Raw genomic sequence first — 57671 nt, 5'->3', positions numbered from 1 at the left:
ACAGGAAATCGACCGCTATTTTCCGGATCGGCAATTGGAAGAGAAAGACCAAAACGGCTTGCTTTCCTTTTTCACCGATACGTATGAGCATATTGTCCTCAAACGCAAGGAAACCATGGTCGAAAGGCCGCATGGCCACATTTTAATGAGTGGCGGGAACCATGTCGTACGGGACGATAACTTGTCTACCACTTCTTATATGTATGGCATTTTCAATTCGCAACTGGCAATCGGAAATGTCAACATGAATAAAATGATGACCAATGCCCGGAATCCGCTGAACATAGCCAAAACTCCGGGACAGCGGGTTTATATCGAGCTTGAAGGCAGCTATCGTCTGCTGACGATGCCTTCCTTGTTCGAAATCGGGTTCAACTACGCCCGCTGGTATTACAAATTGGAAAACGATACGATTATTATCACGAATTTTACTACTGTAGACAGTAAGCAGGTTCAACTCGAAGCAGCATCGCAAAGCGGGAGAGCTTATCGTTACCTGGTAACCAATCAAATGACCATGCAAAACAACGAATACGAAGTTCCGTTCCATTATGAGGTGGACAATCAAACCGTTACGTTCACGGCGGACAAATCAGCTGATAGTTCTTCTGTCTATCCCGCCCTAAATTATCAGCTGCATGTTGCTGGTCCGGAAGCAGAATTCGGTGACGAGCAAAAACTGGCCGATTCCATCAAAACCGGGGATGCTTCTCTGGTCGTCCTGACACTTGCTCCAGCTTCGGAATGGACGATCGTGATAACTGGCGGGCTCAGAAAAGAAAAATACTCTGCGGAAAAACGTTCTTCTGCACATGAGATAAAACGTTATCGTGAATATTTTCACGGGTTGCTTAACGACTTTCATTTACGTACTGATTCTGGCTCTAATGAAGCACTGGAGAAAGTCAACGCACTCGCCTGGTGGTACACCCATAATATGCTTGTCCATTTCTCAACCCCACACGGTCTGGAGCAATACGGCGGCGCAGCCTGGGGTACGCGCGATGTCTGTCAGGGGCCGACAGAGTATTTCATGGCCACCCAAAACGAACAAACAGTAAAAGAAATAATCAAGATGGTATATTCTCACCAATATCAAGAAAGTGGAAATTGGCCGCAGTGGTTCATGTTTGATCAATACAACACCGTTCAACAAGCTGATAGCCATGGCGATATTATCGTCTGGCCGCTTAAAGTGATCAGCGACTATGTAGAAGCTACAAACGACTATGCCATCCTTCAAACGAAGGTTCCCTATACAGACAGACACAACTTTGCTTTCACGGAAGAAACAGCGACCATTTTGGAACACGTCAAAAAACAGATTGCTTATATACAGGAACACTTTTTACATGATACCCATTTGTCCGCTTATGATGACGGCGACTGGGACGACACCCTGCAGCCTGCCAATCAGCAGTTGAAGCAATATATGGTCAGCAGCTGGACAGTGGCCTTGACCTACCAGGCTTTACAGCGTATGACAAGTGTCTTGAAAAAGGCTGGAGATCCACAAGTCGAGGAGATGGAAACACTGTTGGCTGGTGTCAAACAAGATTTCCAAACCTATGTCCTGCAGTCAGATGTGATACCCGGCTTTTTATACTTGGAGGATCCGGACAAACCGCAAATGATGCTGCATCCATCTGATACCGAAACAGGAATCGATTACCGCCTGTTGCCAATGCAGCGTGGGATCATTAGTGAACTGCTGACTCCTGAACAAGCCGAGCGGCATTATCAGTTAATAAAACAGCAGTTGTCATTCCCGGACGGCGTTCGATTGATGAACCGGCCGGCTAATTATTCCGGCGGGGTCAGCACTCATTTTAAACGGGCCGAGCAGGCAGCCAACTTTGGCAGAGAGATCGGGTTGCAGTATGTCCATGCCCATATTCGTTTTGTCGAAGCAATGGCCAAGCTAGGAAAAGCGGAAGAAGCATGGAATGGCTTGGATATCATCAATCCGATACAAATCCAGAAAGCCGTGCCGAATGCAGAACTGCGGCAAAGCAATGCTTACTTCAGCAGCTCCGACGGCAAATTCAAAACTCGGTATGATGCACAGGATAACTTCGGAAAACTCCGGAACGGCGAGGTTGCGGTGAAAGGCGGCTGGCGGATATATTCAAGCGGTCCTGGAATCTATATGAACCAGTTGATCACCAATGTGCTAGGAATCCGTCAGCAGTCGGGCGACCTTGTCATCGATCCGGTTCTACCTGATTCAATGGACAATCTCGAATTTGCGTTCCGTTTTTTAAACAAGCCGGTCACATTTGTTTTTCACATTGGCCAAAAAGAAAGACAGGTTCTGGTCAATGGTGAAAAAATGGCCGTGGAAGAAGCTTACAATCCGTACCGGCAAGGTGGACTTATTGTGAAAAAGGCAGCACTGGAGAGAACATTGCAGACAGATAAAAACAGCATCGAAATCTATATATAAAAATTTTACCGGCAACAGACTGACTCCTTTCAGTCCTGTTGCCGGTATTTTTTTTACTTTGTCAGTTAATTTCTGGTAAACTGGAAACAGCATCTACTAGAGGAGGACGGTTTTATGAATGATTTACTATGGGGAGATGTGCTCGTACAGTTTGTTTACTTGATGATTTTGGTTTTGATTGTGCTGTTGTTCGTCTCGGTGTTCCGTTCCCAGGCGAAACGACAAAAACAATTAGACCGAATCGAGAGAAAAATAGATCAGCTGAACAGCGGACAAAGCGCGGAGGACAAAGGATAAGCAAAGCAACATGATCGGTGAAATGATCCTCCATTTGCCCCCAAACGCTATATGCGCTAGCAATAGTTGTCATTCGCACACTTCCCATTCATGGGAGGGATTACCGGAAACATTCCGCTGCTTTTAATCTCCCTTCATAATCACAGAGTGCCTGCACTCAGATACAAACATCCATTCTTAATACGTGTTGACATGCTGTTTTGTAAAAGGGCATGCACGTTGTTGCGTATACGGATTTCTACAGGAACAGCATGGCTCGAAAACCGACAAGTTAAGCCTTTTGTATTTTTGGAGAAAGTGAAAGCAGTGTATCTAAAAGCAGCGATGGGTAGTACTCATCAAACAACCGTATAAAAGGAAGTCTGTCAAAAAAGCTTATCTTATATATAAAAGCAAAAAACCGAACGAATTCGAATGCTCGGCATTGTCGAATATCGTCCGGTTTTCCTTCAGCCACTATGTTTTTGGAACGTACCTGAGGAAAGGAATTCCCTCATTTAAAAAAGCTATAATCGAAACTGTCTTACTAATCCATTCAATTCTTCGGCCAGGCCGGAAAGCTGTTCAGAGCTGTTGGCGACTTCCTCCATCGAACTGCTGGTCTGCTGGGAAGATGCCGACGTTTGCTCTACCCCTGCAGCGGCTTCTTCAGAAATCGAAGCTATTTCTTCTATCGAGGCATTCATCTCCTGGCTCTTCGCAGCAATGGCTGCCAGGTTTCCAGAAACCATTTGGACACTTTCCACCATTTCAGAAACAGAAGAGTGGATACTGGCAAATGTTTTACCAGTTTTCTCAATTTGACTGGTCCCTTGTTCAACCTCTTTATAGCCGCCTTGAAGCGATTCTGTCACTTTGCTGGACTCGGTTTGGATATTGCTCACAATGTTCGTGATGTCGGTAACAGAGACTCCTACTTGTTCTGCAAGCTTTCTTACTTCATCGGCAACGACAGCGAAGCCTTTTCCATGTTCCCCCGCACGCGCAGCTTCGATCGCTGCATTCAGTGCAAGCAAGTTGGTTTGTTCAGCGATGTCTTTAATGACCGATACAAGCTTGGAGATTTCCTGTGACTGAGAATCAAGCCCCTGGACTTTTTTCACAGCGTCCTGTACAATCCCATCAATCTTTTGCATTTGTTCTATTGATGAATCCATCAAACTACTTCCGTCTTCAGTCATACCGAGGACATGACTGGATGTTTCATCGATGTGGGCACCTCTTTCATTCGCCTCCTGTACTTTTTGAGAGAAATCACCCATTACAGAAGCCAATTCAGAAGCACTGTTCGCCTGGGACTCTGATCCTGATGCCAATTCCTGCATGGTGGTGGCCACCTGCTGTGAACCGGACTTGACTTCGTTGGCCGACTGCGTCAATTCTTCACTTTGACCGCTGACAGTCTCGGAAATTCCGGCGATTTTCTCCACCATCTCCTTGAGACTGTAACCCATTGCGTTGATCGAAGCAGCGAGACGGCCGATTTCATCTTTGCCAGCATAGTCTACTGGATCGACTGCCAGGTTTCCATCGGCAACTTGATCACTGACGTAAATAACTTTGTTCAAATTACGGATGACAGAACGGCTTATGAAGAAGACGAGCAAACCGCCCAGAATCACAGAAGCAGCTATCGCGATAAGCAATACGTTTCTAGCCAAGGCAGAACTATTTGATGCTTCCTTAATGGCCGCCTGACGGTCAGCTATAACCGTTTCGCGCAAGCTGTCCAATAATTGCACTGTTTCTGACCGCAGCTGATCTGATTCAACTTTCAAATTGGCCAGCAATGAGGCTTCGTCCTGTTCCACTGCCGGAACAATTACTTCTAAAAACAAATCGTTCATCCGCTTGTCATTCTCCTGGATTTTCGTGAATAACTCCTTTTCTTCGGAGGTATCCATACTTGCCTTCAATTCATTTTCCAACGTATTGAAACGATCTAAGCGCTCGTTATACTCATCTATGTAGCGAGCATCATCGTTATTCAAGTAGCTGGCGATCCGTACCGACTTGGCTCTGGTCAAGGATCCCATTTCCGTCACCTTGATCGCCCGGTCCCCTCGTCTGTCCACTTCATCGATGTTGTTACCGATGCCATTGATCAGCGTGGTGACAATACCGGCAGATATACCGAACAAAACAAAAACAACAACTAAACTGGCCCCATACTTCCAGCCAATGCTAAGATTCGAAAACTTCAGGCTGGGTAACTTAATCTTTTTCCGCATATTTTTCTACCCCTCGTTGTAGCATGCAGCAGTAAAATCTCTGGCAGCTGTATTTTGTAAGACTTCCCTTTCGATCGACCTTCTCTATAAGTAGAACCACCGTTGCCGCAATGCATACAAAACAGCATTCGTTCGGTCTGGCACTCCCAATTTTCTAAAGATAGAACTCACATGATTTTTAACTGTTTTCTCTGTGATAAATAAGAATTTGGCAATTTTGTCATTGCTAAAGCCTTTTGTCAGCAACTCCAGTACATTCCATTCTCGCTCTGTCAGAATTCCGACTGGCTGTTCTGCAACCTTGTTCGAAATTTTCAAGTAATCCTGCAATAAAACCGTCGAGAGCTTGGGATGTACATACACATTGCCATCCAATACACAGTCAACACCATTCGACAATTCCTCCGGCTGCATGCCGTTGAAAAAATAGCCGTCCAAACCTTTTTGAAACCAGTCGTTAAGCCTGGAAATGTCAGGGTTCGCAGTCCAGACAATTACCTTTTCTCCCTTTTGTTGCTGCCATTCTATCATTTCCATGACGGAATGACTGTCTGTGTCGATATCGACGATCAATAAGTCTACAGGTTCCCCACCCTGCATAAGAGAACGACATTCACTATAAGAAACCGCTTTGACTGAATGAGATGGATACTTATTCATCAAGACATTGATGATACCATCTCTTAATAGACAACGATTTTTCACCACAATAATATTCAATTCCAACTCACACCAATCTTTCCATCGTATTCCCCATAATTTCTTTCATCCCCTGTAAAAATCAAACACTCGGTTACTACAAAAAGTATTAAACCACCTCTTTTTACGAAAAATCCCAAAAAAATGGCTCTTCCTAATCAGGAACAGCCAGACATAGCTTGATTCTCAACTAAATCAAGTGTGTGGCAGCCAGGCGATCCTAGTCGCTTATGAGTAAAATGACTCATCGCTTAACCTTAGACCCTGGGCTTTGCGTCCTAACCTTTCGGCTAGTTTGCCTTTTTCAGAAGTTTATCACTCTCGTATGTAGTTCTTTAGTTAGTATACTGTGTCAATTTTCACTTTTCAACATAATTTTACAAATAATGCCGATATTTTTTTATTTCCAAAAGTTTATCGCTTGCATTTTTCAGAAAATTATGTCTTAAGGGATGGTAAACGCAAAAGAACAGCAAGGATATCCAAACAATCGACACCCTTGCTGTTCTTTAGCTTCCAAAATCCATTTTTTGATAACGTCCCCGAAAAACTTGATAAAGGCCGAACAATATGAAACCAAGTGAAACGACGCCGAGCATCCAACTGCCATACGGCTGCTGCGCAAGTTCGGACAACGTTTCATCCAGTCCTTTTGCTTTATCGGGATTTGTGGTGAGAGCTGTCTGCACAAAGAAAAAACCGATTAGGCCGAATACTATTCCCCGGGAAATCATCCCGATTTTCCCAGTGATTCTAGCGATTCTTTCTTCCTTTTCCTCCATTTCGGCCTGCTTGAACTTTTTCATGTAACTGCCTTTTATCCCGATACCTGCTTCATAGATGGCAAAACAAAAAACGACAAGGCCAAAAATCCCAAGCATCCATGGCCCAAACGGCTGGGATAGAAGTTTTGCCGACATTGTCTGCTCAGAATTCCCGCCACTTCCTGCATGTACAGCGATTTTCAGTGCCTTGAACGAGATGCCGCCATAAATCATTGCACTGATGAAGAAGCCCGTACGGATGGTCAATCCCCGTATCCCCTTTCCATAACCATCCGGATCTTTAAATGCTCTGATCAACTGCCAGACAATATAACCGAACAGTCCGAGTCCAATGATCCAAATCAGGATTTCGCCGAGGGGAAGGGCGGCAAGCGACTGGAACATTCCGCTCGTACCGGCGGTTTTCCCGCCAGAACCCGCTGCTGCCAGCAAAGCAAGGAATCCGATCAAGGCAAATACAATTCCTTGGGCCATATAGCCTATCCTGCCGAAACGCCGGATCCATGGCTTTGCCTGTTTATGTTGTTGCTCTATTTCCGCTTTCGTGGAAGGTATATCCATATTATTTCCCTTCTTTCGCAAGGATGGAAGTATAGAACCTTATTCCCTCACGAAAAAAAGCGAAACTTGCCAGTGACTAGAAAAAATCGGTAAGATACGTCTGCCTGACAGGCAATATTTCCTCTAGCAATTCTACTTCCGTGGGTTCGCCACCAATCATTCCTGCGGTATATAATTCCGAAGGCCGTTTTGTGCCAAGCAGCATCACCGTAAGCTGCTGGATGGAGCAGGAAATGCCGTGCCCCCCAGGATTTTCAGCCTCGATGTGGATAACTTGCCCATCCTCAATTCGATAACTGCCTGTATTGTCAGGCAAAAATTCGTCTTCCACCTGTAGATGAACAGGCTGCGAACTAGGGTTACGGCGAAAAGGATAAGCCTTCAGGAATGCCGGCACATCGACTATCCGGGCCATGAAATAGGGCTTGACCTCCTGTGGGAACCTCGGTTCATCTATCCTCAAAGGCAATAAATCATTCTCCGGCACTACCATTTCCACCTTTTCCACCATCGAATCATGGTTGGCGATGAATTGCATGAGTACACGCCACCCATTTAACGTCAAGTAAACAAACTCTTCTACAGTGAAGATGTCATCGTTGACATGGTAAATGAGATACCCTTCAGCCTCATCCTGCTCGTTATAGGACACAGCGATGTGCTCGTTTCCAGTGAGCACCCTTTGCTTCCACCATCGTTCATCCCTTACCAGCATGCCATTGTATTCCTGTGCAAAACGGCTATAAAGCGAATCCAGCAACGCGATATCTTTTTGCACTCTGCGGACATAGCCGTCTCCATTCCACTTTTTCTTCAACCGGTCGATTGGCAGGGAATAGTGTTTGTTTGTAAAAGCCAGCTCCCACCCATATTTTCGGTAAAATGGAAAAGAGAACGGATGCAGGAAAGACAACATCTGCCCATTTTCCTTCATGTCAAGGAGAGCATGGTGCAGCAGCCGCTTTACAACGCCCTGCCGTCGATACTCCGGCCAGGTTGCTACATTGCCGATTCCTCCCATCGCAAACTCTTTACCGTCCAGATAACAGGATAAAGAATGGAGATGCAGCTTGCCCGCTAGTCTCCCCTGTTCCATCCAGCCCCAAATTTTGTGATGTTTTGTTTCTTCTATTTTTTTCTGTCTCTCCTCATCAGACAATTTAAATTGAAAAGCAAATTGGGACAAAGCAAAAACTTCCGGAAAATCGTTTTCGGTCAAGCGCTGTATTTCTGCCATCATGATCTCCCCCTCAATTCATTACTCAAAAATAACATCCAACTGACTGGCGATGACTTTTTCCACCTGCTTTTCGGTCAACCGTTCCGGTTCCAGCATGGCGTGAAGCGCCAATCCATCGACCATTGCATACAGTCTCTCGATTTCAAGCTGCTTATCGATACCTGGCCGCAGCAAACCATTTGTTTCCATATACCCGAACATCAGCTGAATGGCGGCTAAAATGCCATCCCCTTCCTCCTTCAATAAGTGAGGATGATGCCGGGCGTAGCCGACAAACGAAAACCACACCTCCATCTCTGCTCTGGTCTGCGGGTTCGTGGGAACGATTTCGAGTAAAACATCGAGCATCTTTTGTTTGGGCGACCCATCGCGGTGGAGGATCTGCTTGATTCGTTCCGCTGCTCTTTCCTTCACTAAACGCATTGCATAAAGAATCAAATCCTCCTGATTGGAAAAATAATAGCGCAGGGCTCCTAGGGACAGCCCTGCCTTTTCTGCTATCTTGCGAACGGTAGCCCCTTCCATTCCAAATTCCAAAATGACCTGCCAGGCTGCTTCGGCTATTCTATTTCTACGCTGTTCATGATTCACTTTTTTTGGCATATTCTTACGATAGCAATTCGGAAACGAACATTCAATTATTTAGTACAATTGTATTAAATAATTGAATGTGCTATGCTGGCTTTATCTGATACAACTGTATTAAATAAGAGGAGAAGTCGATGAGAAGTTCAAGGGGGAGAAATAATTGAATTATATTGTGTGGATGATCATTGCCTGTGAAATTGCCTTCTGGATTGCAATCATTGCTGGTTTGGTCACCCGTTATTTATGGAAAAAAGAGAAAGCAGGACTCACTTTACTGGCGATGACACCGGTGATCGACTTGATTTTGCTGCTGCTGGCAGGTTTTGATTTAAACCGGGGAGCCGAGGCCACAGCAGCCCATGGTGTAGCTGCCATTTACATCGGAAGCTCGATTGCATTCGGAAAAAGTATGATAGCCTGGGCCGACCAACGCTTTCAATATTATATTCTAAAGCAGCAGGAATCAAAACCGCAAAAACGCTATGGATATCAATATGCCAGGCATTATGCCAAAGGATGGCTGCGCCATATACTGGCTTTTGCCATCGGAGCAGGGCTGCTTGCTGCCACGATTTTTATCATCGGAGATGCAGAACGGACGGAAGCTTTAACAGGAATAATCAGAGTGTGGGGGTTGGTTTTGGGAGTCGATACGCTTGCCACGATCAGTTACTTCATTTGGCCCCGGCAACGAAAAGCATAAAGCAAGCTAGACGCAAACACCTCGCCCGCCTACAATGAAAACCGGACATCTGGGGGTAACAAAAACAGAATCATAAGGGTAATTCGATTTACTCTTCTCCTCACGGATGAAGAGTTTTTTTCCGGGTGTCCTGCATTCCTTATATGTTCGCAAATTGTCCGGTTTCTGTATTATCAAATCAGCCAATCTGCTTCCGGGACTCTTTCAAGCTTGTTTCCTGTCGTTCCAGCAACAGAAGCATCTTTTCAAAAGTGGTCCCCCTTTTTTCCTGGACATCCTCCTGGAGTCTCGCTTTCAGCACAGCTTTTGTTTGATCATCCAACTTCACGATGAGCGCTTTCCACATGTCAATAAAGGTCGTTCCCGGCTCCATATGGATTTCATAAGCGAAACACGTTTTCAATACTTGGTAATACAATTCTTTCAATGCAACTTCATCCTTCATCCATAACAGGCCTCCATTCCGGTTTGGTAGTTTCTAACTGTAGTATGGACAGTAGATAGCCGGAATAAACGAAACCACTGAAAAATGTCGGCAATACAACGTTGTATACGATTGCATGTTTGTTTGCTAAAATCTTACCAAGGACTTGGATTGCCCGAGAAATTAGCGTTTTCCAGCTTTCCATCAAAACGAACACAAAGGGGATGCCACCATGTATCTGACCCCAGCTTTAGGCAGAAGAATCGTATCAGAAGTGAAGCCACTGCTCGATGAAAACATTATCATTGTCGACCCTGACGGTATCATCATTGCCAGTACTGACCCAGACCGGATAAATAGCTACCACGAGGGCGCTGTCATAGCCTGTCAAAGAAAAACAGAACTGATTCTTTCCGAAGCAGACGAAGCTGCCCTGACCGGCGTGAAGGCAGGAATCAACCTTCCGATCTATTTCGATGGATTGCCGATTGGCGTCATTGGTATCACCGGCAGTCCGGAAAAGGTCACGCCTTTTGGTTCGCTGGTAAAAAAAATGACAGAATTGCTCATTCAGGAAAATATGTATTTCCAGCAGACTGAGTGGAAAACCCGTCGACTGGAAGCCTATTTGTTCGAGTGGGTACAGCAGGAAGTTCCTGCGGAAGCATTCCTGGACAACGGACGTCTTTTAGGCATCGACATGTCCAACTGGAAACGCTGCTCCCTTATTCACTTTTCTGCTTCTGACAACCAAAACGCCTCTGAATTCTACAGAAATGCCCGGGATTGGCTGAAAAAAAGAACGAATGACATGGTGCTTAGCTGGGGAAATGATTGCTGTCTGGTTATACACGATGAACCGGCATCACTTGCGACGAAGCTAGCTCCCGAATACGCTCGTTTATTGACCCGGTTCCAACAGGAATTCAAAAGGCGGTTCGGATTTTTGCCGGAGATCGGAGTGGGGCCGGCCGGTCCCCCAGGAAAAATGAGACATCTGTTTCAGAAGACGGAAAAAACATTGGCCATTGCTTTAAAAAGAGCTGCGCTCGTTTTATATGAAGATTTACTGCTGGAGCTTTGCCTGGAAGATATGACACCGGCAACCAAAACCGCCTTCATCGAACGCTGCCTGGGAAAACTTCCCCAGGATTCGACTCTCTTGACCACTTTGAATGTGTTTTTGGCCAACAACTCGCAGATTTCGGAAACAGCACGCCAGTTACAAGTCCATATCAATACGGTCCACTACCGTTTGGGCAAGATCGAAGAACTTACCGGCCATGACCCGAAGCAGCTCTATTCCCAGGTATCTTTTTATCTAGCATTATTGTTTTTGGAGAACTATACAAATCCCACTTGAATTTTCACAACATTTTTATAGGTTTCCACATATAATTCCCTGCATATAGTTATTACAATAAAAGAAAATCAGCCAATAGATAAGGAGAATGTCGATGCTGACTAACAATGCAAGGGAATTACTGACCGCCATTGTCGGGAAAGAAAACGTGGAAACTTCTCAGGCAAGCAAACTTGTTTACTCCTTTGACGCCACTCCGCAATTTCAGGCTATGCCCGATGCCATAGTGTCTCCCCGGTCCGCTTCCGAGGTTGCCCAGGTAGTTAAATGGTGCAATGAACAGGAAATTCCGGTTGTACCAAGAGGGTCAGGCACTAACCTAAGTGCCGGAACGACGCCGCTTCAGGGAGGGATCGTCCTGCTTATGAAGCATTTGGATAAAATCCTGGAAATTGATGAAGAAAATTTGACCGTGACCGCTCAGCCCGGCGTTAATACCCTGGAACTGATGGAAGCTGTCGAAGCAAAAGGGTTGTTTTATCCACCTGACCCAAGCTCCATGAAGATTTCGCAAATCGGCGGAAATATCAACGAAAACTCCGGCGGTCTTCGCGGGTTGAAATACGGGGTGACCCGTGACTATGTGCTAGGTCTTGAAGTGGTCCTCCCGAATGGAGAAAAGATCCGCACGGGCGGCAAACTGGCAAAAGACGTGGCAGGTTATGATTTAACCAGGCTGTTTGTCGGTTCTGAAGGGACCTTGGGAATCATTACGGAGGCAACATTGAAACTGATTCCGATGCCGGAAACGAAAAAGACGGTCCTGGCACTTTATGAGGACATGGAAGCAGCTGCACGTACCGTCTCTAAAATCATCGCCAGCAAAATCATTCCGTCCACCCTCGAGTTTTTGGATCAACCTACCGTCAAAGTGGTCGAAGACTTCTCCAAAATCGGTCTGCCGACTCATGCCAAGGCTGTCCTGCTGATCGAGCAGGATGGAGATGCTGCTGTTGTCGAAAAAGATATTGCCCGTATCCTTTCGATTTGCGAGGAAAATCAGGCAATCGAGGTGAGCATGGCCGCTTCCGAGGCGGAAGCAGAAGCACTGCGTACGGCAAGGAGGTCCGCTTTATCAGCACTTGCCCGGTTAAAACCGACAACCATCCTCGAGGACGCTACGGTTCCTCGTTCGGAGATTGCCAACATGGTGTATGCCATCAACCAAATAGCAGAAAAACATCAGGTCGAAATTTGTACCTTCGGCCATGCCGGGGACGGCAATTTACATCCCACCTGCTTGACGGATGCCCGGGATAAAGAGGAAATGGAACGAGTCGAGCAAGCCTTCGAGGAAATTTTCACTACTGCCGTGGCACTTGGCGGAACGATAACTGGCGAGCACGGTGTCGGTGCCATGAAAGCCCCTTATCTGCATCTAAAGCTCGGTGTAGCCGGAGTGGAAGCCATGCGTTCCATCAAACAAGCATTCGATCCGAAAAATATCATGAATCCAGGAAAGATGTTTGCCAAAGAAAATCGCCAACGGGTGGTGGTCAAACAATGAAAACAGCAGAGAAGCGACAGATACAACAACAATTCCAGGAAAAGATGGATTATGATGAATTACTTAACTGTATGCGCTGCGGCTTTTGCCTGCCCAGCTGTCCGACCTATATTGAATCCGGGAAAGACGAAGCGCACTCCCCCCGCGGGAGAATAGCACTCATGAAAGCGGTCGTCGACGGAGAGATCGAACCAGATGAAGATGTCAAACGTTCGTTGGATATGTGCCTCGGCTGCCGGGCTTGCGAACCGGTCTGTCCATCCGGGGTGAACTATGGCCATTTACTGGAACAGGCACGGGATATCATCTATCAAAATCAAAAGCAATCCTTACCCGTCCAGGCCGTTCGAAAAGCGGCATTCCAAGGTTTATTCCCCCACCAACAACGCATGATCGGACTCACCGGCCTGATCGGTTTTTACCAGCGTTCGGGCTTGCGGACTGTTGCCCGAAAATCCGGCATGATGAAGCTGCTCCCCGAATCGATGCAGTTGATGGAAAGAGTGCTGCCGGATGTTCCGACAAGCAAATCCATGAAACAACGGCCAAGGCATTTGCGGCCGGCTGTACCAGTAAAAAAGCGGGTCGCGTTTTTCGCAGGCTGTCTAATGGACACTGTCTTCCTTCCGACCAATGAGGCAACGACGAAGCTTTTGCAGTACGTCGGCTGTGAAATCGTCGTTCCGGAAGCCCAGGCATGCTGTGGTGCCCTGCATGGCCATAGCGGGGAAAAACAGCAGGCAAAATCGATGGCAAAACGCAATATTGCCGCATTCGAAGCAGCTGAAATAGATTATATTATCACCAACGCTGGAGGCTGTGGCGCCTTTTTAGTCGATTACGGTCATTTATTGAAGGATGAGCCGGAGTGGAAAGATCGTGCCGAAGTTTTTTCCAGCAAGATAAAAGATATATCCAGTGTTTTAGTGGAGTTGGGTTTTGATAAATTTTCTTTGTCACTTCAAGACGAAATCATCACTTATCAGGATTCCTGTCACTTGAAAAATGTCCAAAAAACGTTCATGGAGCCAAGGAAATTGTTGTCTTCCATCGAAGGAGCGCAATATGTGGAGATGAAGGATGCCGGACGTTGCTGTGGATCGGCAGGCATCTACAATCTTGTCGAAACAGAGATGTCCATGCAGATTCTTGATTATAAAATGGAACAAACAAAAGCGACAAAGGCAAAGACGATTGTGACAGCCAATCCAGGCTGCCTGCTGCAGATGAAATTAGGGATTGAAAAAGAAGGCCTTTCCGACCAGATGAGGGCTGTCCATATTGTCGATTTGCTTCTGGAGGCTTACGAGAACGCAAATCCTCCTGCTTGATTCACACAAACGAGGCATCTTAAAAGAGCTTTGGACAAAAGCATCGCCACCAAAATAAAAACCGAACGATTCGTTCGGTTTTTATGATTAGCAAAAAACAAACCGCTCTACCCTTCTCTCATGAAAAATGCAACGTTCCACTCCGGCAAGGTACTTCGCTTTCTGAGGAAGTTGAAGCCTTGCCCGTGGAACGCGTAGTATCTTGCCGTAGCGATTCCAAGCACACATCAAACAACAGGATAAAACAAGAGATACAACTAAAAACCGAGCGAATTCATAAGCATTTAGAATTTGTTTGGTATTTTCTTTAGTGGCCATGCTTTTGTCCCGTCCTCTTTTGATTAAAGTCGGGAATAACGCAGATGGCTGCACAACTTTTTTATGAGCAAAGGAAATCTGCTACGATAAACTAAAGACACCAAAGGAAGGAGAGATAATCATGAAAATTGCATGTATATCCGATATCCATGGCAACGCCGACGCCCTCGATGCTGTGCTGCAGGATATCGAAAACCAGCAAATCGAAAAAATCCTCGTATTGGGAGACATCGCTTTTCGTGGACCCGAACCAAAGCGGTCGATCGAACGAGTCCGCAATCTCGATACGGACGTGATAAAAGGCAATGCAGATGAATGGGTCGTTCGGGGAATCAAAGAAGGAGAAGTGCCGGATAAAGCATTAGAGCTGATGAACAAAGAGCGGGACTGGACGGTATCCCAGCTAGAACAACGTGAGGTCGACTACTTAGCCGGACTTCCAAACCATAAGCAGCTGGAGATAGACGGCATATCCGTCCACGCCTTCCACGCCACGCCCGACAGTCTATTTGAGATAGTGCCACCAGATGCAGATGACAACACCGTTGAATCCAAGCTGTTTAAAGAACAGGCAGACGTCTATTTGTATGGACATATTCATAAATCTTACATCCGGACAATCAAAGGAAAAACGGTTGTCAATCTCGGAAGTGTCGGCCTTCCTTTTGATGGGATTGTGAAAGCCTCATACGCCATTATCGAAATCAAGGACGGAACGGTAAGCGCAACAATCAAAAAAGTTGCTTATGATGTGGAGAAGACGATAGAAAAGTATCGCCAGAACCATTATCCCAATACTGACATGATGGAGAAGGTTGTCCGCCAAGCCGCCGTTCCATCATAAAAACAGGTCTTAAACAGTCTATCAGAACTTTCGATAGACTGTTTTTATGCTTCGCCCTTTCTTCTTGGTAAATTATGTTAGTATGGTAGGTGGAGAGAATGCCTTTTTGCCCATAACAAATGTGCAGACTGCCACATCATCATGAGGACGTTCTTAGAAAAGCTGCAAAGAAGGCCTTCTTTTTCCAGAGAAATGGTTGAAATGGACAAAGCAACATCCTATAAAACAGCTTATCCTGAAAAAACAAAAAGGAGGTTATCTAATGTCGCAAACCGAAACTATTTTTGAAGTTCCAATCTGTTGCCGAGGAATTGCGGTCGTTCTGTTAAAGAAAATCGACGACCTCTATCATGTTTTATTGGTTAAACGGAAAAGCAAAATCCTAGATGGTGCCTGGTGCTACATCGGAGGAAGCATCGAAAACGGAGAAAAAGCCTCGGAAGCCGCCTTGCGGGAGATTAAAGAAGAAACCGGTATAAATGAAGTGATTTTGTATTCTGCCAATAGATTCGATCAATTTTACTCCCCACAGGAGGAATACATCTATATGGCACCCGTATTTGTCGGTTACGTTGACAGTCGGCACCATGTAAAACTTAATCATGAACATAGTGCGTACAAATGGCTGCCGGTTGAAGAGGCCATTGAGACTGTAACCCTTCCAGGAAACGATGAAGTCCTCGCCTTTATCGATAAACACTTTATTCAGAGAAGGCCATCTTCTTTCCTTCGTATAAGCAAGGAATTGTAAACAGATCAAATGCTTAAGACGTATCTCTATATTGGAGGGACCCTCCACCATATGTCCTTGAAGTAAATCATGCAGATGGTTCGTTCAGAAACTTCAGAACTTCGATTCCCATTGGAACTGCATGGACAATACCGGAAATAATGGGTGAGTTCCAACAAAGTAGCATCTTCTCTAACATTCTATTTGCAAACAAGCCCTCCTCATAAGGAAACGTCTAGTGAACGCACTGCTTACAGCTTGTTTCCCCTAATCGTTTTTGAGATAATAAAAGCAATACATGGACAAGATGTTACCTGACAAATCAATGGTACATAAAAGCAGCATAGCCCTGTAAACAAGGAGGAATCAAGTGTGACGAGAGACTTCCAGGAATCAAAAATGAAAGTTTTTTCGTTGAGCTCCAACCTGCCGCTGGCTGAAGAGATAGCCGACAATATGGGGGTAGAGCTTGGAAAAAGTACGGTGACAACCTTTAGTGACGGTGAAGTGCGCATCAGTATCGAAGAAAGTGTACGCGGATATGATGTCTTTGTCATTCAGTCCACGAGCGAACCGGTAAACCAACATATTTTAGAATTACTGATTATGATCGATACATTAAAAAGAGCTTCTGCTAAAACCATCAATATTGTCATTCCCTACTATGGGTATGCAAGACAAGACCGCAAAGCAAGACCGAGGGAACCGATCACTGCAAAGCTTGTCGCAGACTTGATTCAGGAAGCAGGTGCTTCAAGGGTCATCTCTCTGGACTTACATGCGCCGCAAATTCAGGGATTTTTCAACATACCGGTCGACCAACTGGCCGGCATTCCGATTTTGGCAAGTTATTTGCAGGAAAAACAATTTGAGGATGTAGTCGTCGTATCTCCAGATCACGGCAGTGTATCACGCGCACGCCAACTGGCTGATCACTTGAAAGCACCGATCGCGATTATCGACAAGCGCGGTCCCCGTGAAACAGAGGTCGGCGAATCGAACATCGTCGGAAATATCGAAGGGAAAACAGCTGTCCTGGTCGACGATATCGTCGATACCGGGACACGTATGACCAGTGGAACGAAAGCGTTGATGGCGAAAGGCGCCAAGGAAGTCTATGCCTGCTGCACGCACCCCGTGCTTTCAGGTATTGCCATTGAAAAAATCAATCAATCCGAGTTAAAAGAATTAATTGTCACCAACAGTATCCCGATTCCGGAAGAAAAGCACCTCGACCGGATTACACAGCTGTCGGTCGCACCGTTGATGAGCGATGCCATCACCAGAGTGTTCGAAGACCGTTCAGTCAGCCCGTTGTTTGACTGAATAAGAAAGCAGACCTATTGTTATTTAACCGGGGCTGTTATGGAGTACAAATCGTAAATGGTTCATTAAAGAGCAGTCCAAGTTACAATTGAATTGGACTGCTTATTTTCATTGAGACAAAGGTTACAAAAAAACGCAAATCAGCATAGGAATTGACACTCCTTTCAGCAATAGGACAGCATCTATTCTCAGCTATCGGTCCAGTATTTCCAAAAACGTTTTAATACTCTCAATTTTACAATTTTTAGAGTTTTTAATGGATACACTGTTAAGATCAAAGGAGGTATTTCAACTGACGGGGCAGTTTAATACAACTTTAGAGTTATTGCGAAATCACCTTTTTATGCCATATTATTTTACTTAAAAAAGATTAGACAGATTAAAAAGTTAGGCAAAAAATCGGGTAATGCATATTAGTAAACTATTACGCCACAAAAAAATCAATTTAAATTTATACATAGGAGAAAATTAATATGAGCCCTACAGATAAAAAAATTTATATCGCCTTTTACGATGATTCAGATGCAAATGCCTTGCTGGATTTACACTTGAGAAATGGTGAGTTATTTCAGAAATATTCCCCAACCTTTAGCAATGACTATTATACCCTTGAAGCAAAGCGTAAATATATTAGCAATTCTATAAAGCAGAGGGAAGAAGATAAACAATATTCCTTTGGTATTTTCTTAAAAGATGGCGACAAATTGATTGGAGAAGTATCCCTGTCTCGTATATCCCGAGGTGCACTCCAAAGAGGTTTAATCGGTTATTCCTTAGACAAGCAATATAATGGCAGAGGGCTTACCACTGAAGCAGTCACCTTGGCAGTAGATTTTGCTTTTAATGAACTAAAACTACATCGTATAGATGCAGGAGTAATGTTAAGCAATTTAGGTTCAATGCGAGTATTAGAAAAGGCTGGTTTTCATAAAGAAGGTATAGAACAAAAGGGTGTAAAAATTAATGGTCAATGGGAAGACCATCAGATATTTGCCATAATATCAGACAATAACTAAACTTTATTTGGTGAAGAATGTCCTTATATTATGATAGAGTATCTCATTTAACTTCAAAAACGAGATTGTGAAACAAAATACTTAAACTATTTGTGCAATAGCTGAACAAAAATTTATCGAGTATGGCAGCCCTATTCCGAAAAGGGCAGATTGGTAAAGTTTGAAAGAGACAATAAGTAGGATAAAATTTTTATAATAAATCATGTTGGAGGTGCTGCAATGAATGACACAATTAAGTCCTATTTTGAAAACCTTGAATCCCCAGACAAAAATTCACAATACGAAGCATTTCAGAATATAATTCATGCAACCAATGGAAAAGTGGACTGGGCTTATGAAGTTTGGGACGAATTGATTGACTGGCTTACTGACAAGGATAATCATCGTAGATCCAGAGCAGGACAGTTTCTTTCGGCATTAGCAATTAGTGACCCTGAAAAAAGGATGCTCCATGATTTTCCAAAGCTCTGGGAAGTGACAAAAGATTCGAAATTTGTAACTGCTCGCCATACTTTACAATCGATTTGGAAGGTAGGATTAGCAGGACAAGAACAAAGAGAAATGCTCCTTAACCACATTATTGATAGGTTTAAAAATGGAATGAATGAAAAGAATCATACTCTAATCCGATACGATATGATTGTGGGTTTGAAAAAATTATATAATGAAGTAACGGACGAACAAATTAAGGAAATAGCGATGGATCTGATTGAATATGAAGAAGATAGTAAATATCGAAAGAAGTATATGTCCGCTTGGAAATAAGGAAGATAGCGTCACCTTTTTTTATAACTAACATACGGAATGGTTCCCCACTCCAGTAACGAGCAGAGTCAGATTCTCTCCTGTCAAGCGTCCTTTTGCTATGCTTTGACATAAACTCCTGTATTTTGGGGAGCCATTCAAGAATCAAATTTCATGCCATCTTTTCTATCGAGTGATTTGGCATGGATTCGCTTACTCGATGGCTTCCCTTTTCAACTTTCAACTGTCTCTTCCAACCTTAGTCTTTTATCCAATACTCCCTACAATCCCTACTGCGTTCCATAAAGCCATATTCAATAAGGTACCTTCTGATGGTCGCAAAATCATTGTATATTGTTTTCAATATGCCGTTGACTTCTTTTTCCGTGTACTTTTTATCACGCTCAAAACGATTTACAATGTTTTGTAATACAATCAACTTTCTTTTTTCCTTGCTTGGAAACTTATCTAACTTTCCATCAGTTCCTTGTTTAAAATAGGTTGATAAAACCTTTTCTTTCTCTTTTTCTGTGGTTGCATATCGATCATCCACCATCTTTGCCCCCTTATGAAATTGCACAAAATTATCTTCCCTTTGGTTATCCGACTGTTTATTCAAAAGGTTCATAATCGCTAGAAAGACCTTTGCCTGTTTTTCTTTCTCTTTCAGTTTAAAGCGATGATTTCTCACCGTAGATGGACTCCCCACATTTAGCTCCCTCACGATTTCTTTGTCACTGAATCCCTTGCTGAAAAAGTGAAGCAATTCTTTTTGATGATCAGATAACCCGGTGTACTTTTTGTCCATTTTAAGCAGGTAATCAAATACAGAGTGATGCATGTCCTTTATGTGTCTTGCAACTGCTTTTTTGGCTTCATACAAAGTTCCATCCATCGGATAAATAATTCCCTCCACATACCTTGATCCACAGAGAAGGCACACATATTGTCCATCCGAGTGGACATACCCATTTGAAATTTCCTCAACGTTCGCTTTCCAAAAACGCTCTTCTTCCGTAATAATAAACAACTCCTTATTTTGTTTATTAATATAAAAACAATTTAATGCTTTGTTTATTTAAATGCAATAGTAATTTTCTGAATATTAGGACGTTGCAAAAGAAAGCAGCAATAAATTCTATAAGGAACCACACTTTTTCCGTCATGCTTCTTCTAATCTGAGCAATCGAGTAGGAGGAGGCGATTAACCTCCGTCCTCTCACACCACCGTACATACGGCCCCGTATACGGCGGTTTCCTTAAGATTGACGTAAGAAAATATATCGTTGGTATAAACTGCGTAACCCTAAACGATTCCAGTAAGAGTTGTTTAGGGTTTTGTGTAGTATCGGACTATCCGCAATTCGCCAGTAGCCTTTTCGGGTATTCGCCCATTCATGGGCTCTCCACCCTGGAACCCCTAGAGCTATCAGTTTTCTTTTACGGGTCTTTGGGCGTTTCCATTCTTTCCAAAGACACATCCTCAGCCGGCGGCGAATCCAGGCATCCAGTCTCGAGAAGATACTTTTCGTATCTGCCAGAGCGAAATATCCGCACCAACCAATAAGATATTGATTCAGCTTCCGAATACGGTATTCCATACTCCATCCCTTCGACCTCGATGTTAACTCCCGGATCTTTTCCTTCAGACGCTTGACACTTTTCTGGTGTACGCGCACCTTCGGTGTCCCGTATGAGGTGAAACTGAAGCCTAGGAACTTCCTTCTCCATGGTCGGTCGACAGCTGACTTCTTCCGGTTCACTTTTAGGTGAAGTTTCTTTTCAATGAAAGTAGTGATGGCGTTCATCACCCGATAGCCTGCTTTCCGAGAGGATACATAGATATGAAAGTCATCCGCGTACCGGACGAAGCGATGCCCCCTCTTTTCCAGTTCTTTATCCAATTCATGAAGAACGATATTTGCCAGAAGCGGACTTAACGGACCACCTTGCGGCGTTCCTTCACTTGAACGTACGCATACCCCATTCATGAGAATCCCGGATTTCACATACCGTTTGATAATCCTGAGAAGTTTGCTGTCTTTGATGGACTTCGCCAGAAGTCCCATTAACTTGTCATGATTGACCTTATCGAAGAATTTCTCCAAATCCATGTCGACAACCCAGCGGTTGCCTTCCCGGATATAGCTTTTCGCCCTGCGTATTGCCTGATGAGCGTTTCGTTTCGGGCGAAACCCATAGCTGTGTTCCGAGAAGATAGGGTCAAAAACCTTGGTTAGTTCTTGGGCTATGGCTTGTTGGATGAAACGGTCCTCCACGGTTGGGATACCTAACAGCCTTACTCCACCGTCTGGTTTCGGGATTTCGACTCGACGTACGGGAGCAGGTTGATAGGTCCCTTTCTCGAGTTCAGAACGCAGGGTAGACCAGTGTTCCATTACATGGCTTCGCAGGTTTTGTACGGGCATGTGGTCGACACCGTGACTCCCTTTATTGCGTTCCACGCGTTTCAATGCTTGTATGAGATTTTCCCGTGATAAAATGCGTTCCATCATTCGATATCTCTCCTACGCGAGCGGTGTTCTTTCTTCGTTTCATCTTCTGTTCCACCCTCTCAAAGTCCCCGCGGACTTCACCACTTCCTCCTTTGAGCAGGCTCCTACGGAGTTGGCTATGTCTTTACAGAAGGATGCATCCGAAAGGACCGCTCTTCCTTAAAGATTCGGTCCTTCCCTACGTGTCTCGAGCCACATAGGTACTACGACCTCGGCTGACTTCTGCCGGTTCAGCTGTCCATCACTGAACAGGTTGCGAAGGGCACTTCGCGTTTCCGGCAGACCTCCCCGGGTAAGTGCGCAAACTTCCTCTCCATGTACCCGCCTCATTTACTGACACTCCCTTCGGCCATTAGGATTTTGGTGTGTTCTGCCACCTCGTCCCAGCGTGTCAGCCTTCTATGAGATTCGTGTTCCTCGGGTCGGAGATTTGCCTCCGGCTTCCTTCAGATTCCGGGTCGCCCCGGACACCCTTGCCTTCAGCTAACGGTTACAATGGCCTTCACCGTTCGGGACTTGAACCCTAGAGCGTGCGCACATGCCAGGCACACAGAAAAAACAGACCAAATCATCTGTGATCTGGTCTGCTTTCGCCCGGTATAGATGTTTCCTCTGTCCCTTTCTGGAAACATCACGCGCTGTATGTATCTTTGCCTCATAAAAATTTTTGCAAAGCTTGCTCCACTCTTTCCGCCGTAAACGGTTTGACGATAAAATCTTTTGCACCTGCTTTAATAGCTTCGACAACCATTGCCTGCTGGCCCATGGCCGAACACATGATGATATTGGCGCTATCATCGAACTGTTTGATCGCCTGCAATGCTTCTACACCATTCATTTCCGGCATGGTTATATCCATCGTCACCAAATCCGGCTGCAGTTCTTTGTATTTGTCGACTGCTTCCTGGCCGTTAGTTGCTTCCCCGACTACTTCCAGCCCAATTTTGCCTAAAATATCTTTGAGCTGCAATCGCATAAAGGCTGCGTCATCGGTTACGAGTACGCTCTTCATGTGAAAATCCCCCACTCTGTTATCATTAATCTTCGTTTATTTCTTTGACTTCTTCCATTTCTTTTGTATCAAAGATGCTTGCAAAGTCAAGCATGATCAACAATCGATCGTCCAATTTAGCCACTCCTCTTAAAAACTCGGAGTGGACTCCTCCGGCCATACTTGGCGTTGGATCGATGATTTCCGGATCAATGTCGATCACGTCTTTTGCTTCATCGACAATCATTCCTGCCGTCACTCCATCAATCTCGATGATCAGGACTCTCGTTTCTTCACTATAATCTTGATTTCCCAAATTCAACCGTTCTTTCAAATCGATAACCGGAATCACCTGGCCGCGCAAATTGATAATGCCTTTAATAAAATCGGAAGTGTTCGGCACCTCTGTCACATCGACTAATCGCTCAATAGAACGCACTTGCTGAATGTCCACGCCATACTGTTGCTGTTTCAGTTGAAAAATGATTGTCTTGACTGCCGTCTGCATCGTGATTCCCCCTGTTTCTATCCATCTTCTATCCTCCATTCAAAAGACAATTTCCTGCTCAGAATGTAAGCAAAATGAATAGACCTTATTATCTAGTAATATTAGACTATTAACCATGATTTTTCAACAAAATTTTACCATTTCCCCATACTTTTTTTATCTGCCAAGACTTTATCTCCAACGATATTCAGCCACTGATCAACTTTTCTTCAAGGGCGGTTTTCCTTCCCACTGAATCCATTTTTCCGGATGAAAAAATTGATATTTTCCTGATTGCAACAATTGATACAAAAAGTAAGAGCTGACGTAGACAAAAGGAACAAACATTACACCGTAAAGGATATGCTGTTTCCACCATTCAAGCCCGAGGGCAGCCAGGACAAGATGAGACAAACTGATGACAAGCGGATGGATGACAAATATCCCGATCGTGTTCCTGCCGATTTTGTTGATTAAGGTGCCTTCTCCTATATTCCGATACTTGAGCAAAGCAGCAAATATGGTCAGGCTTAGTGGAATCGTAATGAAAAAGTATTCCTCCTTGCTTCCGTCCAGTTGCTCCATCGTCCAAGTCCGCTCCAATAATTGCAGAAAAAACAACGCCGGAATGACCACCGTATATACAGAACCGTTGATTCGCGATGCCAGTTTCTCGAATTTCTGATGGTTCAAGCCAATAAAACTGCCGAGCGACACATAAAACAATCCAAAAAAGAAAGGGTCTCTTGTATTGAAGGACATTTCATAGAAGTGGGAATACCCCTGGCCGGTCAAGCCGAGCAAATGCAGAAAAAAACTGGCCGCCAGCAGCAAACCGGCCGTTCGCATCCGTTGAAAAAAGTAGACGATGACCGTTGCCCAAATAAGCGCAGGCAAAAACCAGAGGTGATACTGAGTATTACTGACTCCGTATACGAAAACCTCTCTAGTAAGAAGACCGGCGATATATTCATGGGTTTGCTGATTTATCAATCCTCCGCTCTGCCAGGCAGTTTTACCGTAATCGTACAAAGCATAAATCAGGAACCATGAAGCATACAAGAGGATCAATTTTTTTATATAGGAAAGAAAATAATGAAACGTTCGTCCTTTGCCGTTTGTTTTCATTGTAAACAAAAATCCGGAAGCCATAAAAAATAATGGCACACTGAACCTGGCAAACACCTTCAACACCGTATCCAATTGGCTGCCGTCCATCATGCCGGCCTGGACTTCTTCAAATGCCCGGGCATGAATAAACACTATGCCCAGCATGGCAAAAAACTTGCCGAAATCAATGGAATGATAGCTTTTCAAAAGTGTACCTCCTTCCCCGCCAGAATACCTTTAATAGGAGGATACCCGATTCCACAACAATTTAGGCTAGCTATGACAAAACCATTTTATTATAAAAAGCGGCAGTGTTTCTCAAAACACTGCCGTTTCATGAGACTAATACAATTGTACGTCCACTTTGTTCGATTTAATAAGTAACTTTCCGCTGGCTTGGTCATTGCGCACCCACTCCACGATTCCCGCGGCCAGCTTCATTGCTGTGATGCGATCCCGTGCGGTCGGTTCTGGTCCCATGCAAAGGGCTTCATCAATTTTATGTGTTTTCCAATCGATTGCGATGTCTGCCATCCATTTACTTGGAATTCGCTCAGCGTCGATTCGCTCGTCAAACAACAAAAAAGCATATGTCTGGCCTGAGTCAAAATCTTCTTTAAGGGATTTTTTCAGCTGTTCAAGGTGGTTTTCTTCGAAGTCATGATTCAAGACGTGTCCACCGATCGCAATCGCCACTTCCTCCAGGACCTGCCGGGACACACTACCTTCAAGCTGTACTCCCAACAATCGAGGATTTGGGTATTTCAGTGAATCGATGGTATCCCTTATCCTTAATATACTGTCAATCATATAGTTGACTGCCGTGTCATAGCCCAAAGGCTGATCTGTTCCCTCTATCGTTTGATTAATAGATACTGGAAGGAATAAACAGCTCGTGCTATCGAACATTCTGCTCAACGCTTTAACGGAAGCTTCCGCCTGCTGCGGACCAATCATCACAACAGCATCAAATTCTGCCAGTTCTTTCAAACCATCGGGGACTTTCGGGAGAGTGGAAAGCTGCAATAAGTTCTTGAAATCCACAAACGTACCGGCGACATTTTCGTCAGCAAAATTTTTATATGTAAGCGCCCCCGATTGAGCATCAAGACGAATTCCAGTGACTGTATGGGCTTGCAAAAGATCGGAAACAACTTTATGTAGTAATTGATTGACACCGGCTGGCGCCATTTCAAAATTGATGATCCCTATGTTCATTAGTACCGCCTCGCTTTTTGATGTTGTCTACCGCTTATTATACAAAAAATCAACCTGAAAATCAGATTGGAATTAACAAAAGGTATGGATTGAATGAAGAAGATGGGTTCGTTTAAAAGGGAAGGCTGGCAAATTAGTGCGAGGAAAAAATAAAGTAAAGTGGCGGAGAAGGTGGGATTCGAACCCACGCGGCGGTAACCCGCCCTAATGCATTTCGAGTGCATCCCCTTCAGCCGGACTTGGGTACTTCTCCATATACAAGTGCTGGTGAGAGGACTCGAACCTCCGACCCCTTCATTACGAGTGAAGTGCACTACCAGCTGTGCTACACCAGCAAGTCTTTTAAAAGCACATAGAAAATAATAATACATTTTCTGTTTTTCTTCAACCAACTTGCTGTGTTTCCGGCAAATTTTTTCGATGAAGTGGAAATTCTCGTTACCATTTGGATGCTCCAACCCTTTTTAAGTAAACCACAGATTTTTGGAAACAGACCTCCGAAAAACAGTCCCCACGAAAGAGAGCAGGAAACTTCCCCAACTTTTCTGCCATTGATGAATTGTTGATGGTGGCTGTCACACAAATTATGTTTTCTTTCTAATTTATAAAAGATGCATCCAACTTTATCAATTTCTCTTCTTTCACAGTATGGTCATTTTTATCCCAGGAACGGAAAAATGTTTCAATCCGTTCTTCTGCGGCAATAGACAAGCAACACGTTTGGAAAGGTGTGTAAGCCAGTGAGAGCAGTAACCAACCAGGGCAAACAAAAAGTAGAAGTCAAAAATGTCGCTGATCCGTCGATCACTACGGGTGATGATATGATTGTCCGAATCACATCAACCGCCATTTGCGGTTCGGATTTGCATTTATACCACGGACATATCCCCCTCGGGGACGATTATGTGATCGGTCATGAACCAATGGGGATTGTCGAGGAAGTCGGACCTGACGTAAATAATGTAAAGAAAGGCGATCGCGTTGTCATTCCCTTCAACGTAAGCTGTGGGGAATGTCACTTCTGTAAAAATCAAATGGAAAGTCAATGTGATAATTCCAATCCGCACCGTGATACTGGGGCCTACTTCGGTTATTCGGAAATGTATGGCAATTATCCAGGCGGACAGGCTGAATACTTACGTGTACCTTACGCGGATTTTTCTTCTTTTGTGGTCCCGGAAAGCAGTGAACTAGAAGATGAAAGCTTGCTGTTTCTTTCCGATATCGTTCCGACCGCTTACTGGAGTGTCGTCGGCAGCGGTGTAAAAGAAGGTGATACGGTTATCGTCCTCGGCTCTGGTCCAGTCGGACTGCTAACCCAAAAATTCGCCTGGCTGAAAGGTGCAAAACGAGTGATTGCTGTCGATCATGTGCCTTACCGCTTAGAACATGCCAAGCGCACAAACAACGTGGAAATTTACAACTTTGATGCGTTCACCGATATGGGCGGTCACCTCCACGAAATCACCCGAGGCGGTGCTGAAGTCGTCATTGACTGTGTCGGAATGGACGGAAAAGTTACCATGAAAGATCATATCAAGACACTCGCAGGACAGGTTGGCACGATCGATCCCATCATCACCGCCGCTCACTCTGTGAAGAAGTTCGGTACTATTCAGTTAACTGGCGTATATGGGGCCCCTGCGACAGCCTATCCAATGAATTCCATTTTCTCTCGTAATGTTACTGTGAAAGCTGGACAGGCCCCTGTCATTCATTTTATGCCGGAACTTTATGATATGGTTGAAAAAGGAGTATTTGACCCGACAGACATTATTACCCATAAAGTCGGCCTGGAAGATGCCGCTGAATCCTATCGATTATTCGACGAGAAGGAAGATGATTGTATCAAGGTAGTGCTCAAACCTTAAGAAAGGCTCCCAAAGGGACTCTCCCTGTAAAATCACCAGCATCCTACCAAGATGCTGGTGATTTTTCTTTCAGTAGTAAAGACAACAGAAACCTTTCAGATCCATCTCAAAGATATATGCTACAGGGAGACAAAAAAACTGCATATAACCGTACCAAGATTAGCCGGCCGTTTCTCGGTCCGTACATTGAAAAAAACTGATTTGGCATTCCTTTAATCCGAGTCAAATGGTAAGCATTTATCTTGATGTCAAATGATATCTTTTCTATACTGATTCTTACATCAGGAAATTAGTAAAGGAGGATGTAAATGAGCTCCACTAAAGTTCTTCCCGAAATTGAAAAATACCGGAAAGCCGGCTACGATATCGACCCGCTCTTCCTCAACCGATGGTCTCCAAGGTCTTTTTTAGATAAAGAGGTACCCGAGGATGTCTTGTTCAGTATTTTTGAAGCGGCACGATGGGCCCCATCATCGATGAATATCCAACCTTGGCGGTTCATCCTGGCACGAACGAATGAAGATTTGAAGAAATTCCGCTCGTTCATTCTTCCAGGCAATCGGACATGGGCCGATAAGGCACCTGTATTGACATTGATCATCTCGAAAAAAACGGATGAAAAGGTCGGGCAAAATGCCCCGCATGCTTTTGATACAGGAGCGGCATGGGCATTTTTGGCTTTACAAGCTTCTTTAAAAGGATTGGCGACCCATCCAATGGGTGGGTTTGACAAAGAGAAAGCTCGTGAAGTTTTAAACATTCCGGAGGACTATGCCATCCAAGCAGTTGTTGCCATTGGCTATCAAGGAGAAAAGTCTGGTTTACCTGAAAACCTTAAAGAACGGGAACAGCCTTCTCCCCGCCGTCCTCTCCATGAAACGATTCATGAAGGATCCTTTCAATAACATAGATTAATGGAAAAGCATCGCTCGCCGGCGGTGCTTTTTTTATGATATGCCCCTATATCCTTTGTACTTTTTTGCCATTATGGTGCTCTGAAAACAGTCTGTCCATGGCGTAGTACGGGTGAGCGTTCGATACGAATTGGCAACTTTATGGAATCTGCTCTTTATTAAGACGTTGAAGCTCGCACTCTTTTTTCAATCAAGCTGTCAAAACGACCGCTTCCAACTTTCGCTTCAACACTTGCTTTTCCTCTTCCCCTAGGAAGGCAGCTTCTATACCATTGTGAATCAATTGAACAATCTCTTCGACAGAGAAACCAAACCGATTGGCAAGCAGCATGTATTCCCTTGTGATCGTCGTATTTGATACTGTTAGGTTATCCGTATTCACCGTGACAGATAAACCCCGTTCAAAATAATCACGAAGTGGATAATCATCCCAGCCTGCTGCTGCTTTTGTTTGGATGTTGCTGACAGGACACATTTCGAGCGGGATTTTTCTCGCAGCCATTTCAGCCAACAAGGCTGGATCCTCCCGCAATCGTACTCCATGGCCTATTCTAACTGCCCCGAGCTTATCAATGGCATCCTTGATGTTTACCGGTCCGGCTGCTTCTCCCGCATGTATGGTAACCGGAATTCCTTTGCTTGCTGCAAAGGAAAAAATCTCCGTAAACATATTTGCCGGATATTCTGCTTCATCCCCTGCCAAATCTATTCCTGCCAATCCTTTCCCGAGAAAAGCGGCTGCTGCTTCGACCACTTCTTTATTTAATGTGACTGAATGATGGCGGAGACAGCAAACGAGTAAGTTTGTCTTTACACCAAACTTTTCCTCTCCTTTTTTCAATCCTGCAATAACCGCTTCAATCACCTGCGCAAGTGATAAACCAAGCTGTCGGTGTTGTTGAGGACCGAATCGCACCTCCATATACATGCAGTTTTGATCATAAGCCTGCTTCACCATTTCACATGCAGATCGTTCCAATGATTCTGTTGTTTGTAAAAGCGGTTCAATCAGCTTGAATTTCCTCAAGTATTCTTCCAAACTGTTACATTCTTCCTCCACCTGCATGTGTGGAAGCAGCTTGTCGATCTCTTTTCCCGGAAGTTCGATCCCTCGCTGCTTCGCCAGCTCGATGGCTGTACCGGGGCGGACACTTCCATCTAAATGGACATGAAGGTCGACTTTCGGCAGTCTTTTGATCAACTTCACGAGCTCCTTTTCAAGCATTCATTCCATCTCCTTTACCACATTTATTGTGTTTGAGTTTACTATATGTTCTTTTTCCCATCCATCATTCTGTCATTTTTGCTAACATAGGTCTTTTCTTTATGGGAACTCCTGGAAGAAGAGCTGATAGGTTTATAGAAAAAGAGGATTCGTGATAGGATGAAGATAATCGTTTTTTGCCGAAAATGTTAATTTACCATAAATTGAGGGTGTCCATATGTATATCGTCCATTCTATATTTGAAGTACCTCCGGAAAAATCGGAAGAAGTCATTTCCATCTATCAAAACCGGACAGGCTTGGTAGATCAAGCTGCTGGTTTTATAGACTTTTCCCTGTTGCAAAACGAACGGAAGCCAGGTGAATTGACTGTCCAAATAATATGGGAAGACAAGCAAAGCTATTTGGATTGGGTCACCGGAGAGGATTATCAACGAATTCACGACCTTGAGAAAAAATATCCTGACAAGCAACTGGCCAATATTGTTCCTAAAGTACATAAATTCAAGGTGGTGGCTCAATGACTATTGAGGGAACCATATCTGCCGTCATCGATCAAGCCGTAGCTGGAATTTATCGACAAAATCCCGGACTGCTCGAAAAATTCGGAGAACGCGGAATAGTAAAATGCCGGGAAGATAATCAACACCATATGGACCATTTAGAGACTGCTTTCTCGGTAGATGATGTCCAGATTTTTATCGATTATGCCGTCTGGTTAAATGATATTTTAACCGTTCGGGGAATGAAAACAGAACATTTGATTTCCAACTTCCGACTAATACAGGAAGCCATAGGGGACAAACTCACACCCCACCACCGGGGCACTTTTTACCAAGAAGCACTAGAGCAGGCGGTCCTGGCTCTATCCAAAGGCGAAAGCCTCCGAGAAGGAGTGGATGGCAGTCATGACAGCTAAGTGGAAAGTATTTGCCGATATGTTGCTGAATGGAGATGAACAGGCGGCATATCAACTTGTCGAGGAAGCGGACAGTGACAGCCTGACGATTTATGTCGAGATCATGACAAAAGCCATGCAATACATCGGGGAACTGTGGCAAAAAAACCGCATCACGGTTGCTGATGAGCATCTGGCCACAAGTGTATGTGATTTTGTATTATCCCAATACAGCTTTCCATTCAAACGACGCAATACCTTTTCAAAGGGGAAAATCATGTTTCTTTGTCTCGAAGAAGAACAGCATATGCTCGGTTCGAAAATGGCGGCAGCGCTTTGCTCGGAAAAAGGCTGGAAAACCAGACTTCTCGGAGCCAACCTGCCATTGGAGTATGCGTTACAGCAGGCCGCCGAATGGGAACCGGATATTATCGGTTTGTCCGCTGCCCTGTCTTATCGACTCCCATTGTTACAAGGTTACATCGACAGCTTGGAAAATTTGGCATTTCGGCCGCAAGTCATTGTCGGTGGCCGTATTGCCGGGAATTATAATGTATATAAATATGGGAGCGAAGAAACAGCCATTTTTGACAGTCTACATGCACTGGATCAATGGCTGGATCGCTCCAGAGGGGAGGTAGAGATCGATGGAGCAAGCTGAATACCTGCCCCTTCCTTACTTTAAAATCGATAAAAACTACGACATCCTATCCATGTCCGACAAATCCAAACAAATATTTTTAATTGGCGACGGGTTTTTAAGTCTTATAGATGAGGAGAGTCAAGAAAAAGCAAAAAGCAATGTCTTACCAAGTATTACAGAAAATAGCGTCGAGCTGAATTTAAAAACAAAAGAAAAACCTCTGGTAGCCTACCAGGTAAATGTTCATTGGTACAATGGAGAGGGGCATGTCATTTGCCATGAGGCACCAGAACAGATGGGGATGATTTCCGGCCAGCTCCAGAAGCTTAGAGATAGGCTCGAAGATACTGATTTTGAACTTCTCGAAAAGAAAGAAGAACTTGAAAATGCGGTTGAACGAGTAAACAGGCTCTCCGGTCCTGTCATTCCCCTTCATGAAAGCGTAGCAATTGTTCCTTTCTTTGGAGATTTACTTCCAGAAAAACTCGAAACAATTAAAACAGGTATCCTCCGTCATCTCCATGATTCTACCATTGACTACCTGCTCGTCGACTTCACCGCAGTTGGGAATATAAGCAGAGAAGGGATCACAAAGCTTGAGGAGCTGTTCCATACCATACGCTTGATGGGCCAGGACATTGTATTATGCGGAATCAAACCACAACATGCCCAAGCTATCAATAATCTTGACCGTTTGTTGGATGCCAAAAAGGTTACCAGCTTGAGTGAAGCGATTTATCGATATATTGGATGAAGCAATGGTACGAGAATAACTGTTTGCGGGAAGCATCTTGTTCCTCATTAGGCTTGGAAGACAGCTGCGCTTAGTCGAGTTTAAATGCTTCCTTCCGATCATTTTATTTGTGATGAAACTCTTTTGTCGGGTTGATGAAGTGCTATTTCCCACTTCCCTTCTCGTATCGACCCGATGAAACGTTCCTTCCAACTTCCCGTCTAGCATTTCTACTCCCACCAAGCGAGTGAGGACAGGTGCCAAACTTGCTTTACTTTACCACACAGGGCGCACTCTTGGTTTGACCCCAAATTGTATATCATTTCAAGCCTTGAGACTTAAACCATTTTGCAAAAAACAGGAGAATAATAAATGTGATCAAAGGGAAGAAAACACTCCAAATGGATAAACCACCTTCAAATAAGGTTAATTCCAACGCAATATTTGCTACTAAAGTAATGATGACTCCTAATGTGATTTTTTTCGTGATGAAAGCACCCAAAAGACCGATCCCTATAACAATGAAAGGTATTATTACTAATTGTAAATTGAACGGATCGATTCCATTTATCATAAAATATCACCCTCTAATCCTTATCTTAATTGATTCTTCACCGACTTCCCAATTGTACAACAAAAGAGGAAAGAATTATCTATTTTTCCTCTTTTGTTCCCAAAATCCAGGTAAAAGGCAATGCGCACATTTTCCTCCTTTTAAATTCAGCAAGGGGATTAGCCTGAACAAGCATATCTACCTTACATACTATATTGTGAGTTGACGTAAAGAGAATGCTACGCGCGTCAATATATTAGGTTGTAAAGGAGGACAACATTTTGTCGATCAATAATCTTATCGTGAACGGCGGCTTTGAAACCGGCGATTTTACAGGTTGGCAGGTTGTCAACACCGATATTGTGGTAGAGCCTGTCCATACCGGTGATTATGCCGCAAGGTTTGCAAATAGCACTGTGACTGCCTCCCTGGCTCAAACCGTTCCCGCTGAAGAAGGAGCAAGCTATGAACTTCTTGTCTCTTTGTCCAAAAGCACACTCCAACCCAGCCCCATCATCAATCTTCAAGTATTGTTTTTGAATGCAGCAAATACCGTAATCGGTACAGGATTGGATACAGAAGTGTCCTACGAAAATATACCTTATGGCGGCAATGATACATGGCTAGAAGTTTATCAAACAACTGACGAGGCACCAACTGGGACTACACAAGCACAAGTGATTATCAGTAAGCCGCTCAGTGCTTTAAATGCTCCATTTGTGTTCGTCGATGACATTAGTTTATTAGAAGCGGATGGAACCGCTCCTGATGGACCAACAGGACCGACTGGACCTCCAGGACCGACTGGGCCTGCCGGGCCTACTGGGCCAGCGGGACCGACTGGACCTGCCGGCGCTACCGGGCCTACTGGCGCTACGGGACCCGCCGGTGCTACCGGACCTACTGGCGCTACCGGACCTACGGGGGCTACTGGTGCTACGGGACCCGCCGGTGCTACCGGACCTACTGGCGCTACCGGGCCTGCGGGCGCTACCGGATCTACGGGGGCTACTGGGCCTACTGGCGCTACCGGACCTGCGGGCGCTACCGGGCCTACTGGTGCTACGGGGCCAACCGGTGCCACCGGACCTACTGGTGCTACGGGACCAATCGGACCTACTGGACCGACAGCCGCTTCCGTAACGGAAACTTCTGCTTTTGCAGCGAATACTGAAGGAGCCACCATTGCCGTGGTTTTGACAGGAACACCAGTCCCATTACCTGATGCTCAAACGTTGGACGGAGTAACTGCTAATGCTGCCGATACAGTCTTTACGGTTCCTGAAGCAGGACGTTACTATTTGTCCTATAATGTCAACTTGACGGCTGGTTTGTTATTAGGTTCCCGATTAGTCATCAACGGCGCACCTGTAGAAGCCACCACCATCAACCCTGTTTTGACACTTTCAAACTTTAACAGTGATGCAATTGTTCCACTAACAGCAGGAAGTACCATTAGCCTCGAATTGTTCGGACTGCTGGGAGCAGCAGTTCTGCAAGATGGTGCTGGTGCCACTCTTACAATCATAAGAGTAGATGATGATTTGGCATAACACAGAAAAGCATGAATGCATTAGCATTCATGCTTTTCTATTTAACAAACCGATAATAAATTCGACAAAACCAAAAATAAAGCTACTTCTCTAGCGGATCGACCTGCTGGAAGAGAAGCGAGCACTAGATTCAGCGATACATTGCTTTTTCAATATTCTCTTCATGTCCAACTAAATTCGTTTTCCACCGGTGTTATATCGCTATCATCCAATGCATCATGCAATCTCCTCTCGCTGCAATATATCAAGCATTTGTTGAAACACAATCCCTCTTTTTTCCGCAATATCCTCTTCTAAACGAAGTTGGAGCAACCGCTTTGTCCCTGGATCCATTTTTTCTATTAATTCTTCCCATAACTGCATAAAGTCTTTTGAGGGAGTGGGTGCAATCCCGTAATCAGAACACGTTTTTTTAAGCAAATCTTCAAGCTCGTCCAATAATGCTTTTCCCTTCATACCACTTCCTCCTTCACTTTCGTTTATTCTACTATTATGCAGGAACGGTAAAAGATAGAAGCAAAACACAGAGAGTCATATTAATCTACTTCAAAAAGTGAGGAGGAACAGTAAAGTAGGAGTGTGGATGGCCAATAACAAAGAAAACGCAAACGGTTGTTAAGGGTGTCAGTTTCACTACCCTTAACGATAAACATTACAATAGAAACAGCCCCATGAGTGAAGCAAGCAAGGAACCACCCCCTGTTAGGAAGGATAAATAACCTGTTAGTTGGATGGTTTTCTGCTTAAAGTTTTGTAATTCGCTGTCTTGAGCTAGGTAAGAATCTGTTCGCTCCATCGCATTGGACTTGTTGGAAATAGACTCCCCAATCAGACGAAACCCTTTAAATAATGGAGAAAAAAAGCCTGTTTGCAAAATGAAAGTAACTGCAGCCAGAATCATCAGCAGGATGCCGACAGAAAACGAAAGATTCACCCATTTCAGCAAACTGTAAGACAATAAGTACTTCACACCGATCCATGCCACAATAGAAACAAGAAAAATCAATAACTTCCTTTTCATGTCCTAACTTCCTCTCAAAGGAAGCAAGAAAGGGATCGGCGATCGATCCCCTTCTGCATCCGGTTTATTATTCAGAAACCTTTTGTGCCCACTTCAAATAAGGATACCGATTGACCGGATAAACGATATCTTCGAAGTTTTGCGAGGTTAGATACGTATTGGTGTAATGATAAATCGGATTGAACGGTAAGTCTTCCATTAATACTTCTTCTGCCTGATGCAGTAGATCATACCGTTTTTGTTCATCTTGTTCTACTTTAGCCTGTGCAATTAACTCGTCATATTCCTCGTTGATCCAATTTGTCCGATTATTCGGGCTGTCTCCCAAATAGTAATCGAGAATGACAACAGGATCTACGAGAACTCCAATCCATCCCATTCTTGCCATTTGGAAGTTGCCTTGTTCCGTTGTATCCAAATATGTTTTCCACTCTTGGTTAGACAATTTAATATCTACTCCAAGGTTTTGACTGTACATTTCCTGGACTGCTTCCGCTATCTTCTTATGATTCTCGGATGTGTTATACAGCAGCGTTACTTCCGGTAGCTCGTCCCAGCCTTCTTCTTCCATTCCTTCTTGAAGCAATTGCTTCGCTTTCCCGGCATCCTCTTCAAAATAGGCACCGCCTGTTTCCCGGAAGTCTCCTTCTGGTGTCTCTACTCCTTCCGGCACAAAAGCATAAGCAGGTGTTTCTCCAGCTTTGGATACATTTTCAGTAAGCGACGTACGATCTACTGCCAAAGAAAAAGCTCGTCTGATTTTCGCATTGGTGAATGGCTCTTTGTCCACATTGAACATGTACATGTACGTTCCGAAATAAGGCGTCTCTTTATACTCTTCTGAATCCTTTTCCTGATCAATGACATCGGTTGGCAACGTTTGAATCAAATCCAATTCATTTGTCTTGAACATTTGATAATAAGTCGTGGCGTCATTGACCATTTCATAAGTGACTTTATCGAGTTTGACGACATCTTTATCCCAGTATTCTTCATTTTTCTCGATTACCACTTGGCTGTCGTGCTCCCAAGACGTCAGCTTGAACGGCCCGTTACTTACATACGAATCTTCAGAGGCAGACCAATTAGCATCTGACTCGACAACATCCTTTTTGACAGGATAGAAGGTCCACATGGTAAGCAATTCGTCAAAGTAACCGAGTGGTGCTTCCAAGTCTACGACCAATGTCTTTTCATCTTCTGCTCTGACTCCGACATCATCAACAGAGCCTTCGCCTTTGTTATAAGCTTCCGCACCTTTAATATAGTACATGTAGAAGGCAAATGAACTACCCGTGTCCGGATTCAACACACGTTTCCATCCATACTCGAAATCCTGAGCGGTCACTGGAGACCCGTCAGACCATGTAGCATCTTCCCGGATGGTGAACGTGTAGGTCTTCCCATCATCTGATACCTGAACATCACTTGCTGTCCCGAGTACCGGGTTCCCCTCTTTGTCTTTGGTGTATAGTCCTTCAAACACATGATCCAGCACCCAGCCAGATGTCGTATCTGTGGCCAAAGCCGGATCTAAATCCGGAGGCTCGCTCATCGCATTGACCACGATTTCCTGATCAACATCCTCCGCGGAACCTTGATCTGCTGCCCCCTCGCTGTTACATCCAGCAAGTACAAAGCCTGCAGTCAATACCAATAAAAATCCTGACAACCATTTTTTCATGAAAATTCCTCCCTTATTGTTGGTAAAGATGGCATGATGCCCAATGATTCTGCTTAACTTCTGTCCATTTCGGAGTCACTTCCGCACAAATATCCATCGCAAATGGACAACGTGTCCGGAACCGGCATCCACTTGGCGGATCAACAGGGCTCGGTGGATCACCATTAATAACGATTCTTTCCCTTCTCTTCGCCTGCGGGTCGGCTACTGGAATGGCTGTAAGCAATGCCTGTGTATAGGGATGGAGTGGATCAGCGAACAATGCATCACTATCAGCCAGTTCCATCATCCTACCCAAGTACATGACGCCGATCCGATCGCTGATATGCTTGACCATCCCCAGGTCATGAGCAATAAACAGATAGGTCAGATCTTCCTGTTCTTTTAAATCCTCAAGCAGATTGACCACTTGGGCCTGGATGGATACATCCAAAGCAGAAATAGGTTCATCGGCAACGATAAAACTAGGTTCAACAGCCAAAGCACGTGCAATCCCTATCCGTTGACGCTGCCCGCCGCTAAACTCGTGAGGATACCGTTTTGCGTGCTCTGGTCTTAAACCGACCCGCTCCAGCAATTGGTAAACACGTTCTTCACGCCGCTTTCCTTTGGCCAGCCCATGTGCATCGATTCCTTCGGCAACAATATCGCCGACTCTCATCCTTGGATTAAGGGATGCCTGTGGATCCTGGAAAATAATTTGAATTTCCCGATTGGCATCCTTCTTTTCTTGTTTTGTTAAGCTGCTGACATCTTTACCGTTGTAAAGTATTTTTCCGGCAGTGGGGTCCTGCAGGCCGACGATGGTTTTCCCCAATGTCGATTTTCCGCTTCCGCTTTCGCCAACCAATCCGAATGTTTCACCCTTGCGGATGGAAATGGAGATGTCATCGACTGACTTCACTGTTTGTTCTTTATTAAGCCGGAAATGCTTCTTAATTCCTTCTACTTGTATGATGGTTTCGGTCAATATTCTTCCCTCCCGGCCGCTATCAAGTCTTCGACATCCGGAGTACGCGGGTCATTCAGCCAACATTTCGCCTGATGCCCTTCCTCTGCTTCAAAACCTGGCGGCATCGCTTCGACACAGACATCCATTGCATATTTACATCTGGGTGCAAACGGGCAACCTTTGGGTGGTGAAAATAAATCGGGAGGTGACCCTTCGATGGGGATCAGTCGCTCTTTTTTTTCACTGTTGACATCAGGTATCGATTCAAGTAATCCCCATGTATAAGGATGGCGTGGATTGCTGAATATCTCTTCAACCGTACCGGATTCGACAATGACACCGGCATACATGACAGCAACTCGTTCCGCTGTTTCAGCTACCACGCCCAAATCGTGGGTAATCAAAATAATCGAAGTATTCATTTTTTCTTTTAAATCCTTCATCAAGTCCAATACTTGCGCTTGAATCGTTACATCAAGTGCTGTTGTCGGCTCATCGGCAATCAATAGTTCTGGCCTGCAGGCAAGTGCGATTGCAATCATGATTCGCTGTCGCATTCCACCACTGAACTCATGCGGATACTGATTGTACCTTTCTTCCGGGTTGGAAATACCGACGAGACGGATCATTTCCATTGCCCGTTTTTTGACTTCTGTTTTTCCAATCCTTTGATGGGTCGTAATGCTTTCTTCGATCTGCTTACCGACTTTCATGGTTGGATTGAGTGAGGTCATTGGATCTTGGAAGACCATGCTCAACTTCGATCCTTTCACTTTTTGCATCCGTTTTTTCGTAAGCTTGAGCAAATCTTGGCCATGCAGCAATGCTTCTCCATTGTTGATTTTACCAGGCGGCATCGGAATCAGGCCCATGATTGTTTGAACGGTGACACTTTTCCCGCTGCCACTTTCGCCGACGATTGCCATAATTTCACCCTTATCGACGTGAAAAGAAACATCACGGACTGCCTTGACTTCACCGCCATATGTCTTAAAGTTCACTTCCAGATGGTTCACTTCTAATAAATGGTCCATATGCCCACCTCCTATTTTCGTGCTCTTGGATCCAAAGCGTCTTGCAGCCCATCGCCGAATGCATTAAAAGCAAACATTGTCAGGGAAATCATAAAACCCGGGAAGAACAACCGCCACCATTGACCACTAAGAATAACGCCCAACGAATCATTGGCCATCGTGCCCCAACTGGCAAACGGGGCTTGCACCCCCAGTCCGAGAAAGCTTAAAAACGATTCGGCAAAAATCGCCTGTGGAATGGTAAAGGTTAAATTGACGATGATAATTCCTGCTGTATTCGGGATGAGATGGCGCCAAATGATTTTGGGATGAGAGGTTCCCAGTTTTTCTGCAGCCAGTACATATTCTTGTGACTTCAGCTGTAAAACCTGTCCACGGATAATCCGGGCCATTCCCACCCACCCTGTCACAGACAGGGCGATGATAATCGACGTAATACCGGGCTCCATGATGACCATCAATAAAATAACAACCAAAAGATAAGGAATGCCATATAAAATTTCTACAATTCGCATCAGCACTCCGTCAACACGATCTCCTGTCTTGCCCCTCCCCGCCATATAACCGGAAATCCCGCCAATCGTTACGCCAAGCAATATGTCTATCGCGGCCGCCACCAGACCGATTGTCAAGGATACCCTCGCTCCATACCAGGTTCGCGACCAAACGTCACGGCCAAGGTCGTCTGTACCAAACCAATGCTCACTTGATGGAGCAAGATTTGTATCGGTAAGACTCTGGGCCGAAGGTGAAAAAGCCACCATTTTCGGTCCGAAAATCGCAAAAATGATAATGAGGAGTAGTAAGGAAAAACCGAGTACTGCCATTTTATTTTTTAAAACATTGATAGTGGTTTCCTTCCAGACACTCATACTTGGTCGCTGGATCGGGTCTGACTGCTTCCGCTCAGCTGACAAGGGGCGGAACAATGAATCATCTACTTGGTTAGGTTCCAAGTTAATCCCCTCCACTTGTTAGTTTTATTCTCGGATCAATAAACCGATAGGATATATCGATTAAGAATAGTGTCAACACCAGGATGGAGCTAAAGAAAATCGTCGTACCCATGATCACCGGATAATCCCGGTTGAAGATGCTATCGACGAAGTAACGCCCGATTCCCGGTATAGCAAAAATCTTTTCAATGACGAACGTTCCCGTGATCAATGCCACAAATAACGGCCCGATAAAGGAAACAACAGGCAGAATGGCATTTCGGATGCCATGTCTGATGACCAGTTTGGTCGTCGGAAGTCCTTTGGCATCGGCTGTCTTGATATAATTTTGGTTCATCACTTCCAGCATGCTCGAACGCATAAAGCGGGCGATTACCGCTAGCGGAGTAGCTGCCAGGGCGACAGAAGGCAAGATGGAATGCTGCCATGTACCCCAGGAAGCGACCGGAAGTAACTGCCAATCGACTGCAAAATAGTTGATCAACAGAGGAGCCAAAATAAAACTCGGAACCGATATACCTACAATAGCGATGAACATGGAAAAATAATCGAGCATTTTGTTATGGTTTAATGCAGCCACAATTCCCAACAATAAACCGAAGACAAGCGCAATCACCATTGCCTGTGTTCCTAGCAAGGCAGAAGCCGGGGCGCCATCCCAAATGATTCCGTTGACTGTTCTGGACTCCGACTCAATCGAGATCCCTAAATCGAATGTTGCCAAATCCTTCATATAGAGGGCGTATTGCACCGGAATGGGTTCATCGAGGTTGTATTTTGCACGAATATTTTGCAAAACCTCCTCGGGTAGCACGTCGGCATCTGATGCAAATGGATCTCCCGGTATGATTTTCATGATGAAAAATGTCAAACTCGCGATTACCCAAATAGTTACCAGCATCGTTATCAACCGTTTAAAAATATACATCTTTTCACCTCCGGAGATCAGTCGATGATCAATTTAATATTCAATCAGGCATTCACCTGTCCCAACACACCATTTGTCGCTGTCATCGCGATAATGACACAACCCCACATATGCTTGTACGCGGTGACGATATCGTTACAAGTGAATCGGATCCGCTTTGGAGAAATCAAATTTACGGTCGGCAGAGTGGTGGTCATCTGTGCCTGCTGCGGTCCTTTCATCTCAATTTCAAATGTAGTAGGACCAGTAATGGTTTCCGGCTCGAAACTTCCCGCTTTTTTTACTGCCGCCTCCGCTCTTTCTCGAATTTCCTTTCGGGCTGCCTCGGGATGAATCAACTCTGCAGCAAAACGGTCGACAGCCCGTTTCGTGACCGCGGCCTCTACTTGAGGAAAGGAGGTCTTTACTTCCTGAACATAAGCGTCATCTCCGCTGATGAAGATAGCAGGCACACCGAACTTCCCGGCTACAAGACTGTTCATTTCTGTTTCCCCGACGATTCGGCCGTTGATTTTCATCTCATTTACACAAACTCCGGCAAGCGTATGGCTGATCACCGTTCGTTCAGAGCCGCCTTCTCTTCCATGATGGCCAACGAACATAATGCCATCAAAACTATCGTCCAGGCCTTCCAGTTGACACATCACGCGATTGTTCCCCGAGACAAGTCTCGCTCGCCGATCAAGATCCTCTACTAAGATGTTGGACATATTTCCGTGACCATCAGCTACGACAATTTCTTTTGCCCCTCCCTGGAAAGCCCCTTCGATTGCTGCGTTTACATCCGCCGTCATTAGTCTTCGGAAGCGCTGATATTCTGCGTTTGTTTTTAATTGCTGATTGGTCGCCACTCCGGATATTCCCTCCATGTCGGCAGAAATAAAAATTTTCATCGAATTCCCCCTGAATAGTTCTTCAATTTTAAATTTTCTAACTTTTATTTATAAAAAAAAGATGTGCTGCGAATTAATATTAAATGTGCCTTTTTAATTCTTTTGGAAAGTTGATTGCTAACACTGCGATATGGAAAAACGCTACCACAAGCACGATGTGTGAAAAGCATGAAAGTTATCTAAAAGAAAAGAACTGTTGTTCGTCCATTTGCAAAATGACAGTCCTCACTATATCTTTTACCGCCATCACATCCCCCAGATCGATCAGTTCCACTGCAGTGTGGGTGTACCGTGACGGAATCGACAAGACACCCGTCGGAATCCCTTTGTTTGCATAAGTGACAGCTCCCCCGTCAGTTCCGATGCCGGTGAAAATTTCCAATTGATAAGGGATATGCTCTTTTTGGGCAAGATCGATCAGCAACTGTTTTATGGTACTGTGGACAATCAGGCTTGCATCCATCACCTTGATACCCGCTCCCCTGCCTAAACCAAGACTGTTATCCATCGGATTCTCAGGTGTATCGCTGACCGCTGTCGTATCGATTGCTAAAGCAGCATCAGCGGTTATACGTTGTGCCGCCGTTTTGGCACCACGCAATCCGACTTCTTCCTGGACGGTAAAAAGAAAGATCAACTCACCCGAAAAAGCTGTCCCCTCCAGGTCCTCCAAAACTTGTAGCAATACAGCACAACCTGATCGGTCATCAAGCGATTTAGCACGGATTTGCTGTTTATCTGGTGGTCCAAGCAACTTCCATTCCGTTCCCCAGGTAACGGGTGTTCCGACCTCTATCCCCATTTCCAAGACCTCTTGTTCAGAAGCTGCCCCGATATCAATGTACAACTCCCGATGATTTCTAACCGAAACGGCATCATCAAATTTTGCAAAGTGGGCAGACAACGTACCAATCACGCCGTCAACGACGGAGTCCCTGCCCAACAGCTTGACCGGCTGGGCCGGTAGATTACGGTCATCGTTTCCTCCCAGCTTTTCAAAACGGAGCAGTCCATTTGGTTCCACTTTTTTGATTAAAAATCCTACTTCATCCATGTGAGCTGTCAATAACAAAACAGGACCCGGTCGATTTCCTTTCTTTCTGGCTGTCACATTTCCGAGTGCGTCCACCGAAACGGTATCTGTTCTTTCTTTTAAGTAGTCGGTTAAGTAGTTACTTACTTCATGTTCATAACCACTCGGTCCAAGCAAACTTGTCAGTATCTTTAAATGTTGCAGCACATCCATTCCCCCTAAATATACTCGAACGTATTTTTGTAGTTCTCCAGTTGGATAATCGTGTTGATTTCAACGATTCCTTCAATCTTATCCAACTGCAAAATACTCTCCCTGATATCCTCCTGACTTTGCACATTGATTTGAATCAATAGTGGATAAGGGCCGGAAGTCATGGTAATAAATCTAACTTCCTTCATGGTCTTCAATTCTTCCATCACCTGTTCACACCGGCCTTGAGCCGTTTTGATTTGAATAATGGCTCCCGCCTTCAGACCTAGCGCTATCGGGTTTACGACACCTACTACTTCAATAATGTCGTTTTGCACAAGGTTCTTATACCGCAGGCGGATGGTCTTTTCTGTCACGTTTAATTGATTGGCAATTTCCGAAAAAGGGATTCTGCCATCCTTGGATAATATTCGGATAATCCCACGGTCTAATTCATCGATTTGATACTCCACTAAACCACCGACTTTCGTACTATTTTTCTGTGTTACTACTCTTTTATGATACCATTTTTAAATATTAAGATTATTTACAATAATATTCTTTTGATTTACTATCGTAACAAGGAATTGTATAAAGGCCATTATATAAAGAAAGATTTCAGAAATCAATTATTATTTTGAATTTTTAGGAGGAAAATTGCATGCAAGCCATTACAAATGTGACAGGTGTCGACGGGACAGGTAAAAAATTGGAAAACGTTACAATCTTAATCGAAAATGGGAAGTTCTTAGAGATTGGCAGACAGTTGGTTATACCAGAAGGAACCCAGACAATTGATGCCCATGGCAAGTTTTTCACACCCGGACTGATTGATGTACATACCCACTTAGGTGTCCATGAGGAAGGAATCGGAAAAGAAGGGCAGGATTTCAATGAAACTAGCCATGCGGCCACGCCTGAAGTGCGATCCATCGATGGCATCAACCCATTCGACAAGGGATTTTTCGATGCCCGGAACGCCGGGGTGACGACGGTGCAAGTCATGCCCGGAAGTGCCAACGTGATCGGCGGCGAAATGTGTGTACTTAAAACGGCCGGAACAATCGCCGATCAAATGGTCATCCGCACCCCCTCCGGATTGAAAGCTGCTACAGGGGAAAATCCGAAACGGTTCCATGGGGAAAAAGGAAGAATGCCTGTAACGAGAATGGGAGTCGCCGCCATCCTGCGCAAAAAACTCATCGAAACGGAGAACTACATAGCCAAACGGAAAGCTGGCACTGCCGACCGGGACTTGGCCTACGAACAGCTTGCAAAAGTATTGAACAAGGAAATCCCTTTGCGTGTCCATGCCCATCGTGCGGATGATATCGTGACCGTTTTACGGATTAAACGGGAGTTTTCCATCGACGTGACAATCGAACATTGTACAGAAGGACATTTGCTTGCACCCTATCTAGCGGAGCATGGTGTCCGTGTCTCTTCTGGTCCGACCATGACCCCTCGCTCGAAAGTAGAGTTGTCCGACAAAGGCTGGCATACGCTTCCTGCTTTTGCAGAAGCCGGTGTACCATTTTCCATCACTACCGACCATCCGGTAATCGCCATCGAACATTTGATGACTAGTGCCATCATGTCTGTCAAAAACGGACTGAGCGAGACTCAAGCCATGCGTGCCATTACTATGGATGCTGCCAGGCATTTAGGTGTGGAAAGCCGCGTCGGATCGGTGGAAGCAGGCAAAGATGCCGACTTCGTTTTATGGAGTGGGAGTCCTTTCGATTTACAAAGCAAGGTAGAGAAAACATTTATAGAGGGACAGCAAGTATAGTATGGAGGGTCATGAATAAACCGGCAAAATATATCATAGAAAAGCGTATGCACGGTTCCCGGATAAAGTAATAATGGCTGACGATCTTTGTCAACGAGTGGGTTGGTCTTAGGGCCACGTGGATGTTGGTACGACAGACAGCGACAAGCAGAAACTTTTAAAAAGAGGATGGTAAACAAATGAGGACAAAAGCAATCACTGCGGATGATTTATTAAAATTTTCCTTTCTTTCTGATCCCCAGCTTTCTCCTAACGGAAACTGGGTCGTTTATGCAATCCGAACGATTAGCGAAGAGAAAAAATACCAGTCAAATTTATATATCGTCAACTTAACGACAAACGAAACCATTCCATTTACTCATGGGGATAGCATGGACTACCAACCACGCTGGTCCCCCGACGGACAAACAATTGTTTTCACTTCGAACCGATCCGGCAAACAACAGGTTTGGAAAATTTCATTCAGGGGTGGGGAAGCTGAACAGCTCACTAATTTCAAACACGGTGCCTCACAGCCCGTCTTTTCACCAGATGGACATAAACTGCTGCTCAAGGTTCCCCTTTCCGACCAGGACAGCGTGGAAGAGGAAGCCGATGTAAAAGATAACGAGGAGGACAGCAAAGGAGCTTACGCTACTACACGCCTCAAATATAAATCGGATGATGCCGGACTTTTACGTGATACCTCTCAACAACTGGTCCTATGGGATCTCAGAGACGAGAAAGCCGTGCAGCTTACCAGCGGAAAATTCGACCACCAGTTTGGAAGCTTTTCTCCTGACGGTAGCCGGATTGCTTTCAGTGCCAATCGTACAGACGATCCAGATCGTTCCTTCGTTTCGGACATTTTTGAGTATGACCTGAAGAATGGGAACTTAACCAGACTTACAAATGGCACTGGTATGTTCATTCAGCCGAATTACGCCCCTGACGGAAACAAGCTGTCTGTATTAGGACACGATTTGACCTATGCTGGAGCAACACTTACCAGGGTCTGGGTATTGGACCGGAACAGCAAGCAGCTTACTTGTCTGACAGACGATTGGGATGTGCAGGCATCCGATGTCGCCATCAATGATATGGGAACGGGCACCACAGGGAAGGGCGCCCTATGGGACAAGCAGCAGGATCGACTATACTTTTTGGCCAGCCAAAATGGAAACACCTCTGTCTACCAAGTAAACATGGAAAAACAAGTATCCACAGTTACCAGTGGACGCAGGCAAATTTATGCTTTTCAATTGGACAATAAAGGAAATGCCGTCATCGCTGTCAGCGATCAAATGACACCGGGCGACCTTTATTTTGTTCCAAAATCAGGTGGCGATGAAAAGCGGCTGACAACCGTCAACAAGTGGCTTGATGATCGAACGCTTTCTCCAGCTGAAGAGATTCACCTTCAAGCTTCAGACGGTCAAATGTTGCATGGTTGGATGATGAAGCCTGTTGGTTTTACAAAGGAAAAAAAGCACCCACTTATCGTGGAAGTACACGGTGGTCCGCATGCCATGTACAGCAATGCCTTCATGCATGAATTCCAAGTACTTGCCGCAGCCGGATACGGCATTTTGTTCATCAATCCCCGCGGCAGTCATGGCTATGGTCAGAACTTTGTCGATGCGGTGCGCGGGGATTATGGAGGAAAAGACTACCAGGACATTCTCGATGCTGTAGATTATGCAACATCCCATTATAAATGGATCGATGAAAACCGTATAGGAATCACTGGGGGGAGCTATGGCGGATTTATGACGAACTGGGCCGTCGGACATACAAATCGTTTCAAAGCTGCTGTTACACAGCGTTCCATCAGTAATTGGATCAGCTTCTATGGAGTCAGTGATATTGGGTACTTTTTTACTGATTGGGAGCTAAAAACCAATTTACTCGAAGATCCGGACCGCATGTGGAAACATTCTCCTCTTCGCTATGTAAAGGATATTGAGACACCGCTGCTGATTTTGCATAATGAAAAAGATTATCGCTGTCCCATCGAACAAGGCGAACAGCTATACGTCGCTCTTAAACACCAAAACAAAACGACAAAATTTGTGCGATTCCCGGGTTCTAACCATGAATTATCCCGCAGCGGGGATCCTTCCCTGCGTATTCGCCGCCTTAACGAAATCACGGATTGGTTTGATCACTATCTATAATTAGGAGAAGAGGTTTTATTCATGAAGATATTACTAACAGGTTTTGAACCGTTTTTGGGGATGAGTGAAAATCCAACCGAGCTTGTAACCAGAAAGTTCGCAGGGAAAACACTTTTAGGCATGGAGATAATCGGTCATATATTGCCCGTTGATTTTCAAAATGCTTCAAAACAATTGATCACCCAAGTAGACCAATTGCAGCCAGATATGATTGTTTCCCTCGGTTTGGCTGCCGGCCGCAACCAGATTACACCGGAACGGGTCGCCATCAACTGCATGGACGGAGAACCGGATAATGTCGGGAACAGCTATCAGGACAAAAAAATAGCCGACAACGGCCCTGATGGTTATTTCTCCACTCTGCCAATCAGAAACCTGGTGAAAGCACTTCAGCAAACAGGCATTCCCGCCGGCATCTCTAATTCAGCAGGTACTTATCTTTGCAATCAAATCATGTACACAGCCAGCCACTATATCGAAACCAGCGACATCGATTGCCGAACAGGATTTATCCATATGCCCGCCCACCACGAGCTGGCACTGGCGAATCCGAAGCTTCCTTCCTGGTCGTTGAACGATTTAAACACAGCTGTGGAGGTCATTTTGCAGGAGCTGGCAAAAACATCGAAAAAGGAAATCAGCTAAACGATTGTGTCGGTCGCCCATATTAAGGAAAGTAAGTTGCCAAAGCGGTTCCCGGCTCTCAAACTAGATAAAAAGAAATAAACCGATTGAACCGATCTAATCAACAATTTTAGGAGGACATGTTAATGACCAACCACCAACGTATTAGCCGTGACCAGGTCCCTGATGCAGCAACCTGGGATTTAACCGATTTATTCGCTTCAAGGGATGAATGGGAAGAGGAATTACGTGCAGTCCAGCAAAGTTTACCTGAAGTCACTCAGTATCAGGGGAAAATCGGAGAAAATGCTGCAACACTCCGAGACTGTTTAGAAGCCCGCGAAAAGTTGTTGCAACGGGTAATACGAGTTGCCACTTATGCAAACTTAAGGCAATCAGCTGACAGTACCGACAGTACCAACCAGGCGAATGCAGCAAAGGTAAGCGATGTTTTGGCAAAAATCGACGCGGTTCTTTCCTTCGTCGAAATCGAAATCATTTCCGTTCCGGAAGCGAAACTCAATCAATATTTCGATGATGAACCGAAGCTTATTCCTTTCTCCAAATAGTAAATGATTTAAAAGAAAAACAATCGCATACCCTGTCTGCGGAAACAGAGTCGGCTCTAGCTTCTTTGGGTTCTTTATTCCGTTCTCCTTATACTACTTATAATCGGAGCAAGCTGTCAGACATGCAGTTTGTGCCTTTTCCCAATGATAATGGAGAATATCAACCGAATTCCTTTGCCCTATATGAAGCCAATTACGAAGCCTCCCCATCTGCTGTGGTCAGGAAAAATGCATATGATTCTTTTGTCAAAACGTTAAAACAGTATAAAAACACGTTTGCTGCTACCTATGCCACAAAAGTCAATCAGGAAGTAGTGATGTCGAGGCTGCGCAACTATGATTCCGTCACCGATATGCTGCTGGCCCCACAGCAAGTGACACAGGAAATGTACCATAACCAGTTGGATATTCTTCTAGAGGAATTGGCTCCGCATATGCGCCGATTTGCCAAGTTGAAGCAGCAAGTACTCGGTTTGGAGAAAATGGCCTTCCATGACTTAAAAGCCCCGCTCGACCCTGATTTCAATCCGGAAACCAGTTATGAAGAGGCGGCCGAAACCGTATTGGAAGCTCTAAAGGTGATGGGACCCGAATATAGCCGCATTATGGAAACAGCATTATCTGAACGTTGGATCGACTATGCCGACAACATCGGAAAATCGACCGGTGCATTTTGCTCCAGTCCATATGGCGTTCATCCCTATATATTGACAACCTGGACCAATCAAATGCGTGGAGCCTTTACGCTCGCCCACGAACTCGGACACGCAGGTCACTTTTATCTGGCTGGCAAAAATCAACGCCTGACCAATTCCAGACCATCTACCTATTTCATCGAAGCACCTTCGACGATGAACGAAATGCTGCTTGGCAACCATTTGTTATCGAATACTGATGATACCCGGATGAGAAGATGGGTCATTTTACAGCTGCTTGGCACCTATTATCATAACTTCGTCACCCATCTGCTGGAAGGAGCTTTTCAGCGCAGGGTCTATCAGCTTGCAGAATCCGGCGAGCCATTGACAGCCGACGTTTTATCCGGTCAAAAAGCCGCTGTATTATCAGAGTTTTGGGATGACAGCGTTGAGATTGATGAAGGAGCGACCTTGACCTGGATGCGCCAGCCACATTACTATATGGGTCTTTATTCTTACACGTATTCGGCAGGATTGACGGTTTCTACGGCTGTTTCACAAACCATTTTCGAGGAAGGACAGCATGCCATCGACCGTTGGCTTGACGTTTTAAAAGCAGGAGGTACCAAGAAACCACTCGATCTAATTAAACAAGCAGGTGTCGACATGGAAAAGCCCGATGCCATCCGCCAGGCCGTCTCCTATGTTGCCAGCCTGATCGACGAACTCGAAAAAAGCTACGAATGAAGAAGGGGTCAGTCCCCCACTACACTGTCGTGTTAGCGTGACGCAGTGTTAATTGTGTGGAGGACTGACCCCAGGGAGTGGAACAAGTCCAGAGTATGAAGAAAAAATATTCTGAAATATCTGTTGACAGTTTGCAAAACCATTGTTACTATAATTCCTAATTAAAGTGAAAACAAAATAAATGAAGTTGTCTCTTATCAAGAGCAGGTGGAGGGAAATGGCCCGATGAAGCCCGGCAACCGACTGTAATACCATTGTGAAATGGGGCGTATAACTGCGCCGCGGTTCTCACCGCTTAAAGCACGGTGCTAATTCCTGCAGTAGCGATACTGCGAGATAAGAGAAAGGGCTGATGCATGTTTAGATGATAAACCTCTTTCTCTTAGAAAGGGGTTTTTTTGATGGATGAAAACAAAAAGGAGGAAGCAGCATGTTTCTAATGTATGGATTGTCTGCAATAGGGTTTGCCGTGATTGGCAGTCTTGTCTGCTCGATTATTTATCCTAAAAACAAGGAGGCAGCTAAATGAGCACATTGCCAACATGGACAATTGGTTTGATTGTGGCACTTTTAGTCGGATACTTTTTTGTCGTTTCTTATATCGGCAAACGGGGATCTCGACACAGCAAGACGATGACGGGCTTTGCCACAGCCCGTGGAAAAGTAAGCCCATGGCTTGTGGGGGCGAGCTTTGCCGCCACCTTTGCCAGTGCCAATTTGTACTTGGGCCTGCCTGGCCTTGCCTATCAATATGGTATCTCGGTATTGTGGTACACCTTGGGAAGCTTCGGAACTGCATGGCTCGGTTTGCTTCTTTTCGCTAAGACATTTTGGAAATACCAAAAACAAAAAGGCGGGGTTTCCACGCTGCCGGAATGGCTCGGAAAAAGGTATAACAGCAAAACATTGCAAATCCTGGTGTCCATCTTGCTGTTGTTCAATATCTATTACATTGTCGGTCAGAATGTTGGCCTGGCAACGATTTTTGAAACCATTATCGGCATCCCTTATGAATGGGGAGTGGTTTCCGGTGTGGCAATCACGATCGTTTATATAGGGATGGGCGGTGCCTTTGCGCAAATTATCACCGATGCTTTTCAAGGGGTATTGATGTCTGTCACCTCTGTCTTGATCATTGTTTCATTGTTCTGGACAATCGGCGGAGGCTTTCAGGTGTTCAACCGGATGTTTGATCAATTGGCGGCCATCGACCCTTCGCTTGTATCTACTTTTTCACCGGACGGGCCGTACGACAGTGTCACTACCGTTTTGGCCATCCAATTTCTGATGATCAGTTTTGTATTGATGCCGCAGCTGCTAAATAAAATTTTGGCAATCGAAACAGAAGAGGAATTGCGGCCTTTTGTGATTTCAAGCGGCGTTCATTTGTTTTTCATCTCTTACCTGCCCGTGTTCGGCGGTTTTGCAGCAAAGATTCTCGTTCCCGGCCTGACAGAAGCAGATCAAGCATTGCCCGCTTATTTAATCGAGGCTTTTCCACCAGTCCTCGTTGCGTTTATGATCGTCGGCGTTATTTCAGCCGTACTTTCGAGCACAGACAGCCTTTATCTATCGATAACCTCCAGTATCGGCAATGACATTTACCTGCCGCTTGTGCAAAAAAAACAATCCAGCCTTTCTCCTGCCAACTATGACCAGCGTGCAGTTGTCATTGCCAAGTCCTCGTTGATAATTGTCGGAGCGGCTTCGCTTTACTTGTCAATAAATCGGCCAGAGTCCTTGGCCATGCTCATTCAATTTAGTTTCTCGGCCATCATCAGCGGCGTATTCGGCCCAGTACTGCTAGGCTACTTTTGGAATAAAGGAAATCGAACAGGCGCAATAGTCTCCGTTTTGACCGGTTCCCTTTCTTATTTGTCCTTTACGCAGTTCCACCTGCTGCCGAATTTATACATCGCCTTGTTCGTGAGTTCAGCACTCGGATTTGTAAGCATGCTGGCGACGAGCTATCTGGCGGCAGCATTCGGTACTAAGGTGGGCATCGCCGGCAAACATAGTGCTTAAATAGAACTGCAGAATAATTCGTTACAGGAGGAATTCCCATTGACCAAACAAATCATTTTACATGCCTTCGAAATGAACAGTGCCATGCATAATTCGCATGGTCTCTGGAAGCATCCGCACAGCAAGCGGCATCGCGGCTATAAGGATCTGCAATATTGGGTAGACCTTGCCCGCTTGTTGGAGAAAGGTAAATTCGATGCGGTGTTTTTTGCTGATGTACTCGGTATCTACGATGTTTACCGTAATAGTAAAGCGCCATCGATACGAGATGGTTTACAAGTACCGGTGAATGATCCAGCCCTGCTTGTTTCGGCAATGGCCCAAGCGACCGAGCACCTGGCATTCGCCATTACTGTCAGCACCACCTATGAACCACCCTTTGGAAATGCCAGACGGTTTTCCACTCTGGACCATTTGACCAATGGCAGAGTTGCCTGGAATATTGTGACTTCCTATCTGCCAAACGCAGCAAGAAACTTTGGTCTCGAAGAAATGATTAAACACGATGAACGATATGATATCGCCGATGAATACCTGGATGTATCCTATCAACTTTGGGAAGGAAGCTGGGAAAATGATGCTTTCATTGAAGACAGGCAAGAAGGTACTTTGATCAACCCGGAAAAAGTCCACGAAATCAAACATCAAGGTAATTACTTCAATGTTGAAGGCCCGCACCTTAGTGAACCATCTCCGCAAAGAACTCCTGTCCTTTACCAGGCAGGCACATCGGTACGCGGACGTGCCTTCGCCGCAAAGCATGCCGAGTGTATTTTTGTCGGCGGTCCGACCCCGGAAAGGATCCGATACTACAGCGAAGACATTAAAGAACAGGCAGAAAAACACGGAAGGGATACTTCAAAAATAAAATTTTTATCCTTTCTTAATGTCATCGTCGGAGAAACAACCGAGGAAGCGGAACGGAAATACGAAGAATATGCCAGTCATTGGAGTCCGGATGCTGCCAAAGCACAATATGGTGCCAGCGGTTATGACATCTCAGAATACGAGGAAATCGACCGCTCATTGCCGTTTGAATACACCAAAAAGACAGAGGGTGGGCATTACAAAGCAGCAACCCTGACAAAAGATGCTCCGAAAAAGCTTACTGTAGGGGAAGTACTTGACCGCTTTGAAACATTGGACCGTTCTACTATCATTGTCGGAAATCCGGAAGAAGTAGCAGACGCCATCCAATTCCAATTTGAAGAATCCGGTGTGGATGGTTTTAACTTGAATCACCTCGTAACACCTGGAGATTTGGAAGCTTTTGTGGAATTAGTGGTACCTGTCCTGCAAAAACGCGGGATTTATAAAAAGTCGTACAGGGATGGAACACTCAGAGAAAAGCTTTTCACCGAAGGACCAATCCTTCCTATAGACCATCCTGGCAGCAAGTACAGGAATCTTTCTCTGGTTAAGAAGGGCCAGGACATAACCTAATTCCCTATGTAAAAACCGAACCGATAACTAAAAAAACTTTTTGTCCTATTGATAAATGGCAAATATTCCTTCCAATCCGACAAGTTGTTTCGATATCCACTGGAGGGTTCAACTAACTGGTTAAAGGAAAGCGCCTGTAATTACCGTAGCAATAGGAAGAACTTCTCTTAAAAGGGAGTTGATTTGAAGATTTTACTATATTAAAGGATTTTAATAAAGATTTAAAAACCGAACGAATTCACGATTAGCGTTTCGAATTCGCTCGGTTTTGTTTTGCCCAAAACGCTTTTTTTCCGCTACTTTTTCTCCATTTTTCCATCAAATTCATCTTGGTTATTTTTATAAGGCATCCGTCCTCAACAGGCTGTCCTTTTTTGGCATACGATTGAATTAAGCAAAAGAAAGGAGGTGGTTATTATTTCTATCGATAACTTAATAGTAAATGGAAGCTTTGAATCAGGTGATTTATCATATTGGCAGGCTCAAAATGTAAGCATCACTTCTACCCATAAACATTCTGGATACTATGCAGCCAGGATGGCATATAGTTCAACTTTTTCCACACTTTCTCAAACACTGTCAGTAGAACCCAATCAAAGCTATGAACTAATAGCTTCCCTATCAAAAGGTGACTTACAAGCAAGCCCGGTTATCCGATTCCAAGTGTTATTTTTGGATGACCAGGAAAACGTGTTGATGGAAGGGTTGAAAGTGGACATCACTTATGACAGCATCCCTTCTGCTACTGATGATACTTGGATAGAGATTTATCAAACCACTGATAAATCTCCGCCAACTACTTCGCAAGTACAAGTCATTATCAGTAAACCGGCCAGTTCGCTTATAACCCCTTACGTTTACATTGATGATGTGGCATTGCTCGCAGCTGACGCCACCGGATCGCAGGGCATTACAGGACCCACTGGTGCTGCCGGGCCGACCGGAGTTGCTGGACCCACCGGAGCTACTGGGCCTACGGGGATTACTGGTCCCACGGGCGCTGCTGGACCGACGGGGGCTACCGGGCCAACGGGGGTGACCGGATCTACCGGCGCTGTTGGGCCTACGGGGATTACTGGTCCCACGGGCGCTGCTGGACCGACGGGGGCTACCGGGCCAACGGGGGTTACCGGATCTACCGGCGCTGTTGGGCCTACGGGGATTACTGGTCCCACGGGCGCTGCTGGACCGATGGGGGCTACCGGGCCTACGGGGGTGACCGGACCTACCGGAGTTGCTGGGCCCATCGGGGCTACTGGACCCAATGGTGCTGCTGGACCGACGGGGGCTACCGGGCCCAAGGGGGTGACCGGACCTACCGGAGTTGCTGGACCCATCGGGGCTACTGGACCCAATGGTGCTGCTGGACCGACGGGGGCTACCGGGCCAACGGGGGTTACCGGATCTACCGGCGCTGTTGGGCCTACGGGGATTACTGGTCCCACGGGCGCTGCCGGACCTACTGGAGTTGCTGGACCCACCGGGGCTACTGGACCCAATGGTGCTGCTGGACCGACGGGGGCTACTGGACCCAATGGTGCTGCTGGACCGACGGGGGTGACCGGATCTACCGGCGCTGCTGGGCCTACGGGGATTACTGGTCCCACGGGCGCTGCTGGACCTACGGGGGCTATCGGACCTACCGGCGCTGCTGGGTCTACGGGTGTTACCGGACCTACGGGCGCTACTGGACCTACCGGGGTTGCCGGGCCAACGGGGGCTGCTGGACCCACTGGCGCTGCTGGACCTACCGGGGCTGCTGGGCCTACGGGCGCGCCTGGAGGTGCTACTGGGGCCACTGGATCGACAGGGCCGACCGGCGCTACTGGACCTACTGGGCCTCAAGGGCCTACTGGCATTACGGGAGCGCAAGGACCTACTGGTACAATAGCACCAAGTCCTTTTGAAGTGTACGTTCAAGCTGGTGCGGTAGGTGGAAACGGCTCACATGCCAGTCCTTATGGAACGATACAACAAGGGATAGCTGCTGTTTCACCGACAGGAACGGTCCATGTTTTAGGGGGCACGTATCCGATTACTGCAAGTATTCCTGTTAATAAAAACGGTGTCACCATCCAAGCTTATCCCAACACATCGCTCGTGTTGCAAGCTGCTGTTATACCTTTCATCGTAACCGGGAATGGAATAACGATTGACGGATTTACCTTTACAAGCAATGCCCCTTATGCAGTGCCATTCATTCAAATTGGAGGAACCAATCATCAAATCAGTAACAATACCATTTATGGTCCTCCTCAAGCAGGACCTTCTACAGGTTGGATAACCAATCGCGGTTTTATCACGAACGCCAACAATATGACCAATCTTCTCGTAAAAGATAACATTTTTCATACCATGCGCCAGCCTGCTTATCTAAATCCAGGAACGACGGGATACATCATCAACAATATTGTCTATAATACAAGGGGATTTGTTGTCGACAGATGTGTATTTACTTTCTCCGGAAACTCTTGGGGAAACCCTGAAAATGCCGTGGATATTGCCCTGTTAACAGGTACTCAAACCGGACCGCCATATGATCCTTTAACCGAGCTGTCTGATAGCAACAGTAATGCTACAATTAGCGACCAACGATAAGAAGGTATATGCAAGCCGAACCCATGTGTGCGGCTTGCATATAATTTTTTATGGTGCAAAAGGAAAATAAAGCACTCCCAATACAAACAGTAGGCAATACCCGCCGATAATATAAAACAGGCTAAACACAATGTCTGCCACGATGAGCGTCCACTTCACTGCAGAGGTCTGTCCCCAGGCAAATCCGATCCAGCGATAATTAATCAACAATAACAAGTAGGTGCCTAAAACAATAAATCCAGGGATAACCCAGCTTCCGACTGCTTCACTGCTTTCCTGGTTATATCCTTCAAAAAAACCGGACTGCCACTTCACGATTTGACTGCCGATGAGGAAAACGATCCCTAATATTGTCCCCAGACCGCCCAACAATCTCTTTTCCCGCTTAGAAGCTCTGAATAGCAGTCCATATGCAATCAACCCAAATAATATGGCGATGATATAATCCAAACTCATCCCTCCTTTGAGGATTTCTTCCGGGAATGACTACACTGTATAAAAGACAATCAAGCTGTTGCTGACCAAAATACCTATCCACCATAAAATATACGCAACGTCCTTCAGGTCCCATAACCACATTTCTGATACTATCTTTCAATATGGTTAGTTGACTCTCTTCCTCTAAACTAACATTCTGATCAAAATGGATTTGTCGCCCACAGCGATGCAGATTTGATGAATATTCTCGGATGCAACTTCAGCTGCGCAACCATATATTCTGCCAAATCTTCCGGTTGCATATATTTTTCCTGATCCGCTTCATCCAGATTATCTTTGAAAACCAATTCTGTCGCTACGGTACTGGGCGTCAAGGCGGCCACACGGATGTTGTGCCTGCGCACTTCCTGTGCAAGTGACTCTGTCATACCCAGAAGACCAAACTTTGAAGCACTGTATGCACTCGATCCAGGGGTGCCCCGTAAACCAGAAGTGGAAGAAATATTGATAATGTCACCCCGTTTTTTCTCGATCAGCTGCGGCAGCACCGTTCTTGTTACAAAGTAAGCTCCCATCAGATTGACGTCGATGACCCTTTTCCAGTCTTCCGGTTCAAAGTCAAGAAAACCAGCATATTTTCCGATTCCTGCATTGTTGATTAATATATCGGCCGATCCTACTTTTTCCTTCAGAGCTCCAACAGCGGCTTCGACTTGCGCCAAATCCGATACGTCTGCCGAGGCGCAGGCAGCTTCTCCTCCATTTCCGTTAATTTCTTCTGCGACAGCTTTCAAATCAGGCAAGGTCCGTGCGATCAAGCCAACCTTTACCCCTTCTTTTGCCAAAGCAAGAGCAGTAGCACGACCGATTCCTTTTCCTCCTCCAGTTATGTAGGCAACCTTCCCTTGCAATGATTGTGCCATTTTCATTTCCCCTTCCTATTAAAGATATTACTCTCTCTCAATAGTTTAACAGTTCCATTGTTCGCCATCTCGTCTAGGAACTTGTTTTTTTCTAAACAGGGAGGATTATCAAGCTGAGACTGGAATAAAGTAGTTAAGTAATAAGAATAGGAGGGGTTTACATGCCAAAGAAAATTTTGATTCTTGCCGGTGATGCAGTGGAGTCATTGGAAATTTACTATCCATATTTCCGCTGTTTGGAGGAAGGCTTTGAAACAACCATTGCAGCGACGAGTCCGAAACCGTTGCATACAGTGGTCCACGATTTCGTCGGGTGGGAAACCTACACCGAGAAAGCCGGCTATTTAATCGAAGCAAACGAGGCCTTTGCAGACATCGATCCTCAGCAATATGACGGTCTCATCATTCCTGGCGGTCGGGCACCCGAACACATTCGTTTGAATGAACATGTGCCGAAAATCGTCAGCCATTTCTTTGAAGCAAACAAACCGATTGCAGCGGTCTGCCATGCCAGCCTCGTCCTGACAACTGTCCGGGAGCACATAAAAAATCGCGAAATGACAGCGTATGTTGCCTGCAAGCCAGAAGTAGAAGCAGCAGGGTCTACTTACATCGAAGAGCATCTTCATACAGACGGTAATCTTATTTCCGGTCATGCCTGGCCAGACCTGCCTGGTTTAATGAAGGAATTCATCAAGCAAATCAATGGCTGACCTGAAACCGCTCCTGCATGAAGCATAGTATCTTGCCAAATTATTTGCCACCATTCTTATACGAAAGGGAAAGGTAGCAAGGAACATCATCTGCCGAGTCGCGGCTTAGTAGGAATGTGAAAAAGAAAAACCGGATTAGTTTAAGTTTATAAGAACAAGCGCCCTGGTCAGGACGCTTGTTCTTCTCTTATCTGTCTTTGAATCGATTTCTCGGAACGCACAGGAATCACGTTAAACAAGACATTCAACACAATGGCAGTCAGACTTCCGGCTACGATTCCACTGTCCGTCAGAATCCGGATGCTTTCGGGAAGGTTGGCGAAGATTTCCGGGACGGCCGTTACTCCAAGCCCCATTCCGACGGAACATGCAACCGTCAATAAGTTGCCTTGACTTTCAAAGTCCACTTGGCTTAACATCTTTATCCCATAAGCAATCACCATACCGA

53 protein-coding genes, 2 tRNA genes, 1 pseudogene and 2 riboswitches (2 of these 58 running past the window's edge) are annotated in these 57671 nt (G+C 45.3%); of the genes and pseudogenes, 26 read left to right on the top strand and 30 right to left on the bottom strand.

All coding sequences use genetic code 11. The features are described 5' to 3' along the window. Nucleotides 1-2446 carry the 3' portion of a GH36-type glycosyl hydrolase domain-containing protein gene (locus ABVF09_RS08975; protein WP_371069031.1) on the top strand. The gene continues 890 nt to the left of window position 1, outside the view, so only the last 2446 of its 3336 coding nucleotides appear in the window; its start codon lies beyond the left edge, outside the window; the stop codon is at nt 2444-2446. 114 nt (nt 2447-2560) lie between these two features. Further along, entirely contained in the window at nt 2561-2743 is a 183-nt protein-coding gene (locus ABVF09_RS08970; RefSeq protein ID WP_026571174.1) for a hypothetical protein, read from the top strand. Nucleotides 2744-3249: 506 nt separating this feature from the next. Here ABVF09_RS08970 and ABVF09_RS08965 read toward each other — a convergent pair. The 5 genes from ABVF09_RS08965 to ABVF09_RS08945 form a co-directional block, all read right to left on the bottom strand. After that, nucleotides 3250-4974 (bottom strand): methyl-accepting chemotaxis protein, encoded by a 1725-nt coding sequence (locus tag ABVF09_RS08965; RefSeq protein ID WP_371069030.1) that lies wholly within the window; start codon nt 4972-4974, stop codon nt 3250-3252. An 84-nt stretch (nt 4975-5058) separates the two neighbouring features. Next, entirely contained in the window at nt 5059-5700 is a 642-nt protein-coding gene (locus tag ABVF09_RS08960; RefSeq protein ID WP_272914942.1) for a response regulator transcription factor, read from the bottom strand. A 175-nt stretch (nt 5701-5875) separates the two neighbouring features. After that, nucleotides 5876-5983, bottom strand: a riboswitch (cyclic di-GMP riboswitch). Nucleotides 5984-6182: 199 nt separating this feature from the next. Continuing rightward, a complete protein-coding gene (locus tag ABVF09_RS08955; protein WP_153462991.1) occupies nt 6183-7019 on the bottom strand; it encodes a DUF1206 domain-containing protein in 837 nt (278 codons plus the stop codon). Between the two features lie 76 nt (nt 7020-7095). After that, nucleotides 7096-8256 carry a GNAT family N-acetyltransferase gene (locus tag ABVF09_RS08950; protein WP_153462989.1) on the bottom strand — a complete coding sequence of 387 codons (1161 nt, stop codon included), beginning with the start codon at nt 8254-8256 and terminating at the stop codon, nt 7096-7098. Between the two features lie 21 nt (nt 8257-8277). After that, complete coding sequence (locus ABVF09_RS08945; RefSeq protein WP_026571170.1) at nt 8278-8862, bottom strand: TetR/AcrR family transcriptional regulator; 585 nt, start codon at nt 8860-8862, stop codon at nt 8278-8280. 145 nt (nt 8863-9007) lie between these two features. On the opposite strand from ABVF09_RS08945, the gene ABVF09_RS08940 reads away from it, so the two are divergent. Further along, on the top strand, nt 9008-9550 hold the full coding sequence (locus tag ABVF09_RS08940; RefSeq protein WP_153462987.1) for a hypothetical protein: 543 nt from the start codon (nt 9008-9010) through the stop codon (nt 9548-9550). Between the two features lie 178 nt (nt 9551-9728). Here ABVF09_RS08940 and ABVF09_RS08935 read toward each other — a convergent pair whose 3' ends face one another. After that, nucleotides 9729-9995 carry a hypothetical protein gene (locus ABVF09_RS08935; RefSeq protein WP_026571168.1) on the bottom strand — a complete coding sequence of 89 codons (267 nt, stop codon included), beginning with the start codon at nt 9993-9995 and terminating at the stop codon, nt 9729-9731. Between the two features lie 211 nt (nt 9996-10206). Between ABVF09_RS08935 and ABVF09_RS08930 the strand changes: the two genes are divergently transcribed. From ABVF09_RS08930 to ABVF09_RS08895, 8 genes are all read left to right on the top strand, one after another. Continuing rightward, a complete protein-coding gene (locus ABVF09_RS08930; protein WP_371069029.1) occupies nt 10207-11337 on the top strand; it encodes a CdaR family transcriptional regulator in 1131 nt (376 codons plus the stop codon). Between the two features lie 94 nt (nt 11338-11431). After that, complete coding sequence (gene glcD, locus ABVF09_RS08925; protein ID WP_026571165.1) at nt 11432-12844, top strand: glycolate oxidase subunit GlcD; 1413 nt, start codon at nt 11432-11434, stop codon at nt 12842-12844. Further along, on the top strand, nt 12841-14175 hold the full coding sequence (locus ABVF09_RS08920; RefSeq protein ID WP_026571164.1) for a (Fe-S)-binding protein: 1335 nt from the start codon (nt 12841-12843) through the stop codon (nt 14173-14175). The genes glcD and ABVF09_RS08920 overlap by 4 nt, the downstream gene beginning before the upstream one ends. Before the next feature lie 439 nt (nt 14176-14614). After that, nucleotides 14615-15337: a metallophosphoesterase family protein gene (locus tag ABVF09_RS08915; RefSeq protein WP_371069028.1), complete on the top strand. Its 723-nt coding sequence runs from the start codon at nt 14615-14617 to the stop codon at nt 15335-15337. A 262-nt stretch (nt 15338-15599) separates the two neighbouring features. Continuing rightward, entirely contained in the window at nt 15600-16088 is a 489-nt protein-coding gene (locus ABVF09_RS08910) for an NUDIX hydrolase (RefSeq protein WP_371069027.1), read from the top strand. Between the two features lie 351 nt (nt 16089-16439). Beyond that, nucleotides 16440-17393 carry a ribose-phosphate diphosphokinase gene (locus ABVF09_RS08905; protein WP_026571161.1) on the top strand — a complete coding sequence of 318 codons (954 nt, stop codon included), beginning with the start codon at nt 16440-16442 and terminating at the stop codon, nt 17391-17393. Between the two features lie 473 nt (nt 17394-17866). Next, nucleotides 17867-18409, top strand: coding sequence for a GNAT family N-acetyltransferase (locus tag ABVF09_RS08900; protein WP_026571160.1), 543 nt, complete (start codon nt 17867-17869; stop codon nt 18407-18409). Between the two features lie 219 nt (nt 18410-18628). Then, complete coding sequence (locus ABVF09_RS08895) at nt 18629-19174, top strand: hypothetical protein (protein ID WP_371069026.1); 546 nt, start codon at nt 18629-18631, stop codon at nt 19172-19174. 238 nt (nt 19175-19412) lie between these two features. On the opposite strand, the gene ABVF09_RS08890 is transcribed toward ABVF09_RS08895, so the two are convergent. The 9 genes from ABVF09_RS08890 to ABVF09_RS08850 form a co-directional block, all read right to left on the bottom strand. Further along, a complete protein-coding gene (locus ABVF09_RS08890) occupies nt 19413-20069 on the bottom strand; it encodes a DUF2087 domain-containing protein (RefSeq protein ID WP_371069025.1) in 657 nt (218 codons plus the stop codon). 343 nt (nt 20070-20412) lie between these two features. Then, the gene (gene ltrA / locus ABVF09_RS08885) at nt 20413-21669 is read right to left on the bottom strand and encodes a group II intron reverse transcriptase/maturase (RefSeq protein ID WP_371069024.1); all 1257 of its coding nucleotides are present in this window, start codon (nt 21667-21669) and stop codon (nt 20413-20415) included. Between the two features lie 159 nt (nt 21670-21828). Further along, the gene (locus tag ABVF09_RS08880) at nt 21829-21999 is read right to left on the bottom strand and encodes a hypothetical protein (protein ID WP_199868474.1); all 171 of its coding nucleotides are present in this window, start codon (nt 21997-21999) and stop codon (nt 21829-21831) included. Between the two features lie 325 nt (nt 22000-22324). Continuing rightward, nucleotides 22325-22681: a response regulator gene (locus ABVF09_RS08875; RefSeq protein WP_026571157.1), complete on the bottom strand. Its 357-nt coding sequence runs from the start codon at nt 22679-22681 to the stop codon at nt 22325-22327. Between the two features lie 25 nt (nt 22682-22706). Continuing rightward, the gene (locus ABVF09_RS08870; protein ID WP_153462975.1) at nt 22707-23168 is read right to left on the bottom strand and encodes a chemotaxis protein CheW; all 462 of its coding nucleotides are present in this window, start codon (nt 23166-23168) and stop codon (nt 22707-22709) included. 198 nt (nt 23169-23366) lie between these two features. Further along, the gene (locus ABVF09_RS08865) at nt 23367-24464 is read right to left on the bottom strand and encodes an acyltransferase (RefSeq protein WP_026571155.1); all 1098 of its coding nucleotides are present in this window, start codon (nt 24462-24464) and stop codon (nt 23367-23369) included. Between the two features lie 135 nt (nt 24465-24599). Continuing rightward, a complete protein-coding gene (locus tag ABVF09_RS08860) occupies nt 24600-25475 on the bottom strand; it encodes a 6-phosphofructokinase (protein WP_371069023.1) in 876 nt (291 codons plus the stop codon). Between the two features lie 160 nt (nt 25476-25635). Continuing rightward, nucleotides 25636-25728, bottom strand: a tRNA-Ser gene (locus ABVF09_RS08855). A gap of 9 nt (nt 25729-25737) precedes the next feature. After that, nucleotides 25738-25810: transfer RNA gene (locus tag ABVF09_RS08850), tRNA-Thr, on the bottom strand. A gap of 405 nt (nt 25811-26215) precedes the next feature. On the opposite strand from ABVF09_RS08850, the gene ABVF09_RS08845 reads away from it, so the two are divergent. Together ABVF09_RS08845 and ABVF09_RS08840 are read left to right on the top strand one after the other, a co-directional pair. Continuing rightward, nucleotides 26216-27346: a zinc-dependent alcohol dehydrogenase gene (locus tag ABVF09_RS08845; RefSeq protein WP_371069022.1), complete on the top strand. Its 1131-nt coding sequence runs from the start codon at nt 26216-26218 to the stop codon at nt 27344-27346. Nucleotides 27347-27654: 308 nt separating this feature from the next. Next, nucleotides 27655-28251 carry a nitroreductase family protein gene (locus ABVF09_RS08840; protein WP_371069021.1) on the top strand — a complete coding sequence of 199 codons (597 nt, stop codon included), beginning with the start codon at nt 27655-27657 and terminating at the stop codon, nt 28249-28251. Between the two features lie 199 nt (nt 28252-28450). Here ABVF09_RS08840 and add read toward each other — a convergent pair whose 3' ends face one another. Continuing rightward, nucleotides 28451-29485, bottom strand: a complete 1035-nt coding sequence (gene add / locus ABVF09_RS08835; protein WP_371069020.1) for an adenosine deaminase — start codon at nt 29483-29485, stop codon at nt 28451-28453. A gap of 217 nt (nt 29486-29702) precedes the next feature. Between add and ABVF09_RS08830 the strand changes: the two genes are divergently transcribed. The 4 genes from ABVF09_RS08830 to ABVF09_RS08815 are packed head-to-tail and all read left to right on the top strand — an operon-like array spanning nt 29703 to nt 31779. Beyond that, nucleotides 29703-30008 carry an antibiotic biosynthesis monooxygenase family protein gene (locus ABVF09_RS08830; protein ID WP_026571151.1) on the top strand — a complete coding sequence of 102 codons (306 nt, stop codon included), beginning with the start codon at nt 29703-29705 and terminating at the stop codon, nt 30006-30008. Further along, on the top strand, nt 30005-30403 hold the full coding sequence (locus ABVF09_RS08825) for a globin family protein (protein WP_026571150.1): 399 nt from the start codon (nt 30005-30007) through the stop codon (nt 30401-30403). Before ABVF09_RS08830 ends, ABVF09_RS08825 begins: the two co-directional genes overlap by 4 nt. Continuing rightward, nucleotides 30384-31043, top strand: coding sequence for a cobalamin B12-binding domain-containing protein (locus ABVF09_RS08820; protein WP_371069019.1), 660 nt, complete (start codon nt 30384-30386; stop codon nt 31041-31043). Before ABVF09_RS08825 ends, ABVF09_RS08820 begins: the two co-directional genes overlap by 20 nt. Next, the gene (locus tag ABVF09_RS08815) at nt 31030-31779 is read left to right on the top strand and encodes an STAS domain-containing protein (protein WP_153462963.1); all 750 of its coding nucleotides are present in this window, start codon (nt 31030-31032) and stop codon (nt 31777-31779) included. Before ABVF09_RS08820 ends, ABVF09_RS08815 begins: the two co-directional genes overlap by 14 nt. Before the next feature lie 298 nt (nt 31780-32077). Here the strand turns inward: ABVF09_RS08815 and ABVF09_RS08810 are convergent, their stop codons facing one another. After that, complete coding sequence (locus ABVF09_RS08810) at nt 32078-32332, bottom strand: hypothetical protein (protein WP_371069018.1); 255 nt, start codon at nt 32330-32332, stop codon at nt 32078-32080. A 260-nt stretch (nt 32333-32592) separates the two neighbouring features. On the opposite strand from ABVF09_RS08810, the gene ABVF09_RS08805 reads away from it, so the two are divergent. Beyond that, nucleotides 32593-33864, top strand: coding sequence for an NTTRR-F1 domain (locus ABVF09_RS08805; protein WP_371069017.1), 1272 nt, complete (start codon nt 32593-32595; stop codon nt 33862-33864). 216 nt (nt 33865-34080) lie between these two features. Here ABVF09_RS08805 and ABVF09_RS08800 read toward each other — a convergent pair whose 3' ends face one another. The 10 genes from ABVF09_RS08800 to ABVF09_RS08755 form a co-directional block, all read right to left on the bottom strand. Beyond that, nucleotides 34081-34320, bottom strand: a complete 240-nt coding sequence (locus ABVF09_RS08800) for a hypothetical protein (protein WP_371069016.1) — start codon at nt 34318-34320, stop codon at nt 34081-34083. Nucleotides 34321-34516: 196 nt separating this feature from the next. Then, nucleotides 34517-34885, bottom strand: a complete 369-nt coding sequence (locus ABVF09_RS08795) for a DUF3899 domain-containing protein (protein WP_153462957.1) — start codon at nt 34883-34885, stop codon at nt 34517-34519. 67 nt (nt 34886-34952) lie between these two features. Beyond that, a complete protein-coding gene (locus ABVF09_RS08790; RefSeq protein ID WP_371069015.1) occupies nt 34953-36569 on the bottom strand; it encodes a peptide ABC transporter substrate-binding protein in 1617 nt (538 codons plus the stop codon). A 13-nt stretch (nt 36570-36582) separates the two neighbouring features. Beyond that, on the bottom strand, nt 36583-37539 hold the full coding sequence (locus ABVF09_RS08785; RefSeq protein WP_371069014.1) for an ABC transporter ATP-binding protein: 957 nt from the start codon (nt 37537-37539) through the stop codon (nt 36583-36585). Continuing rightward, nucleotides 37536-38555 (bottom strand): ABC transporter ATP-binding protein, encoded by a 1020-nt coding sequence (locus tag ABVF09_RS08780; RefSeq protein WP_153462951.1) that lies wholly within the window; start codon nt 38553-38555, stop codon nt 37536-37538. Before ABVF09_RS08780 ends, ABVF09_RS08785 begins: the two co-directional genes overlap by 4 nt. An 11-nt stretch (nt 38556-38566) precedes the next feature. Beyond that, nucleotides 38567-39511 (bottom strand): ABC transporter permease, encoded by a 945-nt coding sequence (locus tag ABVF09_RS08775; protein ID WP_153462949.1) that lies wholly within the window; start codon nt 39509-39511, stop codon nt 38567-38569. Nucleotide 39512: 1 nt separating this feature from the next. After that, nucleotides 39513-40439 (bottom strand): ABC transporter permease, encoded by a 927-nt coding sequence (locus tag ABVF09_RS08770; protein WP_153462947.1) that lies wholly within the window; start codon nt 40437-40439, stop codon nt 39513-39515. 44 nt (nt 40440-40483) lie between these two features. Next, nucleotides 40484-41332, bottom strand: a complete 849-nt coding sequence (locus ABVF09_RS08765; protein WP_153462945.1) for a M55 family metallopeptidase — start codon at nt 41330-41332, stop codon at nt 40484-40486. A gap of 175 nt (nt 41333-41507) precedes the next feature. Continuing rightward, nucleotides 41508-42572, bottom strand: coding sequence for a M42 family metallopeptidase (locus ABVF09_RS08760; RefSeq protein WP_371069013.1), 1065 nt, complete (start codon nt 42570-42572; stop codon nt 41508-41510). Between the two features lie 11 nt (nt 42573-42583). Further along, entirely contained in the window at nt 42584-43030 is a 447-nt protein-coding gene (locus ABVF09_RS08755) for an Lrp/AsnC family transcriptional regulator (RefSeq protein ID WP_209365744.1), read from the bottom strand. Nucleotides 43031-43218: 188 nt separating this feature from the next. Here ABVF09_RS08755 and ABVF09_RS08750 point away from each other — a divergent pair, with 188 nt between their 5' ends. The 7 genes and pseudogenes from ABVF09_RS08750 (at nt 43219) to ABVF09_RS08720 (ending at nt 55149) form a co-directional block, all read left to right on the top strand. Then, nucleotides 43219-44349 carry an amidohydrolase gene (locus ABVF09_RS08750; RefSeq protein WP_371069012.1) on the top strand — a complete coding sequence of 377 codons (1131 nt, stop codon included), beginning with the start codon at nt 43219-43221 and terminating at the stop codon, nt 44347-44349. A gap of 179 nt (nt 44350-44528) precedes the next feature. After that, nucleotides 44529-46505 carry a S9 family peptidase gene (locus tag ABVF09_RS08745; RefSeq protein ID WP_371069011.1) on the top strand — a complete coding sequence of 659 codons (1977 nt, stop codon included), beginning with the start codon at nt 44529-44531 and terminating at the stop codon, nt 46503-46505. 21 nt (nt 46506-46526) lie between these two features. After that, complete coding sequence (locus ABVF09_RS08740; protein ID WP_153462936.1) at nt 46527-47150, top strand: pyroglutamyl-peptidase I; 624 nt, start codon at nt 46527-46529, stop codon at nt 47148-47150. A gap of 119 nt (nt 47151-47269) precedes the next feature. Next, nucleotides 47270-49083: pseudogene (gene pepF, locus ABVF09_RS08735) on the top strand (oligoendopeptidase F). A 191-nt stretch (nt 49084-49274) separates the two neighbouring features. Continuing rightward, a riboswitch (SAM riboswitch) is annotated at nt 49275-49426 on the top strand. 182 nt (nt 49427-49608) lie between these two features. Continuing rightward, nucleotides 49609-51108 (top strand): sodium:solute symporter family transporter, encoded by a 1500-nt coding sequence (locus tag ABVF09_RS08730; RefSeq protein WP_371069010.1) that lies wholly within the window; start codon nt 49609-49611, stop codon nt 51106-51108. 39 nt (nt 51109-51147) lie between these two features. Continuing rightward, on the top strand, nt 51148-52551 hold the full coding sequence (locus ABVF09_RS08725; RefSeq protein WP_371069009.1) for an LLM class flavin-dependent oxidoreductase: 1404 nt from the start codon (nt 51148-51150) through the stop codon (nt 52549-52551). A 417-nt stretch (nt 52552-52968) separates the two neighbouring features. Continuing rightward, the gene (locus ABVF09_RS08720; RefSeq protein ID WP_371069095.1) at nt 52969-55149 is read left to right on the top strand and encodes an NTTRR-F1 domain; all 2181 of its coding nucleotides are present in this window, start codon (nt 52969-52971) and stop codon (nt 55147-55149) included. Between the two features lie 48 nt (nt 55150-55197). On the opposite strand, the gene ABVF09_RS08715 is transcribed toward ABVF09_RS08720, so the two are convergent. After that, nucleotides 55198-55599 (bottom strand): hypothetical protein, encoded by a 402-nt coding sequence (locus tag ABVF09_RS08715; RefSeq protein ID WP_026572071.1) that lies wholly within the window; start codon nt 55597-55599, stop codon nt 55198-55200. 188 nt (nt 55600-55787) lie between these two features. After that, on the bottom strand, nt 55788-56510 hold the full coding sequence (locus ABVF09_RS08710; protein WP_026572070.1) for a 3-ketoacyl-ACP reductase: 723 nt from the start codon (nt 56508-56510) through the stop codon (nt 55788-55790). 161 nt (nt 56511-56671) lie between these two features. Between ABVF09_RS08710 and ABVF09_RS08705 the strand changes: the two genes are divergently transcribed. After that, nucleotides 56672-57223, top strand: coding sequence for a DJ-1/PfpI family protein (locus ABVF09_RS08705; protein ID WP_026572069.1), 552 nt, complete (start codon nt 56672-56674; stop codon nt 57221-57223). Between the two features lie 167 nt (nt 57224-57390). On the opposite strand, the gene ABVF09_RS08700 is transcribed toward ABVF09_RS08705, so the two are convergent. Further along, on the bottom strand, nt 57391-57671 hold the 3' end of the coding sequence (locus ABVF09_RS08700) for a nucleobase:cation symporter-2 family protein (protein WP_026572068.1). It continues 1033 nt past the right edge of the window; the window shows 281 of its 1314 coding nt (coding positions 1034-1314); the start codon falls outside the window, past its right edge; its stop codon occupies nt 57391-57393.

The sequence above is a fragment of the Sediminibacillus sp. JSM 1682029 genome (genome assembly GCF_041366435.1).
GTDB lineage: Bacteria > Bacillota > Bacilli > Bacillales > Amphibacillaceae > Sediminibacillus > Sediminibacillus terrae.
Note: the sequence above shows the minus strand (reverse complement) of the source record. Positions and strands in the feature narration are given on the sequence as shown.

Bases quoted from the DNA above. Each gene is read 5' to 3' on its own strand.
- ABVF09_RS08970 (WP_026571174.1), top strand. From the start codon at position 2,561: ATGAATGATTTACTATGGGGAGATGTGCTCGTACAGTTTGTTTACTTG.
- ABVF09_RS08965 (WP_371069030.1), bottom strand. From the start codon at position 4,974: ATGCGGAAAAAGATTAAGTTACCCAGCCTGAAGTTTTCGAATCTTAGC.
- ABVF09_RS08955 (WP_153462991.1), bottom strand. From the start codon at position 7,019: ATGGATATACCTTCCACGAAAGCGGAAATAGAGCAACAACATAAACAG.
- ABVF09_RS08950 (WP_153462989.1), bottom strand. From the start codon at position 8,256: ATGGCAGAAATACAGCGCTTGACCGAAAACGATTTTCCGGAAGTTTTT.
- ABVF09_RS08945 (WP_026571170.1), bottom strand. From the start codon at position 8,862: ATGCCAAAAAAAGTGAATCATGAACAGCGTAGAAATAGAATAGCCGAA.
- ABVF09_RS08935 (WP_026571168.1), bottom strand. From the start codon at position 9,995: ATGAAGGATGAAGTTGCATTGAAAGAATTGTATTACCAAGTATTGAAA.
- ABVF09_RS08930 (WP_371069029.1), top strand. From the start codon at position 10,207: ATGTATCTGACCCCAGCTTTAGGCAGAAGAATCGTATCAGAAGTGAAG.
- glcD (WP_026571165.1), top strand. From the start codon at position 11,432: ATGCTGACTAACAATGCAAGGGAATTACTGACCGCCATTGTCGGGAAA.
- ABVF09_RS08920 (WP_026571164.1), top strand. From the start codon at position 12,841: ATGAAAACAGCAGAGAAGCGACAGATACAACAACAATTCCAGGAAAAG.
- ABVF09_RS08915 (WP_371069028.1), top strand. From the start codon at position 14,615: ATGAAAATTGCATGTATATCCGATATCCATGGCAACGCCGACGCCCTC.
- ABVF09_RS08910 (WP_371069027.1), top strand. From the start codon at position 15,600: ATGTCGCAAACCGAAACTATTTTTGAAGTTCCAATCTGTTGCCGAGGA.
- ABVF09_RS08900 (WP_026571160.1), top strand. From the start codon at position 17,867: ATGAGCCCTACAGATAAAAAAATTTATATCGCCTTTTACGATGATTCA.
- ABVF09_RS08895 (WP_371069026.1), top strand. From the start codon at position 18,629: ATGAATGACACAATTAAGTCCTATTTTGAAAACCTTGAATCCCCAGAC.
- ltrA (WP_371069024.1), bottom strand. From the start codon at position 21,669: ATGATGGAACGCATTTTATCACGGGAAAATCTCATACAAGCATTGAAA.
- ABVF09_RS08880 (WP_199868474.1), bottom strand. From the start codon at position 21,999: ATGAGGCGGGTACATGGAGAGGAAGTTTGCGCACTTACCCGGGGAGGT.
- ABVF09_RS08875 (WP_026571157.1), bottom strand. From the start codon at position 22,681: ATGAAGAGCGTACTCGTAACCGATGACGCAGCCTTTATGCGATTGCAG.
- ABVF09_RS08870 (WP_153462975.1), bottom strand. From the start codon at position 23,168: ATGCAGACGGCAGTCAAGACAATCATTTTTCAACTGAAACAGCAACAG.
- ABVF09_RS08860 (WP_371069023.1), bottom strand. From the start codon at position 25,475: ATGAACATAGGGATCATCAATTTTGAAATGGCGCCAGCCGGTGTCAAT.
- ABVF09_RS08840 (WP_371069021.1), top strand. From the start codon at position 27,655: ATGAGCTCCACTAAAGTTCTTCCCGAAATTGAAAAATACCGGAAAGCC.
- add (WP_371069020.1), bottom strand. From the start codon at position 29,485: ATGCTTGAAAAGGAGCTCGTGAAGTTGATCAAAAGACTGCCGAAAGTC.
- ABVF09_RS08830 (WP_026571151.1), top strand. From the start codon at position 29,703: ATGTATATCGTCCATTCTATATTTGAAGTACCTCCGGAAAAATCGGAA.
- ABVF09_RS08825 (WP_026571150.1), top strand. From the start codon at position 30,005: ATGACTATTGAGGGAACCATATCTGCCGTCATCGATCAAGCCGTAGCT.
- ABVF09_RS08820 (WP_371069019.1), top strand. From the start codon at position 30,384: ATGGCAGTCATGACAGCTAAGTGGAAAGTATTTGCCGATATGTTGCTG.
- ABVF09_RS08815 (WP_153462963.1), top strand. From the start codon at position 31,030: ATGGAGCAAGCTGAATACCTGCCCCTTCCTTACTTTAAAATCGATAAA.
- ABVF09_RS08810 (WP_371069018.1), bottom strand. From the start codon at position 32,332: ATGATAAATGGAATCGATCCGTTCAATTTACAATTAGTAATAATACCT.
- ABVF09_RS08800 (WP_371069016.1), bottom strand. From the start codon at position 34,320: ATGAAGGGAAAAGCATTATTGGACGAGCTTGAAGATTTGCTTAAAAAA.
- ABVF09_RS08795 (WP_153462957.1), bottom strand. From the start codon at position 34,885: ATGAAAAGGAAGTTATTGATTTTTCTTGTTTCTATTGTGGCATGGATC.
- ABVF09_RS08790 (WP_371069015.1), bottom strand. From the start codon at position 36,569: ATGAAAAAATGGTTGTCAGGATTTTTATTGGTATTGACTGCAGGCTTT.
- ABVF09_RS08780 (WP_153462951.1), bottom strand. From the start codon at position 38,555: ATGGACCATTTATTAGAAGTGAACCATCTGGAAGTGAACTTTAAGACA.
- ABVF09_RS08770 (WP_153462947.1), bottom strand. From the start codon at position 40,439: ATGTATATTTTTAAACGGTTGATAACGATGCTGGTAACTATTTGGGTA.
- ABVF09_RS08765 (WP_153462945.1), bottom strand. From the start codon at position 41,332: ATGAAAATTTTTATTTCTGCCGACATGGAGGGAATATCCGGAGTGGCG.
- ABVF09_RS08750 (WP_371069012.1), top strand. From the start codon at position 43,219: ATGCAAGCCATTACAAATGTGACAGGTGTCGACGGGACAGGTAAAAAA.
- ABVF09_RS08745 (WP_371069011.1), top strand. From the start codon at position 44,529: ATGAGGACAAAAGCAATCACTGCGGATGATTTATTAAAATTTTCCTTT.
- ABVF09_RS08740 (WP_153462936.1), top strand. From the start codon at position 46,527: ATGAAGATATTACTAACAGGTTTTGAACCGTTTTTGGGGATGAGTGAA.
- ABVF09_RS08730 (WP_371069010.1), top strand. From the start codon at position 49,609: ATGAGCACATTGCCAACATGGACAATTGGTTTGATTGTGGCACTTTTA.
- ABVF09_RS08710 (WP_026572070.1), bottom strand. From the start codon at position 56,510: ATGGCACAATCATTGCAAGGGAAGGTTGCCTACATAACTGGAGGAGGA.
- ABVF09_RS08705 (WP_026572069.1), top strand. From the start codon at position 56,672: ATGCCAAAGAAAATTTTGATTCTTGCCGGTGATGCAGTGGAGTCATTG.